Annotated in this window: 55 protein-coding genes (2 of these 55 only partly in view); 28 read left to right on the top strand and 27 right to left on the bottom strand. The window is 47.7% G+C overall.

The features are described 5' to 3' along the window. A protein-coding gene (locus tag HMPREF0999_RS09370) for an ABC transporter permease (RefSeq protein WP_009275793.1) crosses the window boundary here: on the top strand, positions 1–886 show its 3' portion. 386 nt of this gene lie to the left of the window's left edge; the window shows 886 of its 1,272 coding nt (coding positions 387–1,272); its start codon lies beyond the left edge, outside the window; its stop codon occupies positions 884–886. Positions 887–1,076: 190 nt separating this feature from the next. After that, positions 1,077–1,742: an ABC transporter ATP-binding protein gene (locus tag HMPREF0999_RS09375; protein WP_005854666.1), complete on the top strand. Its 666-nt coding sequence runs from the start codon at positions 1,077–1,079 to the stop codon at positions 1,740–1,742. A gap of 147 nt (positions 1,743–1,889) precedes the next feature. Here HMPREF0999_RS09375 and HMPREF0999_RS09380 read toward each other — a convergent pair whose 3' ends face one another. Further along, positions 1,890–2,675 (bottom strand): DNA-binding domain-containing protein, encoded by a 786-nt coding sequence (locus HMPREF0999_RS09380; protein WP_009275794.1) that lies wholly within the window; start codon positions 2,673–2,675, stop codon positions 1,890–1,892. A gap of 64 nt (positions 2,676–2,739) precedes the next feature. Between HMPREF0999_RS09380 and HMPREF0999_RS09385 the strand changes: the two genes are divergently transcribed. The 6 genes from HMPREF0999_RS09385 (at position 2,740) to HMPREF0999_RS09410 (ending at position 10,683) form a co-directional block, all read left to right on the top strand. Continuing rightward, the gene (locus HMPREF0999_RS09385) at positions 2,740–4,032 is read left to right on the top strand and encodes an ABC transporter permease (protein WP_010183782.1); all 1,293 of its coding nucleotides are present in this window, start codon (positions 2,740–2,742) and stop codon (positions 4,030–4,032) included. 15 nt (positions 4,033–4,047) lie between these two features. Continuing rightward, positions 4,048–5,307: an ABC transporter permease gene (locus HMPREF0999_RS09390; protein ID WP_008780156.1), complete on the top strand. Its 1,260-nt coding sequence runs from the start codon at positions 4,048–4,050 to the stop codon at positions 5,305–5,307. 69 nt (positions 5,308–5,376) lie between these two features. Further along, entirely contained in the window at positions 5,377–6,696 is a 1,320-nt protein-coding gene (locus tag HMPREF0999_RS09395; protein WP_010183778.1) for an ABC transporter permease, read from the top strand. 17 nt (positions 6,697–6,713) lie between these two features. After that, positions 6,714–8,012 carry an ABC transporter permease gene (locus tag HMPREF0999_RS09400; protein ID WP_010183776.1) on the top strand — a complete coding sequence of 433 codons (1,299 nt, stop codon included), beginning with the start codon at positions 6,714–6,716 and terminating at the stop codon, positions 8,010–8,012. 75 nt (positions 8,013–8,087) lie between these two features. Further along, on the top strand, positions 8,088–9,377 hold the full coding sequence (locus tag HMPREF0999_RS09405) for an ABC transporter permease (protein ID WP_009275797.1): 1,290 nt from the start codon (positions 8,088–8,090) through the stop codon (positions 9,375–9,377). 43 nt (positions 9,378–9,420) lie between these two features. Further along, the gene (locus HMPREF0999_RS09410) at positions 9,421–10,683 is read left to right on the top strand and encodes an ABC transporter permease (protein WP_009275798.1); all 1,263 of its coding nucleotides are present in this window, start codon (positions 9,421–9,423) and stop codon (positions 10,681–10,683) included. A 97-nt stretch (positions 10,684–10,780) separates the two neighbouring features. On the opposite strand, the gene HMPREF0999_RS09415 is transcribed toward HMPREF0999_RS09410, so the two are convergent. Both HMPREF0999_RS09415 and HMPREF0999_RS09420 read right to left on the bottom strand, forming a co-directional pair. Further along, on the bottom strand, positions 10,781–11,338 hold the full coding sequence (locus HMPREF0999_RS09415) for a phosphatase PAP2 family protein (protein ID WP_009275799.1): 558 nt from the start codon (positions 11,336–11,338) through the stop codon (positions 10,781–10,783). A gap of 4 nt (positions 11,339–11,342) precedes the next feature. Beyond that, positions 11,343–11,720, bottom strand: a complete 378-nt coding sequence (locus tag HMPREF0999_RS09420) for a diacylglycerol kinase family protein (RefSeq protein WP_005854690.1) — start codon at positions 11,718–11,720, stop codon at positions 11,343–11,345. Between the two features lie 218 nt (positions 11,721–11,938). Here HMPREF0999_RS09420 and HMPREF0999_RS09425 point away from each other — a divergent pair, with 218 nt between their 5' ends. The 6 genes from HMPREF0999_RS09425 (at position 11,939) to HMPREF0999_RS09450 (ending at position 18,692) form a co-directional block, all read left to right on the top strand. Further along, positions 11,939–12,979 carry a sensor histidine kinase gene (locus HMPREF0999_RS09425; RefSeq protein ID WP_009018186.1) on the top strand — a complete coding sequence of 347 codons (1,041 nt, stop codon included), beginning with the start codon at positions 11,939–11,941 and terminating at the stop codon, positions 12,977–12,979. A gap of 1 nt (position 12,980) precedes the next feature. Further along, positions 12,981–13,685, top strand: coding sequence for a LytR/AlgR family response regulator transcription factor (locus tag HMPREF0999_RS09430; RefSeq protein ID WP_009018187.1), 705 nt, complete (start codon positions 12,981–12,983; stop codon positions 13,683–13,685). Between the two features lie 125 nt (positions 13,686–13,810). Beyond that, entirely contained in the window at positions 13,811–15,295 is a 1,485-nt protein-coding gene (locus HMPREF0999_RS09435; RefSeq protein WP_009018188.1) for a TolC family protein, read from the top strand. A gap of 9 nt (positions 15,296–15,304) precedes the next feature. After that, complete coding sequence (locus tag HMPREF0999_RS09440) at positions 15,305–16,675, top strand: sigma-54-dependent transcriptional regulator (protein ID WP_009275801.1); 1,371 nt, start codon at positions 15,305–15,307, stop codon at positions 16,673–16,675. A gap of 12 nt (positions 16,676–16,687) precedes the next feature. Beyond that, positions 16,688–17,989, top strand: a complete 1,302-nt coding sequence (locus HMPREF0999_RS09445; protein WP_005854701.1) for a sensor histidine kinase — start codon at positions 16,688–16,690, stop codon at positions 17,987–17,989. A gap of 310 nt (positions 17,990–18,299) precedes the next feature. Continuing rightward, on the top strand, positions 18,300–18,692 hold the full coding sequence (locus HMPREF0999_RS09450; protein ID WP_005854703.1) for a Dabb family protein: 393 nt from the start codon (positions 18,300–18,302) through the stop codon (positions 18,690–18,692). A gap of 65 nt (positions 18,693–18,757) precedes the next feature. Here HMPREF0999_RS09450 and HMPREF0999_RS09455 read toward each other — a convergent pair whose 3' ends face one another. Both HMPREF0999_RS09455 and HMPREF0999_RS09460 read right to left on the bottom strand, forming a co-directional pair. Continuing rightward, positions 18,758–19,855: a phosphotransferase enzyme family protein gene (locus HMPREF0999_RS09455; RefSeq protein ID WP_005854705.1), complete on the bottom strand. Its 1,098-nt coding sequence runs from the start codon at positions 19,853–19,855 to the stop codon at positions 18,758–18,760. An 89-nt stretch (positions 19,856–19,944) separates the two neighbouring features. Then, positions 19,945–20,199, bottom strand: a complete 255-nt coding sequence (locus HMPREF0999_RS09460) for a type B 50S ribosomal protein L31 (RefSeq protein ID WP_005854707.1) — start codon at positions 20,197–20,199, stop codon at positions 19,945–19,947. 223 nt (positions 20,200–20,422) lie between these two features. Between HMPREF0999_RS09460 and HMPREF0999_RS09465 the strand changes: the two genes are divergently transcribed. Next, a complete protein-coding gene (locus tag HMPREF0999_RS09465; protein ID WP_005854709.1) occupies positions 20,423–21,421 on the top strand; it encodes a class II fructose-bisphosphate aldolase in 999 nt (332 codons plus the stop codon). A gap of 70 nt (positions 21,422–21,491) precedes the next feature. On the opposite strand, the gene HMPREF0999_RS09470 is transcribed toward HMPREF0999_RS09465, so the two are convergent. Then, entirely contained in the window at positions 21,492–23,498 is a 2,007-nt protein-coding gene (locus HMPREF0999_RS09470) for a hypothetical protein (RefSeq protein WP_009275802.1), read from the bottom strand. 89 nt (positions 23,499–23,587) lie between these two features. On the opposite strand from HMPREF0999_RS09470, the gene HMPREF0999_RS09475 reads away from it, so the two are divergent. Next, a complete protein-coding gene (locus HMPREF0999_RS09475) occupies positions 23,588–24,211 on the top strand; it encodes a DUF4923 family protein (protein WP_008780164.1) in 624 nt (207 codons plus the stop codon). 6 nt (positions 24,212–24,217) lie between these two features. Continuing rightward, entirely contained in the window at positions 24,218–25,585 is a 1,368-nt protein-coding gene (locus HMPREF0999_RS09480) for an MFS transporter (RefSeq protein WP_008780165.1), read from the top strand. On the opposite strand, the gene HMPREF0999_RS09485 is transcribed toward HMPREF0999_RS09480, so the two are convergent. From HMPREF0999_RS09485 to HMPREF0999_RS09500, 4 genes are all read right to left on the bottom strand, one after another. Beyond that, positions 25,556–27,700 carry an HRDC domain-containing protein gene (locus tag HMPREF0999_RS09485; RefSeq protein ID WP_005854716.1) on the bottom strand — a complete coding sequence of 715 codons (2,145 nt, stop codon included), beginning with the start codon at positions 27,698–27,700 and terminating at the stop codon, positions 25,556–25,558. The genes HMPREF0999_RS09480 and HMPREF0999_RS09485 overlap by 30 nt on opposite strands. Positions 27,701–27,792: 92 nt before the next feature. Further along, complete coding sequence (locus HMPREF0999_RS09490) at positions 27,793–28,155, bottom strand: MmcQ/YjbR family DNA-binding protein (protein WP_005854719.1); 363 nt, start codon at positions 28,153–28,155, stop codon at positions 27,793–27,795. A gap of 21 nt (positions 28,156–28,176) precedes the next feature. Beyond that, a complete protein-coding gene (locus HMPREF0999_RS09495; RefSeq protein WP_005854721.1) occupies positions 28,177–30,144 on the bottom strand; it encodes an alpha-L-arabinofuranosidase C-terminal domain-containing protein in 1,968 nt (655 codons plus the stop codon). 27 nt (positions 30,145–30,171) lie between these two features. Then, positions 30,172–31,770, bottom strand: coding sequence for an aspartate:alanine exchanger family transporter (locus HMPREF0999_RS09500; RefSeq protein WP_008780166.1), 1,599 nt, complete (start codon positions 31,768–31,770; stop codon positions 30,172–30,174). A gap of 130 nt (positions 31,771–31,900) precedes the next feature. Here HMPREF0999_RS09500 and truA point away from each other — a divergent pair, with 130 nt between their 5' ends. The 3 genes from truA to HMPREF0999_RS09515 are packed head-to-tail and all read left to right on the top strand — an operon-like array spanning position 31,901 to position 34,200. After that, entirely contained in the window at positions 31,901–32,659 is a 759-nt protein-coding gene (truA, locus tag HMPREF0999_RS09505; protein WP_009275803.1) for a tRNA pseudouridine(38-40) synthase TruA, read from the top strand. A 3-nt stretch (positions 32,660–32,662) separates the two neighbouring features. After that, positions 32,663–33,559, top strand: coding sequence for a DMT family transporter (locus tag HMPREF0999_RS09510; RefSeq protein WP_005854727.1), 897 nt, complete (start codon positions 32,663–32,665; stop codon positions 33,557–33,559). 11 nt (positions 33,560–33,570) lie between these two features. Then, a complete protein-coding gene (locus HMPREF0999_RS09515; protein ID WP_008780168.1) occupies positions 33,571–34,200 on the top strand; it encodes a DUF3256 family protein in 630 nt (209 codons plus the stop codon). A gap of 119 nt (positions 34,201–34,319) precedes the next feature. Here the strand turns inward: HMPREF0999_RS09515 and HMPREF0999_RS09520 are convergent, their stop codons facing one another. From HMPREF0999_RS09520 to HMPREF0999_RS09540, 5 genes are all read right to left on the bottom strand, one after another. After that, on the bottom strand, positions 34,320–35,162 hold the full coding sequence (locus HMPREF0999_RS09520; protein WP_008780169.1) for a PepSY-like domain-containing protein: 843 nt from the start codon (positions 35,160–35,162) through the stop codon (positions 34,320–34,322). A gap of 49 nt (positions 35,163–35,211) precedes the next feature. After that, entirely contained in the window at positions 35,212–35,655 is a 444-nt protein-coding gene (locus tag HMPREF0999_RS09525) for a PepSY-like domain-containing protein (RefSeq protein WP_005854734.1), read from the bottom strand. Between the two features lie 67 nt (positions 35,656–35,722). After that, the gene (locus tag HMPREF0999_RS09530) at positions 35,723–36,994 is read right to left on the bottom strand and encodes a sensor histidine kinase (RefSeq protein ID WP_008780170.1); all 1,272 of its coding nucleotides are present in this window, start codon (positions 36,992–36,994) and stop codon (positions 35,723–35,725) included. Positions 36,995–36,996: 2 nt separating this feature from the next. Beyond that, positions 36,997–37,677, bottom strand: coding sequence for a response regulator transcription factor (locus HMPREF0999_RS09535; protein ID WP_005854737.1), 681 nt, complete (start codon positions 37,675–37,677; stop codon positions 36,997–36,999). A 77-nt stretch (positions 37,678–37,754) separates the two neighbouring features. After that, positions 37,755–38,207, bottom strand: a complete 453-nt coding sequence (locus HMPREF0999_RS09540; RefSeq protein WP_005854740.1) for a PepSY-like domain-containing protein — start codon at positions 38,205–38,207, stop codon at positions 37,755–37,757. Positions 38,208–38,276: 69 nt separating this feature from the next. On the opposite strand from HMPREF0999_RS09540, the gene HMPREF0999_RS09545 reads away from it, so the two are divergent. The 7 genes from HMPREF0999_RS09545 to HMPREF0999_RS09575 all read left to right on the top strand — a co-directional run bounded on the left by HMPREF0999_RS09545 (position 38,277) and on the right by HMPREF0999_RS09575 (position 43,089). Beyond that, positions 38,277–38,828 (top strand): RNA polymerase sigma factor, encoded by a 552-nt coding sequence (locus HMPREF0999_RS09545; protein WP_009275804.1) that lies wholly within the window; start codon positions 38,277–38,279, stop codon positions 38,826–38,828. Further along, positions 38,819–39,364 (top strand): hypothetical protein, encoded by a 546-nt coding sequence (locus HMPREF0999_RS09550; protein WP_005864833.1) that lies wholly within the window; start codon positions 38,819–38,821, stop codon positions 39,362–39,364. The genes HMPREF0999_RS09545 and HMPREF0999_RS09550 overlap by 10 nt, the downstream gene beginning before the upstream one ends. Before the next feature lie 13 nt (positions 39,365–39,377). Then, positions 39,378–39,842, top strand: a complete 465-nt coding sequence (locus HMPREF0999_RS09555; protein ID WP_005854747.1) for a hypothetical protein — start codon at positions 39,378–39,380, stop codon at positions 39,840–39,842. A gap of 21 nt (positions 39,843–39,863) precedes the next feature. Continuing rightward, a complete protein-coding gene (locus HMPREF0999_RS09560) occupies positions 39,864–40,769 on the top strand; it encodes an outer membrane beta-barrel protein (RefSeq protein ID WP_005864838.1) in 906 nt (301 codons plus the stop codon). A gap of 218 nt (positions 40,770–40,987) precedes the next feature. Next, on the top strand, positions 40,988–41,458 hold the full coding sequence (gene trxA, locus HMPREF0999_RS09565) for a thioredoxin (protein WP_005854752.1): 471 nt from the start codon (positions 40,988–40,990) through the stop codon (positions 41,456–41,458). A 119-nt stretch (positions 41,459–41,577) separates the two neighbouring features. Then, positions 41,578–42,414: a helix-turn-helix domain-containing protein gene (locus tag HMPREF0999_RS09570; protein WP_009275805.1), complete on the top strand. Its 837-nt coding sequence runs from the start codon at positions 41,578–41,580 to the stop codon at positions 42,412–42,414. 93 nt (positions 42,415–42,507) lie between these two features. Next, positions 42,508–43,089, top strand: coding sequence for a DUF417 family protein (locus HMPREF0999_RS09575; protein WP_005854756.1), 582 nt, complete (start codon positions 42,508–42,510; stop codon positions 43,087–43,089). A 54-nt stretch (positions 43,090–43,143) separates the two neighbouring features. On the opposite strand, the gene HMPREF0999_RS09580 is transcribed toward HMPREF0999_RS09575, so the two are convergent. Both HMPREF0999_RS09580 and HMPREF0999_RS09585 read right to left on the bottom strand, forming a co-directional pair. Beyond that, positions 43,144–44,631: a RagB/SusD family nutrient uptake outer membrane protein gene (locus tag HMPREF0999_RS09580; protein ID WP_005854758.1), complete on the bottom strand. Its 1,488-nt coding sequence runs from the start codon at positions 44,629–44,631 to the stop codon at positions 43,144–43,146. 33 nt (positions 44,632–44,664) lie between these two features. Continuing rightward, complete coding sequence (locus HMPREF0999_RS09585; protein ID WP_008773400.1) at positions 44,665–47,751, bottom strand: SusC/RagA family TonB-linked outer membrane protein; 3,087 nt, start codon at positions 47,749–47,751, stop codon at positions 44,665–44,667. A 237-nt stretch (positions 47,752–47,988) separates the two neighbouring features. Between HMPREF0999_RS09585 and HMPREF0999_RS09590 the strand changes: the two genes are divergently transcribed. Beyond that, on the top strand, positions 47,989–48,381 hold the full coding sequence (locus tag HMPREF0999_RS09590; RefSeq protein WP_005854762.1) for a YkvA family protein: 393 nt from the start codon (positions 47,989–47,991) through the stop codon (positions 48,379–48,381). Positions 48,382–48,388: 7 nt separating this feature from the next. Here the strand turns inward: HMPREF0999_RS09590 and bioD are convergent, their stop codons facing one another. From bioD to HMPREF0999_RS09640, 10 genes are all read right to left on the bottom strand, one after another. Next, entirely contained in the window at positions 48,389–49,069 is a 681-nt protein-coding gene (gene bioD, locus HMPREF0999_RS09595; RefSeq protein ID WP_009275806.1) for a dethiobiotin synthase, read from the bottom strand. Positions 49,070–49,288: 219 nt separating this feature from the next. Then, on the bottom strand, positions 49,289–50,050 hold the full coding sequence (gene bioC, locus HMPREF0999_RS09600; RefSeq protein ID WP_009275807.1) for a malonyl-ACP O-methyltransferase BioC: 762 nt from the start codon (positions 50,048–50,050) through the stop codon (positions 49,289–49,291). Further along, on the bottom strand, positions 50,041–50,706 hold the full coding sequence (locus tag HMPREF0999_RS09605; protein WP_008780176.1) for a DUF452 family protein: 666 nt from the start codon (positions 50,704–50,706) through the stop codon (positions 50,041–50,043). Before HMPREF0999_RS09605 ends, bioC begins: the two co-directional genes overlap by 10 nt. Positions 50,707–50,743: 37 nt before the next feature. Next, on the bottom strand, positions 50,744–51,937 hold the full coding sequence (locus HMPREF0999_RS09610) for an 8-amino-7-oxononanoate synthase (protein ID WP_005854770.1): 1,194 nt from the start codon (positions 51,935–51,937) through the stop codon (positions 50,744–50,746). A 30-nt stretch (positions 51,938–51,967) separates the two neighbouring features. Further along, entirely contained in the window at positions 51,968–53,248 is a 1,281-nt protein-coding gene (bioA, locus tag HMPREF0999_RS09615) for an adenosylmethionine--8-amino-7-oxononanoate transaminase (protein ID WP_009275808.1), read from the bottom strand. After that, entirely contained in the window at positions 53,245–54,228 is a 984-nt protein-coding gene (gene bioB, locus HMPREF0999_RS09620) for a biotin synthase BioB (protein ID WP_009275809.1), read from the bottom strand. Before bioB ends, bioA begins: the two co-directional genes overlap by 4 nt. A gap of 10 nt (positions 54,229–54,238) precedes the next feature. Further along, the gene (locus tag HMPREF0999_RS09625) at positions 54,239–54,676 is read right to left on the bottom strand and encodes a hypothetical protein (protein WP_009275810.1); all 438 of its coding nucleotides are present in this window, start codon (positions 54,674–54,676) and stop codon (positions 54,239–54,241) included. Between the two features lie 24 nt (positions 54,677–54,700). Beyond that, positions 54,701–56,356 (bottom strand): peptide MFS transporter, encoded by a 1,656-nt coding sequence (locus tag HMPREF0999_RS09630; RefSeq protein ID WP_009275811.1) that lies wholly within the window; start codon positions 56,354–56,356, stop codon positions 54,701–54,703. 26 nt (positions 56,357–56,382) lie between these two features. After that, complete coding sequence (locus HMPREF0999_RS09635; protein WP_005854780.1) at positions 56,383–57,450, bottom strand: DUF4831 family protein; 1,068 nt, start codon at positions 57,448–57,450, stop codon at positions 56,383–56,385. A 164-nt stretch (positions 57,451–57,614) separates the two neighbouring features. Next, on the bottom strand, positions 57,615–57,671 hold the final stretch of the coding sequence (locus tag HMPREF0999_RS09640; RefSeq protein WP_010183735.1) for an endonuclease/exonuclease/phosphatase family protein. 681 nt of this gene lie beyond the right edge of the window; 57 of the gene's 738 nt are visible here — the last part of the coding sequence; the start codon falls outside the window, past its right edge — the gene reads right to left on this strand; its stop codon occupies positions 57,615–57,617.

Genomic DNA, 57,671 nt, shown 5'->3' on the forward strand with positions numbered 1-57,671 from the left:
CGTGCGCTTCGTCTCGCCCACCTATTTCGAGGTGTTCGGCGTGAAGACGGCAGAAGGCGGTTCCCCCTCGGAGTTGGTGGACGCCCTGCGCGACAACCAAGTGGTGGTGACGGGCCGTGTAGCCGATGACTTCTTCGGCGATCCGTCGGCGGCCGTGCGCCAAGAGATCTATATCACCGACCAAGGCTCTCGTGATAGCGTGGCCTACCGTATCGGTGGTGTCTGCGAGAAACAACGTTACTGCGAGTTCACCGGTTATGATTACGCCTACTATAAGCTGGTGGACGAGAACAAGGTGGCCGAGGAGGGCGATTGGGTCGGAGAGGGCCTGAACACCTTCATCCGGGTGAAGCCCGGCGCGGACGGCGCCGCTTTCGCCACCAACTTCCGGAAGGAGATGGAGCAGCAATTGCGCGTGGGCAATATCTATCTGAAGGATGTTTTCCCGATGTCCCATTACCGGGACCAGTTCCTTGAGCGTTGGTTGGATCAAGTCCGCCTTTACGTGGCGGGCATCGCCTTCTTCCTGCTGAATGTCCTGCTCGGCGTGGTGGGAACCTTCTGGTATCGTACGCAACAAAGGAGCGCCGAGATCGGCCTCCGCATGGCGATGGGAGCCACCCGCAAGGGCATATTCTGGCAATTGGTGAAGGAGGGCTTGGCTCTACTCACCATCGCTTTCATCCCCTCTACCGTCATCTTCGCCAACCTGCTGCATATGGAGGTGACGCAAGGCTCGGAGATACCGCCCGACATGGCCTCACGCCTGTTGTTCGGTTTCGTCTTCTCGTATGCGGTGATGGCTGCGATGATTGTCGTGGGAATCAGTTTTCCGTCTTACCGGGCCATGCGGATGCATCCGGCGGACGCCTTGCGGCAGGAATGATCAGACACGGACATCTGTGTTCGGGAATGAACCGACTGTTCGATAATGGACAGTGCTTTTTCAGGAAGATGCCATGGAATCAATGAGATACGTTTCTGGCACGTAATTTGCTTTTAGGTGGCAAAGCCTAGCGATAGCAAGAGTTTAACAATAACAAGAGTCAAACAATAACAATTAAAATATTACAGTCATGATCAAACTAACGAATTTACAGAAGATTTACCGTACGAAAGAGATAGAGACAGTCGCGTTGGAAAACGTGAACCTAGAGGTGCAGCAAGGCGAGTTCCTCAGCATTATGGGGCCTTCCGGATGCGGGAAGTCCACCTTATTGAACATCATGGGCCTGCTGGACCTTCCTACCTCCGGCACGGTCGAGATCAACGGAGTAAACACGGTAGGCATGAGCGACAAGGAGTTGGCCGCTTTCCGTAACAAGCAGTTGGGTTTCGTCTTCCAGAGCTTCCACTTGATCAATTCCCTGAACGTGCTGGACAACGTGGAGCTGCCACTTCTCTACCGCAAGGTATCCTCCTCGGAGCGCCGCAAGCTGGCCGAGGCCGTGCTAGAGAAGGTCGGCCTGAGCCACCGTATGCGCCATTTTCCGACGCAGCTCTCCGGCGGTCAATGCCAGCGTGTGGCCATCGCCCGTGCGATCGTAGGTAACCCCGACATCATCCTCGCCGATGAGCCGACCGGTAACTTGGACTCCAAGATGGGTATCGAGGTCATGGACCTGCTCCACCAACTCAACAAGGAGGACGGCCGCACCATCGTAATGGTAACCCACAACGAGGCGCAAGCCAAGCAAACCAGCCGCACCGTGCGCTTCTTCGACGGAAGGCAGGTGCAGTAAGGGGCGGATCTAGGACACTACTGCTCGCATCACTCATGATAGCCATCATGTGTTACTCATGAAAGCTATCATGAATCGTTCATGAAAGTTATCATGTGTCGCTCATGAAAGCTGTCATGTGTGATACGAGCAGAGAAGGCTCGGGAGCTATCTCACTAGGAAGGTGAGTGTTCCATAGCGGGGTTGCTTGTATGGACGCGAGTTGGGTGTGTATTGCGTCACCACCTCCGCCACCCACTCGCCGTCGGTGAAAGCGAAGCCGGGCGTGAAGCAAAGTCGTTTGCCGGTATTGATAAGCACCTCGGAGGGCGGGTAGAAGTGTTCTTCCGAGCCGTCGGGGCGGTGCAGGTAGAGACCCACGCGGGGATCGTCACCCATCAGTTTCAGCCGGTCGCCATAGATGGAGATGAAGTGGTGCTCACCTGCCGGAAGCTGGTTGTAAGGCTCGTCGCTGTCGGGCGTGCGAGGCTGGATGCGGAGGCTGACGTAAGCGGGACGGGGCTGGGAGTTGTAGTCCAGTTGATAGGTCTCGTTCACGGCACGCAGGTTTGCCACCCGTTGTTTCAGCTCCGGCGAGGGGCGAAGACGGGGGGCGAGTGTATGGCGTTCGGGATCGAACTTCTCGTACAGGCTCTCGAAGGAGCCGTTGAGGGTGATCTCCGTCCGTCCGAAACCGAAATCAACGTTGAAGCCCTCCTCGATGGCGTCGTAGATCTCCCGCTTGAGGAGATTGAAGGTGGTGATGAGCGTCTCCTTGCGATACTCGCTCCGTTTGTCTACGACACGGGCGGCGATGTCATCGATGCTGAGCGTACGTTGCCATACGACGCTTCCCTTGTAGCTCGCGTTACCGGGCAGGTGGCTCTTGCTGACACGGAGGCTCAGCTTGCGAAACGGCTTGGGCAGCTCCGACTTAGGTATTTCTTTATCCATGATCTCGTGGTTTAATGAATGATTAAGTGGCAAAGATAAGAAAGATAACGTGAATCGAATGAGTATGTACAAGATCTACATAAAGCAAGCATGGGCCTTGATCCGGCAGGAGCGCTTCTTCAGCTCGGTCTACATCGTAGGCACGGGGCTGGCCATCTCTATGGTAATGGCGCTGGCGGTGGCCTACCATATACGTACGGCGAATATCGCCCCCGAGGTGCATCGGGACCGGATGTGCTACCTCTCGAACGTGACATACAAGTTGAATGGCACGAAGAGCAATTACAAGGCGGCTTGCGGCCCTCGCCTCGTCAAGGAGGTGATCGGTAATCTCCGCGTCCCGGAGGACGTGGCGGTGACCACCAACTCCTTCATGATGCCTTTCTCTTATGGTGACGCTTTCATGCGACTGCCCGGTGGAGACGAGTCTCCCAAGGTGAGGTTGAAAGGCTGCGACGACGGCTTCTGGCGTGTCTACCGCTTCGATTTCGTGGAGGGGGGGCCCTTCACCGAGGCCGAGTTCCTCTCCGGCATGCCCCGTGCGGTGCTGTGCCGCTCGTTGGCCGGCCGGCTGTTTGGGCACGAGGCGGCGGCGGGGCAGACGATCTTGCTGAACGGCTTGGAGTATACCGTGAGCGGTGTTGTGGACGACGTCTCCGGCATAACCGCCGATGTCTACGCCGAGGCGTGGGTCACTTATTCCTCCCTCTCCGTCGCCATGGACCATGCCTTGGGCGAGCGTGACGGGGCCGTCGGCCTGCTGGAGGCAAATATCCTGCTTGCCGACGCGTCCGACCTGCCGGCTCTCTCGGAGGAACTGCGGCGGGAGGTGAGGCGCTATAATAGCGGGCTGTCCGAAGGGCAGGTGGTATGCGAGGAGCCCTTGAGCTATGCCGACAATCTCCTTTCCGGATTGTTCGGCCCCGAGACCTACATCGTGCTTGGGATGGCGCTCCTCCTTTTCTTGTTGGTACCGGCGCTGAACCTTTCCGGGATGAACGCGTCGAGAATACAAGAGCGTGTCGGCGAGCTGGGTATCCGCAAGGCGTTCGGGGCGACGAAGGCTACGCTGATGGGGCAGGTCTTCGTGGAGAATATGGTGCTGATGCTGCCCGGGGGCGTGGCGGGGCTGCTCTTCTCCTACGTGCTGGTGTTCATCTTCCGTAACGCCCTCCTCGTGCCTGGGTTCAATCTTCTGGGGACGAGCGGGGATGTCTTCCTCTCGCCGGGGATGCTGCTCAATATGTCGGTCTTCGCGTACGCCTTCGGGGTTTGCGTCGCATTGAACCTGCTTTCCTCGATGCTGCCCGCTTGGAGGATCGTGAGGGGGAATATAACGGATGCGTTGAATGGATAAATAGGAGATACGGTTATGATAATACATATATTGAAACTGATAAGGTCCCGCATGGGGGGCAGCGGATGGATACTGGCCGAGTTGCTGGTGGTGTTTGTGGTGATCTGGTTCATGACCAGCTACTTCTTGATGATGGGTAAGTCGTGGTATGAGCCGGTGGGCTACGACCTCGAGGGCGTCTACCATGCGGTATTGGCCGTCCGTCCCTCCAACAGTCCCTCGTTCGTTACCTACGAGGAGGGCGGCGATGAGGCTGCGCGTGACGTGGAGCGTATCGTGGAACGCCTCCGGGGGCATGCCGACGTGGAGGCCGTGGCGCTCTCCGTCTCCTCCTTGCCCTATACCCTTTCTTGGTCGGGAAGCCGGGTGACGAGGGATTCCGTCAGCGTAAGCGTACGGCTGATGACCGTCTCGCCGGACTACTTCCGTGTGTTTGGCATCCGTCCCGCCTCGGGCGAAAGCCCGGAGAGGCTGGGCGAGGCCCTGTCCGGGACAAGGGAAGGCAGGGATCGGGTGATATCGGCGGAGTTGGCGAGGCGGCTATATGGCACGACCGACGCTATCGGGGCCGATATCTACCTGCATGGTGATACCCTTCCCGGACACGTGGTGGCGGTGACAGGGCCGGTCCGCAATGACGAGTTCGACCGCCGGAAGCAATGTATCCTCTTCTCCTTGCTCGACCTGCGGGAGCTTAACGATCTTACACAGGTGCAGATAACCTTCCGCCTTCGCCCTTCCGTGGCTACGGCCGGTTACGCCGATCGGTTCCTGAAAGCGATGAAGCGTCAATTGATGGTGGGCAACTTCTGGGTGTCGGAGGTGCGAGCCTACCCCGACGTGCGATCCTCTTATCTGGAGAACTCGATCGAGAGTAACGCCCAGCGGATCGTCTCCGCTCTGGGCCTGTTCCTGCTCACGAACGTGTTCCTCGCGGTGATCGGCACGTTCTGGTTTCACGTGAGCCGCCGCCGTGCGGAGCTGGGCTTGCGTATGGCGATGGGTTCCACGCGTGCCTCCATCTTGGGCTTGGTGATGGGGGAGGGCTTGATGTTGCTGACGATCGCCACCGTCCCGGCCCTGTTGATTTGCGTGAATCTGGCTTGGATTGACTTGATGCCGCCCGGCTTGGTAGAATCCAAAGTAGGCTGCTTCCTGATCAACTCCCTGCTGACTTGGCTGATCTTGGCGCTCATCATCAGCCTTGCCACTTGGTATCCGGCCCGCAAAGCCTCCAGCTTGGAACCCGCCGATGCCCTGCGCTATGACGGATAACAGATAACACCCGGTTGTAGAGACGGGGCGTGCCCCGTCTCTCACCGACTGATAGAATATTTAAATGGAATGAATATGTATAAGATCTACTTAAAACAAGCATGGGCCCTGATCCGGCAAGAACGGCTGTTCAGCTCGGTCTATATCGTGGGGACGGGATTGGCGATCTCGCTGGTGATGGTGCTGTCCATCGTGTTTTACGTGAAAATGGCCTCTATTTATCCGGAGATGGACCGGGACCGGTTGCTGACCGTGAAGAGCGCTGCGCTGAAGAATGAGAAAGGGGGCACGAGCAGTGGCCCGGTATCGCCCCGCTTCGTGGAAGAGTGCCTTGCGGGGGTGCCCGGCTTGGAGGCGTTGGCGCTATGTTGCGATGACGCCGCCTCCGCTTTCGTGCAGCCGGTGGGCAGTCCCGTGCAGATACCGGTCATGAAGATGGGGGTAAACGATGGGTTCTGGAAAGTGTTCTCCTTCCGTTTCCTGGAGGGCAAGCCTTTCACCGAGGCCGATTTCCGGTCGGGGATGCCCGTGGCGGTAATCGCCCGCTCACTGGCCAAGAGGCTTTATGGAGAAGGTAGTGCCGTGGGGCAGACCTTGAGCCTCGACTTTACCTCATTTCGTGTGGTGGGCGTGGTGGATGACGTATCTTACCTGATGGATCGGGTTTTCTCGCAGGTCTGGTACCCATATACCCAAGTGCCCGACTTCGAGGAGCGGGTCCGATACTCGGAGGTGCGTATGCCCGGGCTAGGCCCCTTGAAGGTCTATATGCTCGTGAAGGACAAGGCCGATATCGGCAAGGTGCGGGAGGCGGTGGCGGATAACGTGCGTCGCTTCAACCAATCGTTGAACGTGGATGGTAAACGTGAGTTCTCCCTTCTTGGGCAGCCGGATCGCCATTGGGAGAGTATCTTCCGGTATTGGTCGAACGTGGAGCCGGATATCGTGGGAGACTTGAGCCGTTATGGGGTGATTTTCCTGCTCCTGCTGCTCGTCCCCGCCGTCAGCCTCTCGGGCATGGCCGATTCCCGTATGGAGCGGCGTCTGGGCGAGCTGGGCGTGCGGCGTGCTTTCGGGGCTCCCAAGGGGGCGTTGATCGGGCAGGTCTTGATGGAGAACTTCCTGTATACGCTGCTGGGCGGCTTGGTGGGACTCCTGTTCTCCTTCCTGTTGGTGACGTTCGCCAGTTCGTGGGTCTTCAAGATCGGCAACGGCTTCTCGGATGCCGCCCCGGATGGTGTGGACGTATCGCTCTCCATGGGGATGCTGTTCAACCCGTGGGTCTTCTTGATCGCCTTGTGCGTATGTTCCCTGTTAAACCTGATGTCGGCGTTGTGGCCCGCTTGGCGTGCGTCAAGGCGACCTATCGTTGATTCGTTGAACGCTTAAATGGAGGGAAGAAAGATATGTGGAAAATAACTTGGATACAATTGATGAACCGCTGGCGTAGCAACGTGTGGGTGTGTGTGGAGTTGCTGCTCGCCTTTTGCCTAGCGTGGTACATGGTGGATTACTTCTTCGTGGAGATCTATAACCGTAGCCTCCCCTCCGGACGTGGCTATGCGAATGTCTGGCAGGTAGAAATGGGCCTCTTGCCGGAAACCTCCCCCGACTATCGAGCCGCCGAGAGCGACTCGATCGCCATGCTGGGAAATTATGAGCGGATAAAAGACCGCTTGCGTGATTATCCGGGAGTGCAGGCGATGGGCGCGGCCTCGGGCTGTTACTCCACGCCTTATACGGGCTGTTATTACGGTATCGGTTTGGCGAACGCGGCCGATACGAGTAAGCGGGAAGCGGTCATGAGGTATGAGATAGATCCTACCACGGATTTCCTGTCGGTCTTCAACCATTCGTACGCCAAAGACGGCCGTCCGGTATCTACATCCGATTTTGATTGGGGAGACCCCCGCGCTATAGTAACCACCCGGATGGTGGAGCGAAAGGTATTTGGAGAGGCATCCGCCGTTGGGCGTGAGGTGAAAGACCCTTTCGACGAGGAGGGCCCGACTTATATCGTAAAGGGCGTATTAGAGGATATCAAGCGTTTTGACAATAGCCTACCCCAAGGTGCCGCCTTCTTGGCGATCCGTCCCTCGGCGGAGGAGATCCCCGAGATGAATTATTTCATACGGATCGATCCTGCCGTGGCAGGCCCTCGTTTCGCCGATACGTTCCGGGAGAAGATGAGCCGTGAGCTTCGGGTGGGGAACTTCTACCTGAAACGCCTGACCTCCTATGAACGGATCAAGGCCGATACCGATTATTCCTTTGGCATTACCTACGATTACCGGGTCCGTATGGCGTTGATGGCCTTCTTGGGACTGAATATCCTGCTTTGCGTGATGGGTACGTTCTGGTACCGGGTGCGGATGCGCCGGGGAGAGATCGGGTTGCGCATGGCGATCGGTTCGCCCCGTGAAGAGATACGTAGCCAGATGGCTCGTGAGGGCATATGCCTGTTACTCATGGCTACCCCGCTCGCTTTGTTGATAGAGGCTCAATTCGTGATGGTCGGCTTCTTGGACATCCCCAAAGGGACCTTGCCGGAGCATTACTGGCCGGCGATCCTGCCGCTCCGTTTCTTGCTGGTGAATATCTTGACATGGATACTGCTGGCTATCGTCATCCTGCTTGCCGTCTGGCTCCCCGCCAGCAAGGCCGCCGAGATGGAGCCGGCCGAGGCGCTGCGGTATGACGGATAACAGATAATACCCGGTTGTAGAGACGGGGCGTGCCCCGTCTCCCACCGACTGATAGTATAATTAAATTGAATAAATATGTACAAGATCTATTTGAAACAAGCCTGGGCCTTATTGAAAGAGAACAAGCTCCTTTCCGGAGTCTCTATCTTCGGTACGGCCTTGGCGATTTGCATGATCATGGTGATCGTGATCGTATGGCAGATGCGTACCGCCAATTACTCACCGGAAGACAATCGGGACCGGATGATGTACGTCAGTGATACCCGTGCCTCCTACAAAGAGAACGAATCTTATAACGACTGCTACCTTCTCGCTTCCCGGGTGGTGAAAGATTGTTTCTATCCCTTGCGCTCTGCCGAGAAGGTAGGCATGGCGTATCATGGCGTGCAACGCTTGGCGGCAGTGGCGGATCATACGGTGGAGTTCAAGTGCGACGTGACCTTTACGGACGCGGCGTTCTGGAATATCTTCAACTTTCGTTTCCTCTCTGGTAAGCCTTATGGCGAGGAAGAAGTACAAAGTGGCATCATGGATGCTGTGGTAAGCGAGTCCGTGGCACGTCGGCTCTATGGCACGACCGAGGTCGTAGGCCGTACCGTCGAGATCAGCTACGTGCCCTATACCATCCGTGCCGTCGTGCGGGATGTCTCCCTGCTGGCCGAGTCTGCCTATGGCGATGTCTGGTTGCCTTATACCACCGACAATTCCCTGTATGATAATGGTTCCGACCGTCTCGTCGGGGGCTTCCGTTGTTATATCCTCGCAAGTTCGTCCGCCGACTTTGATGCGATCCACTCCGAGGCTGAGGCGAATATCGCTCGCCTTAACGAATCACAAAGCACGCACCTACTGAAAATTGGAGGAGGACCTGATACCCATTTGGGCGATTTGGCTCGCGAGGATGCTTTCTCTGAGCCGAATGTACGGGAACTGGTCATGAAATATGTTATCATCGTTCTTGTCCTTTTGCTGATCCCTGCCATCAACATGAGCGGTATCACGCAAAGCCGGATGCGTAAACGTATGGCGGAGATCGGGGTGAGGAAGGCGTTCGGGGCGACACGCTCGGAATTACTGACGCAGGTACTCTACGAGAATCTGTTGCAGACCTTGCTGGGAGGTGTGTTAGGTCTGTTTTTCTCATACGCCTCCGTATTGCTCTTGTCCGATTGGTTGCTAGATACGGGCACGGCATCGATGGGTATCGGTCGCACCTTCGTCAATGCGGAGATGATGTTCAATCCATTGATCTTCCTTTACGCGTTCCTTGCTTGTCTTGCGTTGAACCTGCTGAGCGCCGGCATCCCGGCTTGGCGAGCCTCAAGGATGCGTATCATCTCGGCTCTCAACGAGAATGTTCATTAATCTCCTGCGTTGGATGATAGCTATACTAAAATAATAGAAAGATATGATACAACATTTATTACAATTGATCTGGAACCAGCGCAAGCAAAACGCTTGGTTGTGGGCTGAGTTATTGCTGGTCTCGGTCTTCCTTTGGTTCCTTGTGGACTACCTGTATGTGATGGGGCGCACGTATACGGCTCCTCTGGGCTTCGATATCCGGCATACGTACAGCATCGTGATCAGTAGCCTTTCGGAAAGAAGCCCGGATTATATCCCGAAGGAGAAGCGGGAGCGGCCGGATGGTGTTCATCTGCTGACGGCGTTGGATCGCATCCGCACCTATCCCGGCGTGGAATCGGCCTGCCTTACGGATGGGGGGATGCCTTATTATATGGGAAGCCGTAACCTCGTTTGGCGGATTGATACATTGCAGGTGCCCTGCCGCTATGCTTTCGTCACCCCGGAGTTCTTCGACGTGTTCCGTATCTATGATAAGGACGGCAAGACGGCTTCCTTGAAACGGGCCATCGAGGATAACAACTCCATCGTAATCTCCGCCGACGTGGAGACGATGAATCCCGGCCTTTCCCTACTCGGGCAAAAGGCGTACCGGGGGAATGTGACCGACGAGATCGAGGAGACGATCCGTGGTATCAGCGTCCCCATCCGCCGTCATGAGTACACCAAGGCGGAACCCAACGTCTATAGGGCCCTGCGGCTAAGCCGGATGGAGGAAGGATACTATGAGGGGATGATAGATGCCGTGCGACTCTGCGTACGTGTCCGTCCGGATGTCGATAATGCTGATTTCCCCGCACGCTTCCGCAAGGATATGGCCGAACAGCTTCGGCTAGGCAACCTCTATCTGCTAGACGTACAGCCCTTGTCATATATTCGCGACGGTTATATCCGTTCGATCGGCGTAGAGAACGAGGTGAAAACCCGTGTGGCGGTAGCCTGCTTCCTATTGGCGAATATATTCCTCGGCATCATCGGCACCTTCTGGTTCCGTACGGAATATCGCAAAGGCGAGATGGGGCTAAGGATGGCCTTAGGCTCTACCCGCCGTCAGTTGAACTCGATCATGGTGGGAGAGGGTGTTTTGCTGCTGGTCTTGGCGTTCATCCCGTCCTTAGTCATCAGCTTCAACATCGCCCATATGGATTTGATAGATACCTATCAGCTTCCGTTCACGTGGCTGCGCCTCGCGATTTGCGGAGGGATTACGTTTGTCTTGATCGTCCTCATGATCATCTGTGGCGTATGGTATCCTGCCCGCTCGACAGCCCGCTTGGAGCCAGCGGAGGCGTTGCATTATGAATAAGAGTTAACTTACATATTTCACACATACACACAATTGAAAGCCCGGTCTTGTAGTGATACACGGCCGGGTTGCTTATTTCCTATAAAATTGTTTTCTGCTAAAAGGTCATGGAGGCATAGATCCCATAATGCCCGTCTCCCGCTACCGGGCTGATAGACAGGTTATGTTTCTTCGCGAACGGGCGGGTAAAGATATAGGCGCTACCGGCACCGATAACGGCTCCCGCCGCCACGTCCCACCAATCATGCTTCTTCCCATAGACCCGGCTCCAACCCACGTAGGTCGACACTGCATAAGCCGGAATACCCCATTTCCATCCATAACGCCTTTGGATAAAAGCGGCTCCCGCGAAGGATACGGAGGTATGCATGGATGGGAACGAATGATTATCGCTGAAGTCGGGCCGCTCTTTCTTCACTAGGTATTTCAGCGCATAGGTTACGCCCAATGTCGTAACCCCGGTGAATACGCCTTGTTTCAGCCCTTGCCAATCTTGGGTTGCCAATACGGTCGCTAGACTCGCCACCGGAGTGATAAACACCAATACGTCTCCCGAGGTCCGTATGGCTTTCCGGCTACCGGTCACCTTCAATTCTTGTCCGTTAACGGACAGGCACAGCATGAGCATTGTAATTGCGAAAAGGATATGTCTCATAGATTTAAAATATAGTTGCTATTTTAGGTATAAAAATGATAAACCCGACGATCGCTGCCGCTATCGCCATCAATAATACAGCTCCCGCCGCCAAGTCTTTCGTTCGCTTGATAGCCTCATTATACTCAGGGGAGACCAAATCTGCTAGGGCCTCGATGGATGAATTGACCGCCTCGGCAGCTAATACCGCTCCGATCACGATCGTTACTGCGATCCATTCCATGCGGGAAAGTCCGAATACCACCCCGGCTATAAGTACACAAACTGCCGCGAAACAATGGATCCAAGCGTTATGCTCCTTCGTGATCAATAGCTTGATTCCGTTGAAAGCGAATTTAAAGCTTCTGGCTCTCTTTCGAAATGTGAAACCGTCATTCTTCATTTTTATAGCATCTCTTATTGAGGAGGGCAAATATAGGTATTTTTTGCCTTTATCGCATATCCTGACGAACAAACAGGATATTCACCTTTCATATTCCGCAATTCGTTAAGATTACTTGTTGGTTTTTATCTGGAACGATAACTTCGTTGATTAAAAAAGTACCTGTGATATGAGCATAGATCAAAGTAAAAGAATAAATTTATGGCTTGAAATCAGATATGAAGATAAAATATAACTTTCTAAGTCCGTTGCTAATGGCGATATTGACGATCTGTTGCCTGTGGATTGTTACGGATGTCGCTTATGGTGTTCGCATGTGGGAACTGGGAGTGGATGCGTGGATCGGGCGTATCAAGGCCCTTGCTATTATATTGATCGGCGTTAGCTTATCTTATTTGTTTTTTAATTACTTGGCTAATACTTTTTTAGATAGGAATAAAGAGCGGAGGTCCCGCCCGGTATTCCGGGAATATCTATGGGTGGTCTTGTTTAATTTAGTCGTGCTCAATATCGGCTTATATATCGTGATCTATTCTATAAATGGAACGACCTATCGGTGGGGAGAGGCGTTAATGATCAATGCGGTAGCTGTGCCGATCTTTCTCCTATACTATTTCTTGATCCGTAATAATATATTAGCCAAACGCTATTCGGAGAAAATCGTTCAATTGGAGAAACTGAGAGTAGATCAGCTGGAAACGCAATTGAAGCTGCTGAAGATGCAATACCATCCCCATTTCCTGTTTAATGCCTTGAATACGATCTATTTCTTGATCGATGAGGAAAATGAGGAAGCGATTGAGGCTGTAGAGTTACTTTCGGACTTACTCCGTTATCAATTATATGATATAAATACGAAAGTGACGATCGAAGAGGAGATTGATTATTTGCGAACATATATTCAATTCCAGCGACTTCGTATGACGAAACGCTTACAGTTCGAGGAGTCCTTTGACCCGGAATTGACCGGACAAAAAATACACCCGTTGCTTTTCCAGCCATTATTGGAGAATGCGTTTAAATATATAGGCGGAGCGTATCGGATACAAGTATCTATGCGGAAAGAGGATTCAAAGGTATGCTTTGGAGTAAGCAATACTTTCAATCCGGATTTCTTGGAACAAAGAAAGGGGAAAGGCATTGGGATCGACAATCTGAGAAAACGGTTGGAGCTATTGTACCCGGATAAACATGAGTTACGTATAAAAAAAGACAATACCCGTTTTAGGGTTGAGTTATGTATTGATTTATCAGAATAATATGGAAATAAAGTGTATCATAACGGATGATGAGCCAATCGCCAGAAAAGGACTTCGGCGACACATCGGTAAAATTGATTTTCTGACCATCGTCGGAGAATGTGAGGACGCTATACAACTCAATAATATGCTGAATTCGGTTCAGGCGGATTTGCTTTTTCTGGATATAGAGATGCCGGATATGTCTGGACTGGACTTCTTGGAGAGTGCTCAGAACACACCGAAGGTAATTATCACCTCGGCATACGAGCGGTATGCGTTGAGAGGATATGAGTTTGACGTGGTGGACTATTTATTGAAACCGATCTCTTTTTCCCGTTTCCTGAAATCGGTCAATAAAGCACATGCGTTGATGGAATCTACATCGAAAAGCGAGGAGCCTGCTTATATCTTTGTCAAGACGGAGAAGCAACTTAAAAGGCTTTATTTAAAGGAGATTCAATTTATAGAGGGCATGGAGAACTATATTGTTATCCATACCCTCACTTCCAAAGAGATCGTTCATCTCCGGTTGAAGAGTATATTGGAAACGTTGCCGGCACAAATTTTTATGCAAGTGCACCGCTCTTTCATCGTGAATCTTTCTTATGTACAAGCGATAGAAGGAAATCTATTAATCATTGGGGAGCATAAAATTCCGGTGTCGCGCTCTTTACGGGAAGAGGTCTATAAATCGATCGTCAATAATCAACTCATTCAAAGATAAGTATCCAAAAACGAACACACTGTTCATTATCGAACACTTTAAATATTCCTATTTATCGGATTATCAATAGTATATGTTTTTGGCATGCCTTTTGCCTTAGGCAGGATAAAAAAACTTATACTAAGATGAGAAGGATCTATATAGCGATGTGTTGTCTGTGGGTGGGGATTTCGGGAGTATGTGCCCAAGACAATACGAATAAAGTTCGAATAACCCTGCGGCAAGCGATCCAGATCGCACAGCTTCAATCCGTAGACGCTGCCGTGGCGCTCAATGAGTTGCGAACGGCCTATTGGGAATTCCGTACGCATCGGGCGGATCAGTTGCCGGAAGTGATATTTACGGGGACTCTGCCTTCATATAGCAAGCAATACTCGAAGTACCAGCAATCGGATGGTTCTTATACCTATGTGCAAAACAATGCCTTAGGCTTAAATGGAGAGATCTCTATCGCCCAGAACATAGCCTTGACCGGAGGTAAGATCGCCTTGAATACCTCCTTGGATTTTACCCGTCAGCTAGGTAGTGGCGCTTACAACGAGTTTATGAGCGTACCTGTTAGTTTGACATTGACGCAACCGATCTTCGGCGTGAATGACCAAAAATGGAAACGTCGTATCGAGCCTGTTCGTTACCAAGAGGCTAAGGCCGCTTATATGGAGAACGTGGAGAATGTAACGATCGCTACCATCACGAATTACTTCAACTTACTGTTGGCGGAAGATAATCTGGATATCTGTAATCAGAACTTGCTGAACGCCAATAAACTCTATGACATAGCGGTAGCGAAGCGTAAGATCGGGCATATCTCGGAGAGCGAGTTGATGCGTTTGAAACAGTCGGCCTTGCAAGCGAAAGGTAAGCTAACCGAGGCCCAATCCAATTATAACGCGATGATGTTCAAGCTCCGTTCCTTTTTAGGGATGAGCGAGCAAGACGTGATCGAGCCTGTTCTTCCCGAGGCGATAGAAGGGGTCCGTATGGATTATCAGGCGGTATTGGAGAAGGCTCAAGAAAATAACTCGTTCTCAAAGAATATCATGCGCCGTCAGTTGGAAGCGGATTATGATGTGGCGACCGCCAAAGGAAACCGTCGAAGTATTAACCTGTTTGCCTCCGTGGGTTATACCGGTAAGGATATGTCCATGCGAGGAGCTTACAATCCATTGAAAGATAACCAGATCGTAGAGGTCGGGCTTTCGATTCCTATCTTGGACTGGGGAAAACGGAAGGGAAAGGTAAAAGTAGCCGAATCGAATCGGGATGTCGTACTTTCCAAGATTCGTCAGGAGCAAATGGATTTTAATCAAGATATCTTCCTCTTGGTGGAGAATTTCAACAATCAGGCCGCTCAATTGGAGATAGCCGCCGAGGTGGACACGTTGGCGGAAAAGCGCTACAAGACCTCGATCGAGACTTTCATGATCGGAAAGATCGATATCCTAGACCTGAATGACGCCCAGAGTTCGAAGGATGACGCGAAGCAAAAGCATATCCAAGAACTGTATTATTACTGGCGTTATTTTTATAACATCCGTAGTATAACATTGTATGATTTCTTGAATAATCGTACATTAGATGCCGATTTCGAGGAAATCGTGAAACGATAAATTGATTATATGATACTGATAATAGATGATGATGCGGCTGTTCGTTCCTCGCTTACATTCCTGCTAAAACGTGCGGGTTTCCGGCCGGAGGCGGTTCCGGGGCCGAAGGAGGCCTTGGAGGTAGTCCGTGCCACGGCGCCGGAGCTGATCTTGATGGATATGAACTTCACGTTGACTACCACGGGTGAGGAGGGGATTCAATTATTGAGACAGGTGAAGATCTTTCGTCCCGATGTACCTGTGATCTTGATGACCGCTTGGGGATCGATCTCTTTGGCCGTGCAGGGAATGCAAGCCGGAGCCTTCGATTTTATCACGAAGCCTTGGAATAACTTGGTATTATTAAAATCGATCCGGACCGCCTTGGAACTGAGCGAGCAGAAGAAGGAGGCAAACGCTCCCTTGAACCGTTCGGATGCCGATCATAAATTTCATTTTGATAAGATCGTGGGGCAAAGTGCCGCTTTGATGGATGTCTTGGGGACGGTCTCGCGTATCGCTCCGACAAACGCCTCTGTTTTGATTACCGGCGAGAGCGGTACGGGTAAAGAGCTGATAGCGGAAGCGATCCATGCGAATAGCCCCCGGTCGAAAGAGGCTTTCGTAAAGGTAAACTTAGGCGGACTTTCCCAAAGTCTTTTTGAGAGCGAGATGTTCGGACATAAGAAGGGGGCTTTTACGGATGCGTACATGGATCGGGTAGGGCGTTTCGAGATGGCGAACAAAGGTACGATCTTCTTGGATGAGATCGGCGATTTGGAACTGTCTTGCCAAGTAAAGCTGCTTCGGGTATTGCAAGACCAGACCTTTGAGGTCTTGGGGGATAGCCGCCCCCGGAAGGTGGATATACGGGTCGTAAGCGCTACAAACTGGGATTTACGATCGATGGTGGCGGACCGTACGTTCCGTGAGGATCTTTTTTACCGGATCAATTTGATCACGGTGCATTTACCCGCCTTACGTGAGCGAAGGGAGGATATCCCATTGCTGGCCCGGTATTTCGCGGATAAGCAATCGGAGATCAATGGGCTACCGAGGGTGGAGTTCTCATCGGATGCCCAGACCTATTTAAGCCGTCTCCCTTTTCCCGGTAATATCCGTGAGTTGAAGAACTTGGTGGAGCGGACGATCCTTGTGTCGGGTAAGACGCTTTTGGATACCGCTGATTTCGAGGTTCATTGCATGAATACATCCGGTGCTAAATCGACGATTCCGCCTTCTTTGGAGGGCTTGACCTTGGATGAGTTGGAGAAGCAAACCATCTTACGCTCCTTGGAAGCGCATGGAGGTAATTTATCGCATGTCGCTACGGCGTTGGGAATCAGTCGTGCCGCCTTGTACCGGAGATTAGAGAAATACGGAATCCCGATCGATAAATAAGAAGAGGCAAGGATGAGGCTGAAAGGACTATTCTGGATATTGACGACGCTGCTGTTGACTATATTGGCGGTGGTGACTTATTATGTCTTTTATACGTCTTCTATCCGGATGTTTTTCGCGGTAGAAGCCTTGGTCTTGCTTACGATCATCTATTTATTTGTCTTTTATCGCCGTATCATAAAGCCCTTGCATATCATCGGTAACGGTATGGAGCTGTTGAAAGAGCAAGACTTTAGTTCCCGCTTGGGAAAGGTCGGGCAAACGGAGGCGGACCGGGTGGTCGATGTGTTTAATAAGATGATGGAGCAGTTGAAGAATGAGCGTTTGCACCTCCGGGAGCAAAACCATTTCTTGGACTTGCTGGTCAACGCCTCTCCGATGGGAGTGATCATCTTGAACTTGGATGAGGAGATTCTATCCATGAACCCGGCCGCATGTAAATTGTTTGGCGCGCAAAGCTCGGAGGATATGGTGGGAAAACGTTTTCTTCAACTAGATTCTCCCTTGGCGGAAGAATTGGTACGGGTTCCGATGTATCAAGCGCAAACCGTCCGGTTGAACGACGCTAATATTTATAAATGTACGCATTCCTCATTTGTGGATCGAGGTTTTCACCACCCGTTTTATTTGATAGAGACGTTGACCCAAGAGGTGTTCAAGGCCGAGAAGAAAGCGTATGAGAAAGTGATACGTATGATCTCTCATGAGGTGAATAATACGACCGCGGGTATCACCTCTACCTTGGATACGTTGGAGTCTACTTTCAGCGGGATGGAAGATATGGAGGATGTCTGCGAGGTTTTGCGGGTCTCCATAGAACGCTGCTATAGCATGAGCCATTTCATCACCAATTTCGCCGATGTGGTGCGTATACCCGAACCCCAAAGTCGTCCGCAAGAATTGAACCAAGTGGTGTCCGCTTGTAAACGCTTTATGGAGACAGTTTGCCAGAACCGGAATATCGAGATTGTTATGGATCTGAGCGAGGAATCTCCAGTCGTGAATTTGGATAATTCATTATTCGAGCAAGTCTTGGTCAATATTATCAAGAATGCCGCCGAATCCATCGACCGGGACGGAAAGATCTATATCCGGACGACAGTGCGTCCTACCTGCTTGGAGATAGCCGATACGGGCAAGGGCATCGACAAGGAAACGGAAACGAAACTGTTCAGCCCGTTCTTCTCTACGAAACCGAACGGACAAGGTATCGGCTTGATCTTTATCCGTGAGGTGCTGTTAAAACATGATTGCCGATTCTCTCTCCGCTCTTACGCGGATGGATTGACAAGGTTTAAGATTTGGTTTAGTTGAAATAATCCCTTTATGGTTTGAGGTTTTTCCCTTGTAGGCTAAGGCTGTATTCTTACAGGTGTTAGCCTTTTTGTCTGCTTGTATTCATCATGCAACAGCCGTTGCATGATCATCTACCAACTGTTGCACGATCTTCTACCAGTCGTTGCATGATCGTCCAACAGTTGATAGATGATGGATGTCTCTTGAGGAAAAGTCTAAAGATAGGGATGGAAAGGGCTAAAGGATATGGAGGTTTTGGGCAAGCTGTACTGGATTTTATACTATCTTTGGGCCGTATAAATGCAATAGAAATCTAATCTTGAATATCATGAAGAAAGTAGTATCTGTATTATTTATCCTTGCGATTATCGTATTTTCTGTATTAATGGTAAGCTATTCGAGTGATCAAAAGCCGGAGAAAGTTCTTCGCCATGTTGTTATGTTCGGTTTTAAGCCGGATGTGTCCGAGGCGCAGGTGAAAGAGGTTGAGGATGCCTTTTGTAAGTTGCCTTCTCAAATCGACTTGATCAAAGGATATGAGTGGGGAACGGATTGTAGTCCGGAGGGATTGCAACAGGGCTTGACTCATTGCTTTTTCTTGACTTTTCATTCGGATGCGGATCGGGACGCCTATTTGGTACATCCGGCGCATAAAGCATTTGGCAAGGTGTTAGGAGGGAAGGCATCGGCGGTTACGGTGTTGGATTATTGGACGAAATAAAAAGAATGGGCGGGATGAATCGATGAGTCACCCCGCCCGTTTTTATATTCCTTAGTTACTTTATATTATAACCATTGATTCATGAACTGATCCATCTCTTCCGCATGGGCTTCTAGGCTTTGAAGTAGCTTGAATTGGGCTTTCGTACGGATTAAGTTATGTTTCGGGCTATGGATCTTGTAATAGGTATCGCCGTTGATATAATCGGTTAAGAAACGAACGGTCTGCATATAAGTCAATAAGCGTCCTCCGTAAGGTAGCAATTTGATCTCGGTAGGAGTTAAGAACGCCTTGGCCTTTTCCATGTATCCACGGGTATAGGCTTTGAATATCTCCATATTAACGTTTACGTTATCCAGATTCTCATCGTCCTCGGCACCCGTATTGGCTCCGGTACGGATAAAGTCGCCGATATCGGAAAGGACGAAGCCCGGCATCACGGTGTCCAAGTCGATCACGCAAAGCACCTTGTCGCTATCAGCGTCAAACATCATATTGTTAACTTTTGTATCGCAATGGTTCGTGCGTTTCTTCAATTGGCCCTCACGGTACAGGCGTTCTTGAATGCACATCGCTTCGGCACGTTTCTCGATCTCCTCTACCAAATCTTTCACCTCTTCCAACCGGCCTGCCGGATTAGCGGCTACAGCCTCATGGAATTGTCGCAAGCGGAACTCCATATTATGGAAATCCGGGATGGTCTCGCCCAGCGTACCCTCGGGTATATCGGACAACATGGTCTGGAAATCACCGAACGCTTTGCCAGCCTCATAAGAAAGCTCAGGAGTTACTTCCTCATAGCTTTTGCTGCGAGGGATGAATAGGCATACCCGCCAATAACTATCTCCATCGAAATAATATTTTTTCCCGTCTTTAGTCGGCAAGAAGGTTAATACCTTACGGTCGATATCCGTTTCACCTTTTTCCTCCAGCTTTTTGCGGATATGAGTGGTAACCACATGGATGTTATTTTGCAGCATATCCACATTGGTGAAGATTAAATGGTTGATACGCTGTAGCACGTATTTGATCTCCCCTTTCTCGTTGGTCACTTTCAATGTATCATTAATGTGTCCGTTTCCGAATGGTTCAGCGGAAACTACTTTCTCGTCCAACTGGAACTGATCCAAGATGTTTAGTAATTGTTCTTTCGTTTTTGCCATGATATTTCATTATGTTAACTCCGGCAAAGATACAAAAAAAGGCCACGATACAAATCGTGACCTTTTTTTATTTCTTAAAGAAAGAAATCTTATTTCTTGTTACGGTTACCATAACGGCTCATGAACTTATCAACACGTCCGGCTGTATCGACCAACTTAGACTTACCAGTGTAGAACGGGTGAGAAGTGTTAGAGATCTCGACCTTTACCAACGGATAAGTTACGCCGTCGATCTCGATCGTCTCTTTAGCGTTAATAGTAGAACGAGTGATGAATACATCATCGTTTGACATGTCCTTAAATACTACAGGACGATAATTTTCAGGATGAATACCTTTTTTCATTGCTTTATTATCTATTTTAATTTATACTCTGTATATATTTGGTAACCGGTATTTTGGCTTGCAAAGGTAAGGGTTTGCCACAAACAAACAAAGAAAATCGTATTATTTTTTTCAAGGGCGTTGATTTTGTGTTATTTTATATGCTTTGAAGCATCATTTGTCGTGAATCTTGATTATCTTTGTGCAAGTTTTTAATCATTAACGTAATAACATAATAACAACTATGGTAAATTACAAAGATTTGGGCTTGGTGAACACAAAAGAAATGTTCGCTAAGGCTATCAAGGGCGGATATGCTATCCCTGCTTTCAACTTCAATAACATGGAACAGATGCAGGCTATCATCAAGGCTGCTGTAGAGACAAAATCTCCGGTTATTTTGCAAGTTTCAAAGGGCGCTCGCCAGTACGCAAACGCTACTTTGCTTCGTTACATGGCACAGGGTGCTGTTGAATATGCTAAGGAATTAGGTTGCCCGAATCCTCAGATCGTTCTTCACTTAGACCATGGTGATACGTTTGAGACTTGCAAGAGCTGTATCGACTCTGGCTTCTCATCTGTAATGATCGACGGTTCTCACCTTCCTTATGAAGAGAACATCGCTTTGACTAAGAAAGTTGTTGAGTACGCTCATCAATTCGATGTAACTGTAGAAGGCGAGCTTGGTGTATTGGCAGGTGTTGAGGATGAGGTTTCTTCAGACCACCACACTTATACCAATCCTGAGGAAGTTATCGACTTCGCTACTCGTACGGGCTGCGATTCTTTGGCTATCTCAATCGGTACTTCTCACGGTGCTTATAAGTTCACTCCGGAGCAATGTACGATCGACCCTGTTACAGGTAAGATGGTTCCTCCTCCATTGGCATTCGACGTTTTGGACGCTGTTATGGAGAAACTTCCGGGATTCCCTATCGTTCTTCACGGTTCTTCTTCTGTTCCTCAGGAAGAGGTTGAGACTATCAACAAATTCGGTGGCGCTTTGAAGGCTGCTATCGGTATTCCTGAAGAGTGGTTGCGTAAGGCTGCTAAATCTTCTGTATGTAAGATCAATATCGACTCAGACTCTCGTTTGGCGATGACTGCCGCTATCCGCAAGACTTTCGCTGAGAAACCGGCTGAATTCGATCCTCGTAAATATCTGGGCCCGGCTCGTGATAACATGGAGAAACTTTACAAACACAAGATCATCAACGTTCTTGGTTCTAACGACAAGTTATAATCGGAAGTTTCTTGATATAAATAAAGAAAGCCATCTCGGTATCGGGATGGCTTTTCTTTTGGTCTGTAGTTTAGTCTTTTAATACCTTACGAAGCGCTTCCAACATCGGATCTACGGTAAGATCGTTGCCGGTAGCTTGCTTGATCCACACATTCGGGGTGAGGCGGCCTTGCTTGAATATCCGGCTAACCTCATTCGCGAAATCCTTGCCATTGAGGTTGTTCTCTAGCTGGAACTCGATAATCTGTCCGAAAGCGTAGGCGGAAAGGTAGAGCGGATAACCGATCATATGGGAGTAAATCGCTAGAACGGTCTCGTCTTTTACACCGAATACCGGAGCGTAATACTTATTCCAGATTTCCTTGGAAAGACGGATCACGGCCTCCTGCAATTCCCCGGCGGTAGCGTTAGGATGTGCGTACATCCATTTCCATACGGAGATATCCAGCATGGAAACACCGCAAATCTCATACATGCTCCATATCTTATCCAAGATATCCATCTTTTCTTTTTCCGGATTCTCGTCTTTTATGCCCAGTAACTCAAGGTCTCTTTTCTGGAAGACAAAGGCCAGCGCTTCGGTGAAAGCCGTATTGGGAACTCCGTTGAGCATATAATAATCGACATCATATAATGAGATCGTTTGCTCTACGTTATGTCCGAACTCGTGGATGGCGATATTATATCCTTTGTAATCCATCCCTTGTGAAGGGATACGGGTACGTAAACGGGAACGCTGGCCTTTCATGGAGGCTCCCCACGCATGACCGGAACCACGGGCGGGATCGACTGCGATCTTATCCGCTAGATATTGGGCACGATCGGGGCTGAATCCTAGTTTCTGTAATATTTCCGGTAGCTTCTTTTCCATCGTTACCGCATCGGGATACAGGGTACGGGTTTGCTCGTTTAGCTTGTTCTCGTCCAGATTGCTACGGGCCTTGAAGCCATCGTACCATATATCGTAGGCTTCCAGTTTGCGTCCGAGGCGTTTGGAGATGATTTTCCCCACTTCCTTTAGTTCGGGGGCGGAAAGGAATTGATCGAACAGGGCTTCTACATCGTTGACATCTATTTCCATATCTTCCGTGAACTTACGGTCTATATAGGTGTTTCCCGTATATTTGTCTATACGCTGCATGGCGTTGAAGTTATTCAACATTTTCTGATAGCGGGCCGGGCTTTCAGGGGTACCTTCTAGTTCATTTCCTGCTTGAGATAACGTATTGGCGTACGGGTTCCATTCGTAACGATCCGAGTTGATCACCTCTTTCGGGATTTCTTGCGAGATGATTCGCTTCATGATCTCATATACCATCCGTTGTTTTTCCAATCCCTCTTTTCCTTTGTTATAATTGGCCTTGATCTCGTCGCGAAGGTTCCAATGGCAAAGTAAGCGCATGTCGGAGGGGAAAATGGTTTTTCCTTTAGGAGTTAGTAAATGCCCCATATAGATATTATAATCCGCTATGTAAATATCCGCGTCACTTTCCGTATCTGCGGCGGCTTGCTTTACTTCCGCCGGTATCCGTTCCGTAAACATATCGCCTAGCCGGGCGTAGGCCCATGCTTTACGGTCATTCCCTAACGCCTCTTTCTCCTTGAGAGTAAGTTGGGGAAAGTTGAGGGCGATGATGAAGCCGATCTTGTTGGCGTATAGATCGTCCATTAGGTGGGAACTGGGGCTGTAGGATCCGAATTTCTCATCGATGGCGTGTAGAGGTCCGGTATCTAGGTTCAAATTTCGTTGCAGACAGAGTACCATCTCGTTGAAATTGCCATTGATACCTTCAATATACTCGCTGATCTTGAGGAAAACTTGGTCTTTTTCGGCGGGATCGGATAGATAATTCTCCCGGCAGAAGGTTTGAAACGCTTGCTCATCCCCATCGGAGGTTTGCCAGAGGCGGGCTACTTGCTCGACACCCTTCGTGATTCCTGCTTGATTCTTAGCGTCCTTGGCTATTAGCTCGTCAATCGTAGCTTTTACGATAGAAGGCTGGATGCTGGCTTGCCCTTGCATAAAGCTAAAGGCGCAGGCCAGTAACATACAAATACGTACGACTTGCTTTCTCATGGTATGTTTGTATAAAGTTATTTAAAACAAATGTATGAATAATATTCGTATCTTTGGCCGATTTTTCTAATTGAGTAAAAAACAAAGAGATGAAAAAGTTACTATGTATGTGGATGGTCGTATGCGGCCTTTTGTTGATTCCCGGAAACATGAAGGGACAGTCCTTGAAAGATATCTTAAATTCATCTGCCGTAAAGAACGCCGTGACTTCTGTCACCGGAGGGAAAGCCGTGACTTTCGAGAATTTACAGGGAACTTGGATGTATGTGAACCCTGCCCTGCAACTGGAAGGTGATAATGCCTTGAAGAATGTAGCGGGAAGCTTGGCTGCTACCGAGGCAGAGAAGAAAATGAAGGAATATTGCGCGAAAGTAGGTATCGTGGAAGGTGTATTTAATTATGTCTTTAATTCGGATAGTACGTTTACGAGCGCGTTGAAAAGGGGAAGCCTGAAAGGTACTTACTCGGTGAGTCCGGAAGATAAAACGGTGACGTTACGGTATACGGTGGGTAATAAGAAGCTGACCGTTTCTACGCTTACCGCCCATGTCGTCCTTTCTGGTAATGAGTTGACATTGCTTTTTAACGCGGATAAATTACTGAAGTTCTTGAGCACGGTTTCTTCTATATCCAGCAATACGACCTTGAAAGCTATCAATAAGTTGGCAAGTGAATATGATGGCATGATGCTGGGTTTCGATTTGAAGAAATAATGTAATATGATACGATTTATACCGAGGCGTTATTGGGCAGTAATAGCGGTTGCGTTGGCATTGACCATGTCCGTGTTGGACGGCACGATTGTCAACGTGGCGCTTCCTACCTTGTCCCGTGAATTCGGGACATCCCCTTCCTCCACGATCTGGATTGTCAACGCTTATCAGCTAACGATTACGATGTCTCTTTTATCGTTCTCCGCTTTGGGAGATATTTATGGATATAAGCGGATTTTCTTGATCGGGACGACAATATTCTGCTCAACGTCATTATTTTGTGCCTTATCCTCGTCTTTCGCCATGTTGACGGTCGCGAGAATATTGCAAGGGATCGGAGCCTCGGCTATCATGAGCGTGACGACCGCTTTACTTCGTATTATTTATCCTCCACAATATATAGGGCGGGGAATGAGTATCAATGCCATGGTCGTGGCGGTATCGATTGCTGCCGGGCCGTCGTTGGCGGGCGCTATCTTATCAGTCGCTTCTTGGAATTGGTTGTTCGCTATCAACGTACCTTTAGGGATTTGCGCGATTATAACGGGTTATTTTCTTTTGCCTCAAAATCCTTGCAAGGATGGGCCGAAACGAAAGTTTGATAAGATCGGTGGAATCTCGAATGCCCTGACTTTCGGATTGCTGATTTATTCGTTGGAAGGCATCGCCCATCATGAGAACTGGAGAATGATCGCTTTACAGGTTCTTCTTCTATTGGTGATCGGAACATTTTTTATCCGCAGGCAACTACGGCAGGAGGTTCCGATATTGCCATTGGACTTGATGCGGATTCCGATATTCGCCTTGTCCGTATTATCCTCGATCACTTCATTTACGGCACAGTTGTTGGCGATGGTATCATTACCCTTTTATTTGCAAAATGTGGCCGGAAGAAATGAGGTGGAGACGGGGCTGCTGTTGACTCCTTGGCCGGTAGCGACGATCTTGACCGCTCCGGTAGCCGGGAGGCTGATCGAGAAATATCATCCCGGATTGTTAGGCGGTATCGGAATGGTGGTGTATGCGACCGGACTTCTTCTATTGGCTTTATTGCCGGGGCAACCCACCAATATGGATATCGCTTGGCGATTGATGCTTTGCGGTATGGGTTTCGGCCTGTTCCAGACCCCGAATAATAGCACGATGATATCGGCCGCCCCTCGTTCCCGGAGTGGCGGGGCGAACGGTATGCAAGGTACGGCACGACTGTTGGGGCAAACGCTGGGGACGACATTTGTCGCTTTGATCTTTAGTGTTACCTCTGCCACCGATAGTATGCCGGTTTGTATGTATGTAGCGATCGGTTTCGCTTTAGTCGCCGCTATCGTGAGTTGTCTCCGTATCTCACAGCCCGTTCCCATGCGTGGAAGGTGAGTAGGAAGATACGATTTCTAATAGGGTCTCACCGTAGTTCTCTATGATCTTTTTGCCGATTCCGGGTATCTTCAACAGTTCTTTCGAGTTCGTGGGCAAAGTGTTGCAAACGCCAATTAAGGCTTTCTGTTGCAAGATCGTGTAAGGAGGCAACTCCTTTTCTACGGCAAGCTCGTATCTCCATTGTTTCAAACGGGCATATAGCTCAGGATGTAAGACATCCGTGGAGACGGGGATCTTTTCCGCTTCCGTCGATTTCCGCGTCGATTTCTGCTTGCTGGCAACAGCCGACTCCTCAATGTTCGCTTTAGCCTTGGCGGATAGATAGTCGATGAGACGAAAACCATCTTGGCAGGCTTTTAATGTAGCGACCTTGATCGTAAGCTCATCGCTGAAAGCTTTTAATGCGGATGTAAATGCCTTACGGGCCTCTTTATTGTCGATCTCTACATCGGAAGCCTCTATCAAAGGGAGGCAATAGGTCTCGATCTTTTCCAGAAAGTAAGCGCAACCTTTTCGGATGCGGTCTTGTATATGCTCGTCCGTATCATAGAGATTCGTGCTGGAGATCATACGGGTGAGTTGCTGGCAGAAACGTTCGCCTACTTCTACTATATCCGAACGGAAATAATCCCGTACCCGGGGATATTGGTTGCTTAATTCCGGGTATAGTTTTTGCAGATGGGTGTATGCCGCGTAAGATGTATATTGCAACTTTTGTTGTACGGGATTGAAGTCGAATAGCTCGGTTGCCAATCTCAAATAATACTGTTGTTGGGCTTGACGCAGTTGGTCTTCACACGGTTGACGCTCCGAGAGGGAAGAGGTATAACTTAATATCTTCTCATCGCTAATCATGGCGTTTCGAGTGATCGGGCTACTTAATACCATTCCTTCCAATGTCTTGCAACGGCTCAAAGCAACGTAGACTTGTCCGTGTGAGAAGGCGGCGGATGCGTCGATGATGGCATGCTCGAAAGTCAAGCCTTGGCTTTTATGGATCGTGATCGCCCAAGCGGTTTTCAGTGGGTATTGGCTGAAAGAGCCGGCGATTGTCTCCGTGATATCCTTCGTGTTCTCGTCGATCGTATATTTCACGTTTGTCCATGTCTCCCGGTCTACGGTGATATCGTTTCCTAATTCGTCGGATACGATAATCTTGCTCGGGCTGATGAAGACAATTCGGCCGATCTTTCCGTTATAATATCGCCTTTCGCCGGAAGAGTCGTTTTTTACGAACATGACTTGAGCGTCTTGCTTTAGCTCCAATACCTCGTCGGTCGGGTAGGAGTAAGCTGGAAAGTCATCCTTGATCTCCGCCTTGTACGTATAAGCCGGGCCGGGTAATTCTTGCAACTTCCGGTTATTGATTTGCTGGGCTTGATAATTATGGGTTGTCAGCGTGATATAACCTGCTTTGTCATTTGGTTTAAAATTGGGGATATAACGTTGGTTTAAGGTGTGTAGCGTATTCTCGTCGAAGCGGTTTTCCCGGATATTGTTCAATAAGCGTACGAACGTATCGTCCGCTTGGCGATATACTTGAGTTAATTCGATGCAAAGATAATCACTTTCGGAAAGAGCCTTACTGTCAAAAAAGAAGGGAGAGGCGTAATGTTCTCTCAACAAATTCCATTCGTCCTCCTTCGCTACGGGGGCTAATTGTTGTAAATCTCCGATCAATAATAATTGAACGCCCCCAAAGGGTTTATTCCTATCCCGATAACGACGTAGCATATCACTGATAGCATCCAGCAAATCGGCACGTACCATACTGACCTCATCAATCACGAGCAGGTCCATACTACGGATGATATTGATCTTATCCCGGCTGAATTTATGAGAATAGGATTTATTTTGCCCGGAGGCCATTTCGCTACCCGGTATATACGGTCCGAAAGGTAGCTGAAAGAAGGAGTGAATGGTTACCCCTCCCGCATTAATCGCCGCCACTCCGGTAGGTGCTACCACAATCATCCGTTTTGGGGAAGTCTCTTTAAGTTTTTTCAAGAATGTGGTCTTTCCTGTTCCCGCTTTTCCGGTAAGGAAGATGTTGGTTCCGGTATTTTCCAGATAGTTGAAGGCAAGGTCCAATTGTAAATTCGTCTGCATCATATTTAAGCTGTTTAGGTGAATTCACAAATGTACGTATAATCTTTCAAACGTCCTTCTCAAATGGAAAATAAACGGAGTAACTGCGCTAAAATCTACATCCCTTTTTCCTTTTTAGGAAGAGATTGATATACGATATCGTAGGATTGTTTTATAAGCTCTTTGATCTTGTTGTCGGGTACATCTTGATTAAAATAGACACTAATCCAGTATTTTTTATTCATATGCCAACCGGGTGTTATGCCAGAGTATCGAGCTTGCAACTCTCCCGATTCATTCGGGTCACATTTGATACAGCAAAAATCAAATACTTCGATATTTACGAAGCAGAACCATTTACTTCCTACATAAAAGCAAAGAACGTCCCGACTGTATTTATCAGGAACATTCGTGAAAGGCATTTTTTCATAAACACCATTCAACGAAAGGCAATATTCCCTAAACTCTTCAATATTCATAACATTCGTATGTATGATAGATTATAGCGATATCCTATAGACTAAGAAACTCAATGGTTGGACGGAGACTTCAGTAGCGGGAGCCTCTAGTTCCACCGCTGATTCAATGGGTATGACTGTTTCCGGTTTACCCAATGTGTTCTTCGCTTCTAAGTCTGAGGCATGTAAGACCATCAACTTTCCTTTATGCTTGCCGGATGAGATTCCGTTTAGGTTTAATTGGATCTTTTTGCTCTGGATGCCGGTATTGACGATTTTGATGATGAGCTCGTTTGTGCCTTTGTCGAGGGCGGCTGTGGCGAATAGCTCGCTTTGCCCGGTAACGGCTTCTTTGTTCATCGTCAGGGGCAATACGTTTGTTCCGGCATTGTGCCCGTATAATTGTTGTACATAGTAGTTAGGAGTTTTCACGATGTTTAGGTTGTTGAACCAGATTAAGTCCGGACGCCATTGCCACGCATCGACATGTGCGAATAAAGGGGCGTATGTACATAATTCCACCACGTCGGCATTCCGTTCAAGACCGGTCATAAACGCAGCCTCGCATAATGCGGTCAGGAAGCTATTCTCCCGGTTAGTCGGGTGGCAAGCATATTCACCGGCGAACACTTTGGGGCCTTGCCGATCATACGAATCATATCGTTTGGCACTATTTAGGAACCATTCCGGTGAGCGATAGAAATGTTCATCCACCAGATCTACTTTTAAGCGTTTCATCTCCGGCCATAGATATTCGAAATCTTTTCCTTCCGAATCAGGACCGGAACTGCCGATGATTTTGATCTCCGGATATTTGGCTCGGATGGCTTTCACGAATGGTTCGAGGCGTTCGGGATATAATGGTCCCCATTGCTCGTTGCCGATAGCGATAAATTTCAGATTAAAAGAAGCCGGATGCCCCATATCCGCACGCACTTTGCCCCATTGGGAGGTAATCGGGCCATTGGCGAATTCGATTAAGTCCAAGGCATCGTCTATATAAGGTTGTAATTTATCTACCGGCACATGCTGGTCCATACCCTCATTCTCAAACTGGCATGACAGCCCGCAATTCAATACAGGCAGGGGCTCGGCTCCGATATCTTCGCTTAATTGGAAATACTCAAAGAATCCCAAACCGTAAGATTGATAATAATCCGGGAATTTCTTGTGAGGAAATGTATAATTCCATCGGCTGATATTGATAGGCCGGTTCTCTACGGGGCCTACCGTATTTTTCCATTGGTAGCGTGTGGCGATGGTTGTACCCTCAACGATACATCCACCCGGGAAACGAAAGATTCCCGGCTTTAGATCTTTCAACGCTTGTGCCAGATCGCGGCGTAGGCCGTTCGTGCGATTGTTGAATGTTTTTTCCGGGAAAAGGGAGATATGTTCCATATCCAAAGTACCTGCCGTTTCCATCGTGATGCGTAGGCGTGATTTAGCCTCGGTAGCTTTGGGAGACAAGATAACGGAATATTTCTTCCAGTCTTTTCCTTTTATCTCTAGGTGTTGTGTCTCATAAATATCGTTATCCCTGTTTACTAATTCAATACGTAGTTTGATCGGGTTATTGGTCTCGGTACGGGCATATAAGGAAAAGTCGTAATTTTCGTCAGCCTTTATACCGATACCTTTGAAGCCTTCGTTCTCCAGACCGGTTCCGGTGATTTGCCCGGTATAAGTCAGGTGTGCGTAATGGGGGTTTTTGTTGAAACAGGGATTCTTCTCAGCTATACTTACATCGCCGAAAGGCTCCCAACCTCCCCATGGATTCTCAAACTCGAAGGAGCGGTTCTTGATTAGCTCCGCATACAATCCTCCATCTGCCCCGAAATTGATATCCTCGAAGAAGATTCCATACATGGTTGACTGGATAGGCGAGCCTACTTTCTGTATATCGATGTCAAACTCATGGACAGGAACGATGTCTTGTGCGGTCATGCAGTTTACACCTACACTTAAGAGGAATAAAGCCGCGGTTTTTTTCATGTTCTTTCTTCTCATATTCTATGTTTTTCAATAAATAAAGATTTAGACAATCAAATTCGCTATCATCTGTATAAACAAGATCAGGAATACCATCGCTATCGGATAAACCGTCGCATAAGCCACGCTTGGGGCTGGGCTGTCTGTCATAGAATCTGCGGCGGCAAGTCCCGGGGTACTGGTCATACCACCGGCGATTGTTCCGACTAAATCGAGAATGTTGATCTTAAAGAAATAATATCCAGCTAATACGGCTATAATCATAGGGATCATTGTTATAGCGATACCGACTCCGAATAAAGTTAAACCGCTTGATTGGAAAGTGGAAACCAGATTTACACCGGCGGATGTCCCGACCTCGGAGAGGAATAGCAATAATCCCAATTGGCGAAGCAGGTTATTAGCGGAACCGGACATTGACCAGATGATCGGACCTGTTTTTCCGATGGCGCTTAATACCAAGGCAACCATAAGGATACCGCCGGTTAGTCCCGGAGAGAATGAGAAGGAATCCGAGAAGGATATATTTAATTTTCCAAACAATACGCCTAATACGATACCCATAGCGATCGGGAAAAAGTCTGTATCCGAAAGACGTTTCTCATCATTGCCAATGAATTGGGCGAGTTCATTTACGCTTTCTTTCTCGCCGGCGACCATCAACTTATCTCCAAACTTCAACACCAAATTAGGTTCCGGGGAAAGGTCGATTCCGCTTCGACGTACACGGGTTACCGTACAACCGAAAGTTCCTTGTAAATTTAAATGGCCTAGCGATTTATTGATAATGCTCTTATTGGTCAGTAACAGGGATTGCAAGGTCTGTCCGCCACTTAACGGCAGATCTCCCTCGATACGTTCTCCCAACAATAATGTCAGTTGCTCCAAGGCTTTGTCGTTACCTACGGCCTTCAGTAAATCTCCCTCGTTAAGCGTGGTATGGGGAGTTGGCATAGATATGACATTGTCGTGTTTTATACGGGAGACTACCGCTCCGGTCATGGCCCGTACCTGCAATTGTGCCAAACTCTTTCCGCAGATGTTTTTATTCGTGACTTTAAATGCGGCGGTATGTAATGTAGGATATTGGCTTTTCCGTTGGGCTTCCAGCGCTTTGGCCTCGGCTATCAAATCCTTGCGAAGCATTTTGGGCAATAGTTTCACGAAAAGGATCACGCCGATTACGCCGAACGGATAAGCGATGCCATAGGCGATGGATGCTGCGGATGATTGCGTGGAGTCGATCGCTACCGCCAAACCGGGCGTACTCGTCAATGCCCCGGCGATCAGACCGACGATACTCGGGGTATCGATATCCAAGATATACTTGAATAAGATTCCTGTCAAGCATGCCGAACCGACAATTAATAACGTCAGGATAATGAGTGTCTTGCCTTTGGAACGGAAGGAGTCGAAAAATCCGGGGCCCGCTTGGATACCAATGGTAAAGATGAATAACACCAACCCCATATTCCCTAATTCCTTGGGTATGATAACCCCAAAATGACCGAATAACAGGGCGATGAAAATAACTGCCGATACATCTAGCGAAAGACCTTTGATCTGTATCCGGCCTAGCATGAATCCAAGCGCTATGATCAGAAACAGGGCAAAATAAGAAGACTGAAGTAATGTTTCAAACATGTCAGATAGTTTTGAAGTGAAGCTGTTAAAGATGCAAAATTAAACTTTTTAGCCCATTCGGGCAACGGCTTGGCAGGATTTCTGTACCTTTGTGCCATATTTTAGAAAAGAGAAAGTAAAGAGCATAAGCGTGAGACGATATTTTATATATCTGGGATATAACGGAAAGAATTTTCGGGGCTGGCAGATCCAGCCGAATGGTATGACGGTGCAGCAATCTATAGAGGAGGCCTTGGCCATCTTGATGCGTACGCCCGTGCCTATTGTGGGGGCCGGCCGTACCGATGCCGGCGTACATGCCCACTTGATGATCGCACATTTTGATTGGGAGGAACCGATCGGGGATTTGGTATTCCTCGCGGAAAAATTGAATAGGCTCCTGCCCAAAGATATCGCCGTTTATAAGATCGTGCCGGTCGTACCGGAGGCGCATGCCCGCTTCGACGCTACCTCGCGAACCTATAAATATTATGTTACGACAAAGAAAGACCCGTTTAATCACGAGCTGGTTTATAAGCTTCCCGGTCGTTTGGATTTCGAGGCGATGAACGAGGCGTGTAAGGTCTTATTCGATTATATCGATTTTACGAGTTTCAGTAAGTTGCATACGGATGTAAAGACGAATAATTGCCATATCCAACATGCGGGTTGGACGCAAGAAGGGGATATTTGGGTGTTTACGATCCGTGCAGACCGTTTCCTTCGTAATATGGTGCGTGCGATCGTTGGTACTTTATTGGAAGTCGGAAGAGGACGTTTAACGATAGACGGCTTCCGAAACGTGATTGAGGCAAAGGATCGTTGCAAGGCCGGAACCTCCGTGCCGGGACACGCCCTGTTCTTGGTAGACGTCACGTACCCGGAAGAACTCTTTCCAGTGGAGGATTAAACCATGTGGTTAGCTCTAGCCTTCCTCTCCGCCTTCTTGTTAGGTTGTTACGAGGTCAATAAGAAAATGTCGTTAAATGGGAATGCCGTTATTCCCGTTTTATTCTTCAATACGCTCATAAGCAGTTTGATTTTCGTCCCGTTCATCTTGCTCTCTTTTTATACGGATTGCTTGGACGGGACGATGGTGTATGTACCCCGTGCCTCTTTGGAGGACCATCTGAAGGTATTGATAAAGGCGGTGATCGTCTTATCCTCTTGGATATCGGGGTATTTTGCCTTGAAACATTTGCCGCTGACGATAACCGGGCCGATCAAGGCCAGCCAGCCCGTGCTTACATTACTGGGTGCGATGCTTCTGTTCGGGGAACGGCTGAATCTATTTCAATGGGTCGGAGTCTTGCTTTCTATCGCTTCCTTTTATCTCCTTTCCTCATCGGGGAAGAAAGAGGGGATTCATTTTGCCCATAATAAATGGATCTTCTTCACGGTCCTGTCTATCTTGACCGGAGCGATGAGCGGATTGTATGATAAGCATTTGATGCGTAGTATGGATGTAATGACGGTACAAGTCTGGTTTAATGTCTATCAATGTGTTATCATGTCATTTATCCTGTTGTTTCTATGGTATCCGAACCGGAAAAAGAGCACGCCTTTCCAATGGCGATGGAATATCATCTTTATCTCCGTATTCTTATGCGTGGCGGATTGGGTGTACTTTTATGCCTTGACATTCCCGGATTCCATGATCTCGATCGTATCGATGGTACGTCGGAGTAACGTATTGGTGACATTCTTGGCGGGAGCCATCTTCTTCCATGAAAAAAACTTAAAGAACAAGGCGATCGACTTATTCCTTGTGTTGTTAGGAATGATATTCCTATATTTGGGGACAAAATAGAAAATTAGATAATGAGACGAGTTATAGTTACGTTGTTGATCTGTGTCTTTGCGTTGGGAATGAACGCACAAGATATGACAAGTGTGTTCACGGCAATGCCAGACCAATACATTCCTCAATTGGAGCACGCTTGGCGAAAGGATTTGGTGGATCTTTATACTTCAGGAAAAGAATCCCGGCTGAAAAATACGATGAATGGCTTTTCTACCTTGCAAAAGCTAACGAACGATTACCTTTTGCTACAGACTACGGAGCGTAGCACGGTAGAGATGAAATTACTTCCCTTGGTAAACAATACCTACGTGGTTTGTATGATCTCTACGGTAAACGGCCCGGTTCCGGATAGCCGTATCGAGTTTTTCACGACCAATTGGGAGCCTTTGGCAACATCCGATTTATTCACGCAGCCAACTTCCGATTGGTATATCAAGCAGGGAATAGATAAGAAAGACGAAGCCTATCAAGAGGCCGCCTCACATTTGGATATGGATTTAATTCAATATCGATTGAGTCCGGATGATCAGACTTTGACTGCCATTTATACGACTCCTCAATATCTGAGCCAAGAGGCTCGTGAGAAAATAGAGCCGTATCTCATTGAACCGAAAGTCTATACGTGGCAGAAATATCATTTTCAGTAATTCTTTCCTTATCCATCCACTCCGATATAGTTCAAGAGGTTTTTTTGCGGTACTACTGCACGGCGGTTGCGGCAATACTGCACGTGGGTTGCAGTAGTACTGCGATAAAGAGTCTTTTTTTAATGGGTAGGAGAGACTAAGATCCCTTCTTCATTAAAAAGAATTGTTATATCTCGGTCTCCTTGCTCCAGCTCGAACTCATAAGAGAGTCCTTCCGCTTTTTGAATGACATGGATATCATCGATTTGATAAGAGGCATATGCGGAGGCCTTGAATGCGGTCATCACGATATCGGGTACTTGGGAAGAGCGTATTTCCCACTCCGTATATAACCATTTGTTCTGGGTATCCAGCCAAACTTCCTTATGGATATTCTCATGAAGGATATCCACCTCGGTACCTTTTGTCTCCGTATCTATCTCAAGGATTGTCGCTCCCGGATACATCTCTGAAATGAGTTCCTTAATAGCGCTGGGGGTAACAGAGGGACGATGCTCGTTGTCGCCGTTACCATCGGTTACTTCCTTGATGAGAATACCACCTTCCGTATAATGTAGGTCTGCATCTTGCTCGCCATTTTCAACGTCGAGAACGTAAATGGTACCAGCGTCCGGACGTTCTAGCATATCTACATCGTCTATCTTCCATTTAGCGTATAGGCTTGCCTCGAAACTGTTTTTTACGGTTTGGGGCAAAGCGTTGTAAGGAAGATCGGTCTCTGTCAGCATCCAGTTGCCTTGCGGATCAAACCACGCTTCAGCCTCATATGAACCGGTGTAAAATTCTGCTTTGACATAGCCTGCCTCGTTCTCCCAACTGACACGTTGCGCATCCGGATATTTTGTGTCAAAGGCTTTTGTTACAATACTCTCAGGTGTGAATTTGTCATCATCGTCATCACATGACATGAATACGAATGAGCTGCAAACCAAAGTTGCCATTATGAATGCTTTTGTTTTCATACGATTGATTTTAATTAAAAATATATTAATACTTATCTTAGAGTGTCTATTAGTCATCGATATCAATCAAGTTCCCTTTTAAGTCGAATGTCATCTCAAGACCGTTATCTAGCTTTATCTCATAATCCCGTATCTCTTTTTCTATTTTAACAACCTTATTCGATGAATAGTTTTTCTTGATAAGGTCTTGTATTACCTCCGGAATGATCGCTGGCGGGATAGGGAGCCCATGCCGTTTAATCTCTTTCCATTCTCCTTTATGGTTAAACTCAACATTGGTCCCGTCCGTGAGGATCACGTCGTAACTGCTAATCCGGATCAGATTTTTCTCTATTTGGATATGCGATACTGGGATGTCTTTAAAATGATCCGATATGAATTGGCGGCTGGAAACCGGCAATATGTTGGTGTCACTCGTGATCTTATCGTTGCCGGCACAAGCCATGACAGATAATAATGATAAGACTATCAGTAAATAATTGATCCTTTTCATATGCCTTGTTTTTTATTATACCGCAAAGAAAAGGATGCATTTTGGAAAAAATTGGGAATTTCGGCCGTTAATAGAATAATAATGTGAATGTATGCATGCCATTTGCGTATTGGTAATCTATCCGGATCGAATATAGATCGACTATTGATTTGACAATGGCCAACCCAAGGCCCGTCGATTCTTGTTGTTTGCTTTGGCTGGCAAAACGGGCAAATAATAATTCCTTATCAAGGGTTTTGTCGATTCCCGTATTTGCGATTGTAAGCATACGACGAGAGATCGTGATTCCTATATCCCCTTTCTCGTAATTATGGACATAGGCGTTTTTAATGAGATTGGTGATTAACGTAGTGGCCAGCGATTCATTCATGGTGCATACCAAACTCTCTTTTTCTGAAACTCGTAAGTGGAGAGCTTTTCTTTCGTATATGTCATTAATTCCTTCTAATATCTTATGGATAAGATGATTTAGGCAAATATCCCGGGTCTCGGGGAATTGTTTGTTATCTATCCGAGAAAGTAATAGGAGGGATTTATTCAACCGGATGATGCCGTTCAACGCTTGATGCAAGCCAGCGATCTCTTTCAGTTGATCTTCTGTGCAATCTGGATGTTCGCTTAATAATTCTAATTTGTTCATGCATACGGCCAATGGAGTTTGTAACTCGTGGGCGGCATTCTCTACGAAATGTCTTTGTTTGTTGTATAGCTTGTCGCTCTGGTTGACGCTTTCTTGAACGGTCTCGTTTAATATCTTAAATTCCTCGATGGGTGTAGGGTTGTTTAATGGAGGATTATATTTGCCTACTTGAAAACTTTTCAGCCAGCTTAATAGCTTATATAAAGGCTTAAAGCTTCTTTTGAATCCTCGATGGATCACGAATAAGATGCAACTTATCAATGCGATATATAAGACGGCCATGCTCCAGATAATCGTCTCGATCATATCTTCTTGTTCTAAGGTGGATAACTCCAGCGTCAGTTCGTAGAATTTACGATCTTTTGTCATGAAATAAGTGCGTAAGGCACGAACCGGTTCGTATTCTTGCTCTATCTCTATGTATACCGTAGTATCGTAGAACTCGTCCTTATCTAGTTTCGCTTCGCTTTCCGGAACCTCACGAATGTAGTACCGGGTCATGATATCCACATGATCTTTCAGCAATGTGCTGTCCGCTAAGGCGGAGCGGATGATAATCTCTTTGTAGTTCTCAAGGCTGTCATTTGTCTCGTCTTCTACCTCATGTAGAATCATAAGGCAGAAAACACATCCCCAAGCGGCGAAAATGACCAATATGGGGACAAATAAATTGCGGAGGGTGTAATGGATTAGCTTCATATTTATTCCTCGTCGGTCATTTTGTAACCGAAGCCATAGACCGCCTTTATTTCGGGGATGGCTCCGGCGGCTTTTAATTTCTTTCGCAAGTTTTTTACTTGGCTATAGATGAAGTCGAAATTATCGGCTTGGTCTATATAATCTCCCCAGACGGACTCGGCTAAAGTAGCTTTGCTGATCAAACGGTTGGGGTTGGATATGAAATAGTAGAGCAGATCGAACTCCTTACGGTTCAATACGATCTCTTTCCCGTTTATATAGACGGAATGTTTATCGGGATATATCGTTAGGTTCGCTAAAGACAGTTGCAATTCCCCATCTTGTTGCTTGCGGCGGATAACGCTCTTGATGCGGGCGTTCAATTCCGCCAGATGGAAAGGCTTGGTCAGATAATCATCGGCCCCAAGATCTAATCCTGTAACTTTATCCTCGATAGAGTCTTTTGCGGAGATAATGATGATACTGTCTTTCTTGCGTAAGGCCCTTAATTCCTTCAAAAGGGTAAGGCCGCTACCTCCCGGAAGCATGATGTCCAATACGATACAATCGTAATCATAATCATTTATTTTAAGAGAAGCTTCCCGGAAAGAGGAAGCGCTCTCTACCACATATCGTTCTTTTTCAAGAGAACGAACGATAACTTCTCTCAGTGCGTTTTCATCTTCGACTACCAGAATTTTCATAGGCTAGCTTGTTAATCACACAAAGCTACTGAAATATTCTGATAAAAATCTGGAATAAGAAAAGATTCAGTATCGTTCTACTTCAATAATTGGGCCTCTGAGTTAAACGTGAGACGAACCTCATTGTTCTCATGCTCTAGTTTGAATACGTAAAATGTTCCCGAAGGCTTGTCTATTTGTGTCACCTCATCTATCTTATATTCATGATAAGCCGAATTTGTTAGGTTATCCATGATGTCTACGGGAACATCTTCGGCATGGATATCGAATTTCGTACTTAGCCACTCGTTATTTTTGCCGAGCAGAACCTCTTTCTTAACGCCTTTATCCTTGATGTCGACTTCTACACCTGCGGCATCTTTATCGTAATCGGTAATGGTCGCCCCCGGATATTTTATCTGGATCACCTTTTGAATCGCTTGAGAGACCGATTTGTCATCGAAACCTTGTTTCTTTTGTTGGCAACCTACGGTGAGGAATAAGCAGCAGCTCATGAATAAAATGGCTGTAAATGATACTTTTAGTTTCATAACGTTTAAGTTTTCTATTACAAACAAACGGGTGACAGGCAAAGTTTTTTCCAAATAAGTTAATTTTCCATGATATGTTTTTCTTCCTTTGTCGTCTTGATTATAGAAATGGAACTTGAGACGTTTAAAATAACCGTACTACCTCTCCGGCAGAAGATGTTGAATTTCTCCCGGAGACTGGTTGAGGACGCAGCCGATGCTGAGGATGTGGTGCAAGAGGCATTCATAAAGCTTTGGTATATCCGGGAAAAACTGGATGCCTACCATAGCGTGGAGGCGCTGGCTATGCAGGTTACGAAAAATCTCTCATTGGATAAGATAAAGTTGCGAAAGCCGCAGGGATCGGAGTTGGAGAGCATTACATTGATATCGGAAGCGGTAAGCCCGGACGAACAACTGGAGCAAAAGGATGCCGCCGAGTGCATACGGCGCTTGATCGCCCAGTTGCCCACTTTGCAGCAAACCATTATCCGGATGAAGGATATAGAAGGCTATGAGTTAGCCGAGATCGCGGAGATCACGGCTACACCGGTCGAGAATGTCCGGGTGAATCTCTCAAGGGCTCGGAAAAAGATACGGGAACAGTTTTTACAATTAAATAAACAAGAGAAATGGACATAGACGAGTTATTAAACCGATATTTTGAAGGAGAAACCTCTTCGGAAGAAGAGCGGGAACTTCGAGCCTTCTTTACTTCCGGGAATGTTCCGGACAGGTTGGCGGTCTATACGCCTATGTTTACCTATTTGGAGGAAGAGAGTCGGAAGGAACGACAGCCGGATGAGGCATTGATTCCGATTGATGAGGATATCCTTTTTATGCTGGATGCGGAAAAGGTGGAGGAAAAGAAGACATTTACTTTACGATCCGTGTTGTATTTGGTATCCGGTATCGCCGCCAGTTTCTTGCTGCTTTTGGGGCTTAACCATCTGTTGAATCCGGTAGATCCTTGTTTCTGCTCGGATAATTATGTCGTTATAAACGGTCGTTGTTATACGGATATTCATAAAGTTCGCTCCATGGCGCTGGAAGCTTTGCAGGAGGTGGCCACACCTGCGGATGAGTACTTTCCGGAAGCGGATCGTGATGAGGCCGACCGTATGATTATTGATAACCAATTGAACGAGCTTCGTTCTTTATTTGATGATAATGAATAAAAATACTGTAAATATGAGACGGTTCAAATACATGTTATGGTTGCTGGTGGCGGTATTTTGCTTAATGCCTTGTGGTGTCTCGGCTGCCGAGACACAGAAAGACTTGAAGATTCAGGAAGTCTTTCAACGATATGGTAAAAAACGTAATGTCACGATGGTGGAGTTGTCTAACGAGATGTTGGAAACGTATGGCATGACTCGTTATAAGAGTATTACGATCAAAGATGATCCGGAAGCCCTGCGGTTTACCCGCCAATGTCTGGAAGCGGACCAGAAAGGGGCCCGGAAGATCAAAGAGGTGACGGACGATGGAGGGGTAGTCTCCGCTTATTACCAGTTGAAGGGCGTAGAAGCAGATATCAACCGTTTTGTCCTTTTTAAGGTCAGCAAGAAAGGGGTAATAACCTTGGTGTACATTGAGGGAGATTTGGATAGTGATGATTTAATCACGCTATTATTTACGAAGAAAGATTTATAAACAAACAAAACAGATAGGAAGATGAAAAGAATACTTTTAGTCTTAATGGCTTGCTTCCCGGTAATCGGGTTGATGGCCGCTGAGGTTGAGCCTTTGGCTGGGGATACGATTATCACCCTTGAGAGAAAACGTATCGAGGTGAAAGATAATGGCGATCGCATGAAAGTCAGGGTGTATGAGGTAGACGAGGATGGTGATTCCGTGGACGACGAGTTGATCTTCGAAGGGCATTACCGGGACGGACAAAGCTATGAACGCCGTAAACACGTGAAGTCTATCAATATCCCTGTGCCTACTTGGGATAAGGACTTCAATCCGCATTGGGCCGGTTTTGGAATGGGCTTCGCGAACTTCGCGGATGGGAGTTTACATGTAAATGATGTAGACGGAGTCTCCCTTCGTAGTGGAAACTCATTGGAATATAATTTGAATGTATTGGAAAAAGCGTTCCCGTTCTCTCGGTATCGTTGGGCGGTGGTGATCGGTGCCGGTATGCGTTGGAGCCGTTACCGGATAGATACGAATGAGTATTTCAAGGAGATAGACGGTGTTACGGCTTTGCGTCCGGCTCCTGAGGGTGTTACGTTGAAAGCGAGTAAGTTGAATATCACGAGTCTGACCATTCCGTTGTTATTGGAATGGCAACCTAAAAAGCGTTCGAGTGAATTCTTCTTGTCTGCGGGTGTAGTCGGTGTGATCAAGACTTGTTCTTCCTCGAAGATCGTATATAATGACGCTTCCGGTAAAAAGCACAAAGAGAAAATGGATTCCGGTATGAATATCCGTCCGGTAACTATGGATTTCTTATTTCAAGCCGGTTGGGATTGGATCGGTCTTTACGCCAAGTACTCACCGATCGACCTCTTTGAAAATGGGAAAGGTCCGAAGGTGCATCCGGTTTCTATCGGCTTGCAGTTGCATTTGTAGATCGTTGAGTTTTTGCGAGATAAAGAACGTACGATATGCCGGATCTTGTTAGCAAGGTTCGGCATTTATCTTGAAAAAACTTATTTTATACTTTTTTGATGGGGATCGGGAAGTATTGCAAACTTATCCGGCGATATGGCCATTTCTTAATCGTGGAAATAAGATGAACTTTGCAATATAAATAGAAGACAAAGTAATAAATAAAAAGGAGGTTCAAGATGGGTTTTATTAAGGTAGGTGCCGTATTGTTCGCAAGTCTTTTGGTAGGAATGGCGAACGCTAGTAATGGAAATAAGAATAATAACAATAAAACAGAAAATAAAATGACAGTAACAGAATTAACACAAGAAGATTTCGTAAAGAAAGTGTATGACTTTGAGACAAACCCGAACGCTTGGAAGTTCGAGGGTGATAAACCTGCGGTTATCGATTTCTATGCCACTTGGTGTGGCCCTTGTAAGATGATGTCTCCTATCTTGGATGAGATCAGCAAAGAGTACGAGGGTAAAATCAACGTATATAAGGTGAATGTCGATAAAGAGGCGGATTTAGCGAGTGTTTTCGGTATCCGTAGTATTCCTTCTTTATTGTTTGTACCGATGAAGAAAGAACCGAGTATGGTTCAAGGGGCTATGCCGAAGAATGAGTTGAAGAAATTGGTAGATGATATTTTATTAGAGTCGAAATAACTCGTATAGTGTGTTTTGGGGATTAGTGACGCGGAAGTTTGCTGGGAATAAAGTGAACTTCCACTTTTTGTTTATATAATATTGTTATCTTTATCCGTCTTAAAATCCGGAAGAAATCTATGGAATATATTTTTAATACTCGCTTAAGAGGTAATATAGCGTTGACCGATTCGTATCACACGAACCTTGCTTTGCAGAAAGATAATACGCTTTACAAGTTTATTTGGGTACAAAGCGGTTCGTTGCAACTGGAGATCGATCACGTACCGACTACCTTAGTGAAAGGTGAGATTATTCCCTTGACTCCTTTGCACCATATCGAGTTCAAGGCGATCAATGGCGAGTACTTGACCCTTCTGTTTAACAGTAACTTCTATTGTATTTTCGGACATGACAATGAGGTGTCGTGTAATGGTTTTCTTTTTAACGGGACTTCCAATGTGATGCAATTGAAATTGAGCGAATCCCAAGTTGCCTCTTTGCGCGATATCACCGACAGCCTAACGAGTGAGTACGCCATAAAGGATAATTTGCAAGAGGAGATGCTGCGTATCTTACTGAAACGTTTCATTATTTTGTGCACCCGGATCGCACGTGAGAAGTTTTCGGTAAGCCCGGAACGGGAAAAGGCGTTCGATATGGTTCGCCAGTTCTATGTATTGGTAGATAACCATTTTAAGGAAAAGAAGATGGTCCAAGATTATGCGGATATGCTGCATCGCTCCCCAAAAACCTTATCCAATCTTTTTACGACTTGCGGATTACCTTCCCCGTTGCGGATCATTCATGAACGAATTGAGGCTGAGGCCAAACGATTGCTATTATATAGCCAGAAGAGTGCGAAGGAAATCACGGAGATCTTGGGCTTCGAGGATCAAGCCACATTCAGCCGTTTTTTCAAGAAAATGACGGGAGAAAGCGTCTCTGAGTACCGGAAAAGAGAGAAACAGGAATAATTGCTAACTCATCCGGTAAAATCGCCATTTACGGGATAGGTGTTTCTACCGATCTTCGCGGTATAAGTTCAATATTATAAAACAAATAATAAGATGAAAAAGTTGAATGATCTGTTTTACTCGTTTTTGCAAGTGGCGGCCTCTACTCAAAAGCTAGGTATTAATTTGATCCGTATATCGATCTTGATCATATTTGTGTGGATCGGCGGTTTGAAGTTCTGGAATTATGAAGCGGAAGGCATCGTTCCGTTTGTGGCGAACAGCCCTTTCATGAGTTTCTTCTATACGAAAAGCGCTCCCGAATATAAGACGTATAAATTAAAAGAGGGTGAGTTCGATCAAGCGAAGCATGAGTGGCATCAAGAGAATAACACGTATGGCTTCTCTCGTGGCTTGGGAATCTTGATCATGGCGATCGGTATCTTGACTTTCCTCGGCATTTTCTCGCCGAAGATCGGTTTGGTAGGAGCGGGGTTGGCTATAATCATGACGTTCGGGACGTTGTCCTTCTTGGTCACGACTCCGGAGGTCTGGGTACCTAATCTCGGCAGCGGGGAATTTGGTTTCCCGTTATTATCGGGGGCCGGGCGATTGGTGATAAAAGATACGGCGATACTGGCCGGTGCGATCGTGGTGCTGTCGGATTCGGCGCAACGGATCTTGAAAAAGAAATAAGCGAAACAAGAAAAAGGGGAATGGTTTTAATGCCATTCCCCTTTTTCTTGTTGGTTACCGTTTATTCTGTACGATATTCGGGTTTGCGTCGATCTCGCTTTGCGGAATCGGGAGTGCTACCCGGGGATCGGAAGCGTTGATCACCTGTGCGTCGGTAGGTAATTGCGGTAAATGCCAACCGCCCTTGCGGATTACCGGAATATTGTTACGCATGTAATCAAAGAACGCATGTCCTTCGCCAACCAATTCTTTGCGGCGTTCTTTAAGGATTCTCTCTAGGGAAAGCTCGGAGTCGCTAACGGATTTATTGGGGTTGGCTCGGCTTACGATTTGATTCAGGTAGCCTAACGCCTCGCTACGTTTTCCTAGCTTGAAAGCCGCCTCGGCCGCATTTAAGTATATCTCGGACAGACGGATGATGCATAGGTCATTGTCTTGCGGATTGCCGGTCAATACATCTCCTGTTTTTCCGGGATACTTCGTCAGATATTTAGGATGTCCGGTCGAACCGGTTGGAAGGATATCCTCGTCCGGTTTTTGAGGTAAGCGGCATAAGGCATGGCGAACATCATCCGGGTCTTCACCCAGTAAATCCAAGAAATCTTTCGTCAAGACCAAATTGTTCCAATCTTTCACGTTATCGGCATATACCATGGGAGCGCCTTCTCCGCCACTACCGCCGGAAGGCTCGGTAAGCGTAAAGTAGAACTCGAACAGGGATTCGGAATTGAAGTCTTTTCCCCATACGGAGGTATACTCATCGTGCGTGAACAAGGTATAAAGATCTCCGTTATTGATTACTTCTTGAGCGTATTTAAGGGCGTTCTCGTTATCGTTCATATATAAATAGATACGAGATAGAAGTGCTTTCACGCTCCATACATTTTGGTGACCGTCGAATTTGGTTGTAACAAGGTTGGGTAAGGCTTCGGTCAGGTCTTTGATCACTTGGTTGTAGCATTCGGCTACCGTGTTGCGAGACGGTTGGTGAGTCGGCAACTCCGTCTTGATCTCGATGGGAACACCCAAGGACGCCCCATTATCCAGTGTATAAGGCATGCCAAAGAGACGGGTTAAATCGAATAAGGCCAAGCCACGCATAGCCAACGCCTCTGCTTTTATACGGGCGATTTCTTGCGTGTCGGAGGTTTGGACGCTACCGTTGTCTATTTTCTCGATTAAGCTGTTCGCTTGATGAATCACGATATAGGGTTGGTTCCATACTCTCGTGATATTAAAAGCGTCGTCGGCGGCTACGTTGAACAGATAGTACGGAGATACACGTCTGCCGGGACCTTTGTCAATACGAGCTTGTACGTCTTCGCCACGGCAGTCGGCATAATAGAGGTAGTTGTCTCCATAATAACTATGCTCGGATGCTATGCGATAGATTCCATTTAATGCGGTTTTAGCGTCTTCCAGTGACTGAATAGCGTTATCGCTGGTCACGGAAGTGGAGGGATCCAGATCCAGCCAATCTCCGGAGCAAGCCGTGAATAAGAAAGGAAGAGCGCTTACGATATATTTAATTGACCATTTCATTGTATTTCTTTTTTATCGAATGAATTGTTGTGTTTAGAAATTAACTTCCACGCCGAAACTAAAGGTGCGCATGGGCGGTGTCTCACAGAATACCTCGCCGGATACGGGCACTTCCGGATCATATTGCTTCCATTTCGCCCAAGTCAGCAAGTTGCTGCCGGAGAAATAGACACGGACTTTATCCAGCAAGACTTTATCGGTCCAGTTATGAGGCAGGGTAAACCCGAACGTCAGGTTCTTTAACCGCAAGTGATCCGTACTATGTACGAAGCGAGAGGAACCACCGCTCACTTTGTCGGAGCGTCCCAATACGAAACGGGGAATGTCGGTGATATCACCGGGCTTTTGCCAACGGTCTAACTCATAGATGGGCAGGTTGCGGTTTCCTTCGCTGGCTCCGTCTGTCTCGATATACGTACCGGTCTTGTCGAAAGAATAGCCGCCCAATGAATAAGAGAGCGTAAAGGCCAAGTCGAACCATTTATAAGAAAGGATATTGGTAAGGCCGCCGGATATCTTCGGATCTACTTGTTTATAAGGAACCGCTTGCGCCTCATTGACATCTTGGGTCAAGGTGCGGTCTAGATTGCCGTTCTCGTCTTCCGTATTTTTATAATACAGCGCATTTCCGCTCGAGGGATCTACCCCGGCGAATTCCTTTACATAGAATGTATTGAATGGCAATCCTATTTTCCGGATAAACCAACTACTTTCCACCACTTGATCGAGATTACCATCAAGGGCCACGATCTTATTCTTGTTATGTGTCAAGTTCAATACCGTAGTCCAATTAAAATCTGCGTTTGAGATATTCAAGGAACGAACCTCCAGCTCGACACCTTTATTGTTTAACTGCCCCAGATTACCCAGATAGTTCAGGAATCCGGTCGTGGCGCTGATCGGACGGTTGTAAAGCAAATCCTTGGTGTCACGATTGTAATACTCGAGCGTTACGAAGATGCGATCGATAAACGCGAGGTCTAGTCCGAGGTTCATATTATAGTTCTTCTCCCATTTTAGATTGGGATTAGCTTGTGTGCTTTCATACGAACCGGGGTTATCCATATAGTTCTTTCCGTAACTATATAAACCCATATAACCGTAATAAGATCCCGGCTGATTACCGTTCACGCCATAAGAGGCACGGATCTTGACATCGCTCAACACCGGCTTTACGGCTTTCATGAAATCCTCGGCTCCCAGATGCCACATGCCTGAGACCGACCAGAAATTACCCCAGCGATGCTCCGGCGCCAATCGGGAACTACCATCCCGACGGAAACTTCCGGCGATATAATACCGGTTGTCGTAATCGTAATTCAAGCGGGTTAGATAAGAAAGCAACCGATAATCCTGTGTAGAGGATACGAAACTGTTTATAACGGCGGCATTGTCCGGTTCGAATAATTGGTCGGACGGCATCTTGCTTTTCTCACCGGCGGCTTTATCCGTCTGGAAACTTTCCGCCTCATAAGCGGCTAGTACATCCAGATGATGTTTGTTGGCGAATGTCCTCACGTAGTTCAACGAGGTAGAAGAGATCAATTTCCCGTATTCGATAAAACCTTTGGACGATTGGGCATCGCTACCGCTCTTGGGACCCGCCCCGCTTAATGCGTTGAAATAGCGGGCATCCTTTTGGATGCTATAATCATAGCTGAGTACTTCCTTTAATTTAAGTCCTTTGATAATCTCTACCGCACCGTGCGCCGTACCGAAGATACGGGTCATACGAACCCGGTTATAGTCGGTACGCATATCCCGCAAAGGATTTACGTTCGTTCCGGGATAGGTATTGGCGTAGGAACCATCCTCGTTAAATACTGGGTAGGAGGGAGGAGTGGCTACTGCCATGCAATAGAAAGGATTGATACTGGATGTACGTTCCTCGTTCATCTCTTGATTCACTTGCGAGAACATGAGGTTCGCTCCGGCCTCGCCTCGTTTGCCGATCTTTTGTTGTACGTTAAAGCGTCCGGAGTATCGTTCCATCGATGAGTTCTCCACCAGACCCTCTTGTTTTTGATAACCCAAGGAGCTGTAGACCGTCGTGTTCTCGGAGCCACCGGAAACGGAAGCCTCATAATTTTGATGTACGGCCTGTCTCATCAACACGTCTTTCCAATCGGTATAGCCTAAAGCGGGAACAGAGGTGTATGCCCCGATATTGGCGTTGGCGTACTCTTCCGGAGTCTGGGTGAAAGATGCGGGATCTTTGGCGATCTGGTCTTGCGCGTAATTAACCAAGCCTTCATAAAGTAGTTCCCGGCGTTGCTCTCCGTTGAGGGTCGGGCGGAAGTCTACCGCCGCGTCCGAGAATCCTGCGCTAGCGTTCAACGTGACCCGGGTACGTCCTTTCGATCCTTGTTTGGTCGTGATCAAGATAACACCGTTGGCCGCACGGGAACCGTAAAGGGAGGCGGCGGCGGCATCCTTGATAACCGTGATATTCTCGATATCGGAGGGATTGATCGTACTCATGATGTTGGTCTTGGCATTGTTCATGTAGGAGGCCTCCGATCCGCTTCCGGTACTTAGGTTTCCCGAGGTGACGGGAACTCCGTCTATCACAAACAAAGGTTCGTTCGATGCGTTGAACGAGCCCATACCACGGATACGGATGGATGCGTTCGCTCCCGGTTGCCCGGAGCTTCCCGTGATATTGACACCGGAGGTCATGCCTTGTAGTTTTTGTTCTATGGAAACCACCGGCATCTCTTTCAGTAGGTCAGCCCGTAAAGTGTTGGCGGAACCGGTAAAGGAAGAACGTGAGAAGTTACCGTAACCGGTTACCACGACCTCATCGAGGTTCATCGCCTCCGGTTGTAAAGCCACGTTTAAGATACCGCTTTTCGGGATAGGTACTTGGGTCTGCTTCATGCCGATGTAATCGACAATAATGAATTTGGCGTCAGGATCAACTTCCAGCGTGAAATGCCCGTCAAGATCGGTCTCTGCTCCCGACAGGCTCCCTTTTACGATAACGGTCGCTCCTATCAGAGGCTCCTTGTCCTCTTGGGAAATCACCGTTCCTTCGATCTGTCTTTTTTGTGCATACGCTACCCCGGGCAATAGAAGTAGACATAGGAATAGTATGCCCCATGTTTTTACATTTCTCATCTCTTTTTGTTTAAAACGTCTTATTAATACCTATACTAACTAAAGGATTATCTGAAAAAGGCGTGCCAGATGTGATAAATCCTGTAGATTTCTTTATAATTGTTTTCTTATGAGATTATTACGAAAAGCTTTGAATACGGGTGTGGAGGTGGCATTGTGTAATATTTCCTCATTTGATGTGCAATTTTTCTACACTACTTGTTATCTTTGTGAAAGATGATTTAATAGGATTCGTTTATGGACACAAGAAAGATTGAGGATGTTCCTTTCGAGGAAGTACATGAGATACAAAGATATGGGACTTATTTCTCGGAGAAGAGTTTCTGGAAGAAGATAGAGCGGGTAGCGAAGAAAGTGGGGGCTACGGTATTGCGTCCTGTCTTCACGCTGTATTATATGTTGCAGGATGAAAAGGTACCTCTTCAACATAAGGCTTATATAATCGGGGCTTTAGGATACTTTATATTGCCTTTCGACTTGATCCCGGAGAGCGTGCTCCCCATTATCGGCTTCACGGACGATGTGGCGGTGATGACTTTCGTATTGAAAATGGTGAAGGATAGCATTACACCGGAGATCCGGAGAAAAGCGGATCAGAAAATACTGGATCTGTTTCCTGATCCGGCTTGATAGGGCGTTATAGCAACGGGCGAATATCGGGAAGCTCCTCGCTTCCCTTTTTCATTTCCGGAAGGAGGATTAAGGGGATCTCCGGGAATTTGGCCTTTAGATACTCCAAGGTATTCGCCTCGATCAGTGGGTCGATGCTTGGATATTGGTTATAGACGATGGCTTTTACCTCGATGCCGTATCGTTCGCAGGCGTACAGGCTGAGCAAAGTATGATTGATACTTCCCAGCTTGCCGGACGTGACAAGTATCAAGGGATACGCCTGTTCCTTTACATAATCGATCGTGAGGGATTCCATGTCGTTCGGAACCATCAGTCCTCCAGCTCCTTCCAGTAATACATACTCGTAGGTCTCTCGCAATCGCCGAGTGGCTTGGGTGATCGTGTCTAAATCGATACGTCTTCCATCTTTCGCCGCCGCCATATGAGGAGAGCAGGGATAGGTGAAGATATAAGGACAAGTCAGTCCTTGCGTATCCTCGTCGGTAAAGGGGAGCCCTTGGATTTGGCGGTGTGCCTCGATATCCTCCGATACGTGCTCGCATCCGGTCTGTATCATCTTTTGGGTGATCACTTTCTTTCCGGCTTTCGCCAATGCCTTGGCGATCATTCCGGTGGCTACGGTCTTTCCGACGTTCGTGTCTATGCCGGAGATAAATAATACATTTTCTTTCGTTTGATGGTTCATTGTTCTGTTGTTTAAATAGTTGCTTGATTAATCTTTTGTCTCTATGGATATTACCCCTTGTCTCTAAGAGATTTATTCCTTTTCTTCTGCGCTATTGATCTTTTCACCTTTGTGAAAAGAACGTATCACCTAGGTGAAAAGATCGTTTCACCCTTGTGATACGATCATATCATATAGGTGAAAGGATCAATACCTCGGAAGAGGCGACCTACCTCACCTTTATCTTTTGACCACTAAGATATAGAGTGGACGGTAAGTTAATGTGACCCCACCATCCGCCGAGGGGAATCTCTCTTGATAATCCCGGCAGAAACGTTCCTGTTTTCCCCGTGTCCAGACGCAAGAGGCGTTGGCCGTGACACCCGTGTACTTTAGATGTCTTAGCACCTCCAGCGGGTGCCGGAAGGTCAGGGCGATATTTCCTTCCTCTTCATGGACGATCTGGAAGTAGGTGGATAACCACTCCCTTAATTGTCCGGCGGTAGGATAGGTGAGCCCTTCTCCGGTCAGTTCCTTGATCTCGTGAAGGTTGTCTGGCGTGAAGGTGTTGAAAGCCAGCATGCCTCCGGGCGATAGGGTGGACGATAGCTTATGGAGGAAACGTGGAAGGTCTTTCATCCATTGCAGGGCGGAGGCCGAGGCAATCAAGTCGAACGTGCCGGGAAAAGCCAGTCGCTCGGCATCACCGGCCAAGAATAGAGGAGTGGCGGAAGGAAACAACTCCTCGATGGCGCTTTGCCAAGTCTCGCAAAGATCGTTGAGTACCCATTCCTCGATTTGGCATTCTTGTTTTAATAAACGGGTGAATCCGCCGCTTCCGCAACCGATTTCCAGCACCCTGCGGAAATGAGAGGAGGTGTATACGGTCAATAGCTGTACCAGATGGGCGCATATCCGTTTCTGGGCATCCGCGTGATCGTCGTATGTATTCACCGCTTGGCTGAAACGCCGGCGGATCCGTTCTTGTTCGATTACTTCCATAATTCGTTCCATGATTGATAGTGGTAAAAAGGAAGATGAGGCGCCTTGATCTCTTGGATGGGGCAACGGCCTTGCCAGTAGTTCCGGAGGTTGGTTGCCGGGAATATCTTATCTTCGGTGGATAGGATGGCTTGATCCCAGAAGGTGGATATCCGTGGATCGGCTGATTCGAGCTTTTCCGGGAGGATCTGATTATATAGAGATTCCAGTTCCTCCTTGATTTCCTCCAGCGGACGTGGTGAGAGTTCCGAATAGCGATTGAATGTCTCCTTGTCTCCGCACATCCTGCGGTTAAAGCGACGCATGCCTTCCTCGCTGATATGATGGAGGGTTCCCTCGAAGATCGCGGTCGGGATGCCTAGCGTATCGTGCATGGGAAAAGGGGTACCGTTCAGGGCGGTCGCCGTGGTAAAGGATCGGTGGCCTGCCCAGAGTCGGGTGGCTACCCATACGCCTAGAGACCAAGCGACCAGATGTACCTCTTTATAGGGGGCGAATGCCTCTTCGAATGCGAGCGTCCTGTAATCGTAGGCAATCCATAGGTCTGTCTGCTCCGGTACTTCCAGATGGCGGAAAAGCTCCGGCGAGGTGGACCAGCCGGCGAGACAGAGGATCAGACTAGGGGATAGCTTATTTATTATCTTATCTATATACATACTATCAATTCAATTTATATACATACTATCTATCCAGTTATCTATCCGGGGGTGTAGAGACGGGGCATGTCCCGGTGGGAGACAAGGCACGCCCCGTCTCTACAATCAGTTGATGAATATTTTTTATTGTGAGGTTTGCCGTAAGGGAGAAGCGGATACGGGAGGTACCTTTGGGCACTGTCGGCGGGCGAACGGGGAGGCAGTAGAAGCCTTTTCGTTGTAGCTCTTCCGCTTTCCGTACGCAATCCTCGCTCTCTCCCACAATGAAAGGGATGATGTGGCTTTGGCTGATCTCGCCTCCTTTGCCCGTTAAAGCCTCCGCCAGCAATCGGCTATATGCTAGAAGATTCTCCCGTTCCTTCGTGAACGAGGGGAGTTGCTCCCAGATGAAGGAAGTCCATGCGATTTGGAACGGTGGCAGGGCCGTACTGAATATGAGCGGTCGCATCGTATTGACCAGATATTCCCGTATCGTACGGGAACAAACCAAATAGGCCCCCATAGACGCTAACGCCTTGCCGAAAGTACCGACCAATAGATCGATCTCTTGGATACAACTTTGTTCCTCGGCGATACCTAGCCCCGTCTTTCCACGGGCTCCGATGGCATGAGCCTCGTCTACGTACAATAGGATATTGGGATATTGCCTTTTGATAGCTATCAGGCGGTTTAAATCCGCTACATCCCCGTCCATGCTGAAAATGCTTTCGGTCAAGATGATGATCGTCTCGTATTGACAGGCGTTCTTTTGTACGAGGCGTTCCAGTTGGTCATAGTCGTTGTGGCGGTAACGGAGGAATGGGGAGCCACTCAACAAGATGCCATCGATGATGCTGGCGTGCACCAGCTTGTCGGCGAGTAATAAGGTCTGTTTATCGGTTAAGGCCGGGAGGATTCCGGTGTTGGCATGATAGCCGCTATTGAAGATCAATGCGGCTTCCCGGTCGAAGGAACGGGCGATCTGTTTCTCCAGTTTCGTATATACGGAGAAATTACCCGTCAGCAAGCGGGATGATGATGAGGAGTAGGGATAGAAGCGGTCTTGTGTGGATGCTTGAAACTCCTCTTGTAAATCCTGCCGGCTGGCTAATCCAAGATAATCGTTGGAAGAGAGATTCAGCATACGCTTTCCCTCTTTTAATATCCATATTCCTTGATGCTCGACTTCCGGTAGGTGCCTAAGATTCCCGGAGGCTCGTAAAGCCGTAAGTTGCTCGTTATATGATTTCATATATCTATATATTACCCGGTTGTAGATATGTTAATTATGCGTTAATACTCTCAATAATCCGGAGGTTAGTCTGGATAGTTCATTCATGGAGATAATGAAAGGAGGCATGAGGTAAACCAGCCGTCCGAACGGACGTACCCATATCCCTTCCTCTACGAATTGGCGTTGTAATACCGCCATATCCACCGGATGCTTCATCTCGATAACCCCGATCGCTCCCAATACCCGTACCTCAGCGACTTCAGGCAGCTTGGCGGCTGGCGCTAACTCCGTCCGCAATTGCTCCTCTATAAGCTTCACTTTCTCTTGCCAACGGCTGGCGATCAATAAAGAGATCGAGGCCGAAGCGATAGCGCATGCCAAGGGATTTCCCATAAACGTAGGTCCATGCATAAAGCATCCTGCCTCGCCGGAGCAGATCGTGTCGGCTATTGGCTTCGTCGTGATCGTGGCGGAAAGCGTAAGATAACCTCCTGTCAACGCCTTTCCGATACACATGATATCGGGTTCGACTCCCGCATGTTCCCATGCGAACAACTTTCCGGTACGTCCGAAGCCTGTCGCTATCTCGTCGAATATCAATAAGACGTTATACCGCTCGCAAAGTTCCCGGGCACGGACGAGGAAAGTGGGAGAGTAGAAATACATGCCTCCTGCCCCCTGTACGACCGGTTCCAAGATCAAGGCGGCGATCTCGTCGGCGTGCCGTTCTAATAAATCCCGCAAGGGAGTCATGGCCTCCTCTCTCCATTTCTCGCCGAACCGGACTGAAGGTTGAGGTATGAAGTATTGGATGGGTAGGCTTCCTGAGAAGATCCCATGCATGCCTGTCACCGGATCACATACCGACATGGCGTGCCAAGTATCTCCATGATAACCGCTACGGATCGTGGCGAAGGTATGTTTTTCCGGTATGCCTCTGGACTGCCAGTATTGGATCGCCATCTTTAAGGCGACCTCCACGGCGACCGAGCCGCTATCCGCTAGGAATATCTTTTCTAGGGAAGGGGGCAATAGCGGTAGTAATTTAGAGGCCAACTCAACAGCCGGCTCGTGCGTGAATCCCCCGAACATGATATGGCTCATCTTATCCAATTGGGTTTTAGCCGCCGCGTTAAGTACCGGATGGTTGTATCCGTGGACTGCCGCCCACCAAGAAGACATTCCGTCTATTAGCTCCCTGCCGTCCGCAAGGGTTATCGTTACGCCTTCCGCTTTGGATACCGGATAGACGGGAAGTGGATCGATGGTCGAGGTGTAGGGATGCCATAGATGATCCCGGTCGTATTGTAAAAGTTCGGTTGTTGTCATTTTTCCCAATCGGTGTTTTCGGTGAGTGAATAACCTTCGGAGGTAAATAAGACTTTGTCTTCCTCTACCTTGCTTCCGATAGTCGTTAATAAGTCTCCGATGATCGCGGAGTTAATCCCGATATATAGGGATTTCCGTTGCGTGGCCTCGCTTAATTGTGCCCGTCCGCCGGAGAAACGGAGAAATGCGTTCGGATTGATCAAGCGGAAAAGGGCGATCGTTGTTAGCCATTCCTCTTCTTCTAGGATATGTGTATTCTCCATAGGAGTTCCCGGTATCGGCTGTAATAAATTGAGAGGGATGGATAAGACACCTTCTTTCTGTAAGAAACAAGCCATCTCGATTCGTTCCTCCATCGTCTCGCCCATGCCGATAATACCACCGCAGCATATACGGAAACCGATTTCCCGGGCGGTATGGATGGTTTCCATCTTCTGCTCGATCGTATGCGTGGAACAAAGTTGACGGAAATAGGAAGGGGCGGTCTCTATATTGCAGTGATAATTCTCCACTCCGCTATCGTAAAGCGATTGGAGTTGGGAGCGGGTTAGCAATCCCATGGAGGCACAGCATTTAATATCGCTTTGCCGCTTGATTTGCCGGATCGTATCGGTGATCTGTTCCATTTCCAGATCCGATACTCGCTTACCGCTAGTCACCAAGGCAAAACGCCGGATACCCTGTTTCCGGTTATATACCGCATGATAGACACATTCCTTGGCAGGGAGCAAAGGATATAAGTTTACGAGGGTCTTGTAATGTCCCGACTGTGCGCACCATTTACAATCCTCGCTGCAATTGCCGCTTTTGGCGTTGATGATGGAACAAGTGTCGAACTTATTCCCCATAAAATGGCGGGTGATTTGGTGGGCGGCCTCGTAAAGCGCCTCTTTGTCCGGGTGATTCACCAAGCTTAAAGCCTGTTCCTCAGTAATCTTCCCACCCTCTAGGATGTACTGCTTTGCTTTTTCTATTGTCATTTTCTCTCATTTAATAATTCCACGTATATATATACCCCGTCTCTACAACCGGATGGAAATAAGAAAGGCGGAAAGTATCCCAAAGAATACTTCCCGCCTTTACTATATTATATAATGTATAGTGAGCTACACGATGAGCCGGATGAGCGATCTCATTTGATACCAATACCGGGAGTAATGCCGTAAACAGTCCATGCGATACCGCGAGGCTCCGTTTGTTCTCCTCGGTATTCTCCCTCTCCTCGTCATCCTCTTCGAAAAATCCGTCCGTGAACGTACCGATACCAGTATGTAAAGACTGGTTCTTTTTCTCGAAGCGATCGGCTACGGAAAAGGATAATTGTCCGATCGTAACAGCCCTCTGTATACTGATGAAAGCCGCATACGCCTTCCGGCTCCATCTTCTGAAACGGAGTGCCTGCGAACGATATGTATACGACTTCCTCATCCTCTAATTTTCAATTCTCAATTGTCAAGCCACTTTATCCAGTTTCTTCATGATAGAGAACATGAACAACGCAGACAGTAAACAAAGAACGATCAACACGCTCCATACCATCCATAACTGCATGCCTCCCCACAAATAACCGATGATAGCGACCAGATAGTTACCGATAGCCGTAGCCACGAACCACCCACCCATCATCATACCTTTGTATTTAGGAGGAGCCACTTTGGATACGAAAGAGATACCCATCGGAGAAAGCAATAATTCGGCGAAGGTCAATACCAGATAAGTCGATATCAACCAGTTCGGAGAAACCAATACCTGCAATTTGCTATCCGCCGCTAAAGCGTCCGGTGTAGGCAAGCCCATAGAACCGATCGCCAAGATCAAGAAACCGCAAGCGGCGATCATCATACCCAATCCGATCTTACGAGGAGCGGACGGCTCTTTCTTCTTATTAGCCAGATAACCAAAGATCACCAACGATACCGGAGTCAATACAACCACGAAGAACGGGTTAAATTGCTGGAAGGTCTGCGGAAGGATCGTTACGGTTTCCGGCATAGCCATATATTTGATACCTAGAGCGGCTAATGCGGCCACGGTCACGATGCCGGCGATCGTTTTGCCTTTACTCGTTGTGGATTGTGCGATAGCGAATCCTCCATACACGGCGATAACCAATAATGTTAAGTTAATCACATCAAAGCCGATACGATCCAGTCCGGTCACTTGGTTGGCCGTATAGTCGCGAGCGAAGAACGTCATCGTCAGACCGTTCTGATGGAAAGCCATCCAGAAGAACAATACCACGGCGAATACCAGCAGCAAGGCGGTGATACGTTGTTTCGTCTCGGCAGGTGACAATTCCTCTTGCGGAGCGTGGGAAGCCTGTGCCTGTTTGGTATTGACATCCGCATGCTTAAAGGTAGAGCGGAATCCCATATAGATAGCCATCGATATGATCAATGAGATACAAGCCACACCGAATCCATAGTTGTATGCCTCAGACAACTTCTCGATATACGTGGAACAGAACGTAGCCATATCGCCGGTGAAACCTTGTGCGCTTTGCAGAGCGGCGAGTGCCTCTTTGTTCTCTGCGGAGATGGTTCCGTTTAAGAATTGGTGAGCGAGTGCCGGAATTTGTGACTCGTAGAAAAGGTTATACTTACCCAACATCCAGTCTGTCATTTTAGTGGCAGCCGTAGGTGCGTACATGGCACCGATATTGATCGCCATATAAAACAAACTAAAGGCTTGGTCACGTTTACTTCTATATTCCGGGGCATCATAAAGATTACCTACCATCACTTGTAAGTTACCTTTAAATAATCCGGTACCGCAAGCGATTAGCGCTAGCGAGCCGAACATCATGATTTTTCCCGAGGCGGCATCTGTTGGGATGGCTAATAAAAGATAACCGACAAACATGATGATGATACCCGAGGTAACCATCTTTCCATAACCGAACTTATCGGCCATCATACCGCCAATCAATGGCATAAAATACACGAACGCTAAGAAGCTAGCGAAAATCGTTGATGTCTCAGCGGCCGTATAGCCGAATTTCGCTTGCAAGAATAGTGTGAAAATCGCAAGCATCGTGTAATAACCGAAGCGTTCGCCCGTGTTCGCGAGTGCTAGGGCATAGAGACCTTTAGGTTGTCCTTGTAACATGTGTTTTAGATAATATTAGTTTATACTTATTGAATAATTTGCTTTATGGCGCCGGTTTCCGGATAGAAAAGAACCTTGACAGGGGCTTTCTTATCCTCAAACATAACAGGGGCTAATCCTTCCCGTGTTCCGAATTGAGTGATTTGGGCCTCTCCTTTGTAGAGTGTTTTTTTGTTCATTAGTATTTCTATGCTGGCTTTTCCCGGAACATTGTAGACGATTCCTTTCAATGATTTGTCTTTCTTCTCGGCTTCCTTGGCATCAAGGATCGGAGCTCTTTCTGTCGCTTTCAAGTTCATATAGACAGGGGTACCACCCAAATCGTCAGCGTCTACGATACCTAGCTGCTTGGAGAAACGGAACAATACTTCTTTGTCTAGGTTGTCGTGAGGGATAATGCTTACCTCATAATGCTCGGTTTCTTTGGTCAAGATTCCGGTGAATAGGTTTGTTAATGCTTTTTCTTGCTCCTCCAATTGCTGGATCACCAGTTTCATGGCTTCACCATCGGGGGGTAAATTATCCGCCTCGCCGGTCAAGATGTTCAAACGGCTTTCCCGGATACGGTAAATTTGTTTAGCGGCCACCTCCGCTTGTTTGGCGGTGGAGCCTGCCATTAGTAATTCCTCTGAGAAGACGGAAGCGTCTGTTACTTTTTGTTGGGAGCCTTTATTTTTCTTCGCGGCATCTAGCTCGGATTCAACCGGCGTATATTCTGCGTTTATCGAACATAATAGTCCATCTTCGGTAAGATAAGCGTAAGGGGCGACCGTACCTTGCTTGAATTCTACGATATAGGTATTATCCGCATCGGGTAATCCCCGGTTGATCAGACTGATTTTTCCGAGATCGAAATAAACCTTGTCTTCCGTGACCGCATCTTTCACGCCAAGATACTTCTCGGCATATTGATAGTAAGGTCCGGCTTTACAAGTTACTTTCGTCACTTCGGCGTCTACGACTAGCGAGGTCTTGGGTAACGAGTAGGTGATTCCGAAATTATTGGCTTTTACGGCGTTCTTTTTTACCACCTTGGTTTGTGCCATAAGCGGCATCCCGAGGAGTAAACTAGCTATAATGATTATATTCTTCATATCCCAGTTTATTTTAATTCTGTATATTATTGCGCAAAACTAGGAAATATTTTGCTTAAAACCAACTAAAGTTACCTTTTTGCAGTGTGATCCCTTCCTGCCTTTCCATGAGGCAAGAAGGGCCTAAAATAGTTATGTTTAGTTCTTCAGAAAGGTTTTTAAGGCTAGAACTCTACATCTATGTAAAGCGGGAGATGATCGGATGACATTACGTCTACCAC

The sequence above is a fragment of the Parabacteroides sp. D25 genome, from assembly GCF_000307475.1.
Lineage (GTDB): Bacteria > Bacteroidota > Bacteroidia > Bacteroidales > Tannerellaceae > Parabacteroides > Parabacteroides distasonis.

What these genes read in the sequence shown, in the direction of transcription:
- trxA (WP_005854752.1), top strand. Translation starts at nt 40,988, where the DNA reads ATGGGTTTTATTAAGGTAGGTGCCGTATTGTTCGCAAGTCTTTTGGTA.
- HMPREF0999_RS09440 (WP_009275801.1), top strand. Translation starts at nt 15,305, where the DNA reads ATGATACTGATAATAGATGATGATGCGGCTGTTCGTTCCTCGCTTACA.
- HMPREF0999_RS09410 (WP_009275798.1), top strand. Translation starts at nt 9,421, where the DNA reads ATGATACAACATTTATTACAATTGATCTGGAACCAGCGCAAGCAAAAC.
- HMPREF0999_RS09580 (WP_005854758.1), bottom strand. Translation starts at nt 44,631, where the DNA reads ATGAAATGGTCAATTAAATATATCGTAAGCGCTCTTCCTTTCTTATTC.
- HMPREF0999_RS09455 (WP_005854705.1), bottom strand. Translation starts at nt 19,855, where the DNA reads ATGGCAAAAACGAAAGAACAATTACTAAACATCTTGGATCAGTTCCAG.
- HMPREF0999_RS09635 (WP_005854780.1), bottom strand. Translation starts at nt 57,450, where the DNA reads ATGAAGAATATAATCATTATAGCTAGTTTACTCCTCGGGATGCCGCTT.
- HMPREF0999_RS09570 (WP_009275805.1), top strand. Translation starts at nt 41,578, where the DNA reads ATGGAATATATTTTTAATACTCGCTTAAGAGGTAATATAGCGTTGACC.
- HMPREF0999_RS09500 (WP_008780166.1), bottom strand. Translation starts at nt 31,770, where the DNA reads ATGTTTGAAACATTACTTCAGTCTTCTTATTTTGCCCTGTTTCTGATC.
- HMPREF0999_RS09465 (WP_005854709.1), top strand. Translation starts at nt 20,423, where the DNA reads ATGGTAAATTACAAAGATTTGGGCTTGGTGAACACAAAAGAAATGTTC.
- HMPREF0999_RS09480 (WP_008780165.1), top strand. Translation starts at nt 24,218, where the DNA reads ATGATACGATTTATACCGAGGCGTTATTGGGCAGTAATAGCGGTTGCG.
- HMPREF0999_RS09375 (WP_005854666.1), top strand. Translation starts at nt 1,077, where the DNA reads ATGATCAAACTAACGAATTTACAGAAGATTTACCGTACGAAAGAGATA.
- HMPREF0999_RS09545 (WP_009275804.1), top strand. Translation starts at nt 38,277, where the DNA reads ATGATATGTTTTTCTTCCTTTGTCGTCTTGATTATAGAAATGGAACTT.
- HMPREF0999_RS09395 (WP_010183778.1), top strand. Translation starts at nt 5,377, where the DNA reads ATGAATATGTATAAGATCTACTTAAAACAAGCATGGGCCCTGATCCGG.
- HMPREF0999_RS09605 (WP_008780176.1), bottom strand. Translation starts at nt 50,706, where the DNA reads ATGTATATAGATAAGATAATAAATAAGCTATCCCCTAGTCTGATCCTC.
- HMPREF0999_RS09510 (WP_005854727.1), top strand. Translation starts at nt 32,663, where the DNA reads ATGTGGTTAGCTCTAGCCTTCCTCTCCGCCTTCTTGTTAGGTTGTTAC.
- HMPREF0999_RS09425 (WP_009018186.1), top strand. Translation starts at nt 11,939, where the DNA reads ATGAAGATAAAATATAACTTTCTAAGTCCGTTGCTAATGGCGATATTG.
- HMPREF0999_RS09470 (WP_009275802.1), bottom strand. Translation starts at nt 23,498, where the DNA reads ATGAGAAAGCAAGTCGTACGTATTTGTATGTTACTGGCCTGCGCCTTT.
- bioD (WP_009275806.1), bottom strand. Translation starts at nt 49,069, where the DNA reads ATGAACCATCAAACGAAAGAAAATGTATTATTTATCTCCGGCATAGAC.
- HMPREF0999_RS09520 (WP_008780169.1), bottom strand. Translation starts at nt 35,162, where the DNA reads ATGAAAACAAAAGCATTCATAATGGCAACTTTGGTTTGCAGCTCATTC.
- HMPREF0999_RS09575 (WP_005854756.1), top strand. Translation starts at nt 42,508, where the DNA reads ATGAAAAAGTTGAATGATCTGTTTTACTCGTTTTTGCAAGTGGCGGCC.
- HMPREF0999_RS09530 (WP_008780170.1), bottom strand. Translation starts at nt 36,994, where the DNA reads ATGAAGCTAATCCATTACACCCTCCGCAATTTATTTGTCCCCATATTG.
- HMPREF0999_RS09390 (WP_008780156.1), top strand. Translation starts at nt 4,048, where the DNA reads ATGATAATACATATATTGAAACTGATAAGGTCCCGCATGGGGGGCAGC.
- HMPREF0999_RS09585 (WP_008773400.1), bottom strand. Translation starts at nt 47,751, where the DNA reads ATGAGAAATGTAAAAACATGGGGCATACTATTCCTATGTCTACTTCTA.
- HMPREF0999_RS09630 (WP_009275811.1), bottom strand. Translation starts at nt 56,356, where the DNA reads ATGTTACAAGGACAACCTAAAGGTCTCTATGCCCTAGCACTCGCGAAC.
- bioB (WP_009275809.1), bottom strand. Translation starts at nt 54,228, where the DNA reads ATGACAATAGAAAAAGCAAAGCAGTACATCCTAGAGGGTGGGAAGATT.
- HMPREF0999_RS09525 (WP_005854734.1), bottom strand. Translation starts at nt 35,655, where the DNA reads ATGAAAAGGATCAATTATTTACTGATAGTCTTATCATTATTATCTGTC.
- HMPREF0999_RS09380 (WP_009275794.1), bottom strand. Translation starts at nt 2,675, where the DNA reads ATGGATAAAGAAATACCTAAGTCGGAGCTGCCCAAGCCGTTTCGCAAG.
- HMPREF0999_RS09420 (WP_005854690.1), bottom strand. Translation starts at nt 11,720, where the DNA reads ATGAAGAATGACGGTTTCACATTTCGAAAGAGAGCCAGAAGCTTTAAA.
- HMPREF0999_RS09590 (WP_005854762.1), top strand. Translation starts at nt 47,989, where the DNA reads ATGGACACAAGAAAGATTGAGGATGTTCCTTTCGAGGAAGTACATGAG.
- HMPREF0999_RS09610 (WP_005854770.1), bottom strand. Translation starts at nt 51,937, where the DNA reads ATGAAATCATATAACGAGCAACTTACGGCTTTACGAGCCTCCGGGAAT.
- HMPREF0999_RS09490 (WP_005854719.1), bottom strand. Translation starts at nt 28,155, where the DNA reads ATGAATATTGAAGAGTTTAGGGAATATTGCCTTTCGTTGAATGGTGTT.
- HMPREF0999_RS09405 (WP_009275797.1), top strand. Translation starts at nt 8,088, where the DNA reads ATGTACAAGATCTATTTGAAACAAGCCTGGGCCTTATTGAAAGAGAAC.
- bioA (WP_009275808.1), bottom strand. Translation starts at nt 53,248, where the DNA reads ATGACAACAACCGAACTTTTACAATACGACCGGGATCATCTATGGCAT.
- HMPREF0999_RS09560 (WP_005864838.1), top strand. Translation starts at nt 39,864, where the DNA reads ATGAAAAGAATACTTTTAGTCTTAATGGCTTGCTTCCCGGTAATCGGG.
- HMPREF0999_RS09495 (WP_005854721.1), bottom strand. Translation starts at nt 30,144, where the DNA reads ATGAGAAGAAAGAACATGAAAAAAACCGCGGCTTTATTCCTCTTAAGT.
- HMPREF0999_RS09475 (WP_008780164.1), top strand. Translation starts at nt 23,588, where the DNA reads ATGAAAAAGTTACTATGTATGTGGATGGTCGTATGCGGCCTTTTGTTG.
- HMPREF0999_RS09540 (WP_005854740.1), bottom strand. Translation starts at nt 38,207, where the DNA reads ATGAAACTAAAAGTATCATTTACAGCCATTTTATTCATGAGCTGCTGC.
- HMPREF0999_RS09625 (WP_009275810.1), bottom strand. Translation starts at nt 54,676, where the DNA reads ATGAGGAAGTCGTATACATATCGTTCGCAGGCACTCCGTTTCAGAAGA.
- HMPREF0999_RS09555 (WP_005854747.1), top strand. Translation starts at nt 39,378, where the DNA reads ATGAGACGGTTCAAATACATGTTATGGTTGCTGGTGGCGGTATTTTGC.
- HMPREF0999_RS09445 (WP_005854701.1), top strand. Translation starts at nt 16,688, where the DNA reads ATGAGGCTGAAAGGACTATTCTGGATATTGACGACGCTGCTGTTGACT.
- HMPREF0999_RS09485 (WP_005854716.1), bottom strand. Translation starts at nt 27,700, where the DNA reads ATGATGCAGACGAATTTACAATTGGACCTTGCCTTCAACTATCTGGAA.
- bioC (WP_009275807.1), bottom strand. Translation starts at nt 50,050, where the DNA reads ATGGAAGTAATCGAACAAGAACGGATCCGCCGGCGTTTCAGCCAAGCG.
- HMPREF0999_RS09430 (WP_009018187.1), top strand. Translation starts at nt 12,981, where the DNA reads ATGGAAATAAAGTGTATCATAACGGATGATGAGCCAATCGCCAGAAAA.
- HMPREF0999_RS09435 (WP_009018188.1), top strand. Translation starts at nt 13,811, where the DNA reads ATGAGAAGGATCTATATAGCGATGTGTTGTCTGTGGGTGGGGATTTCG.
- HMPREF0999_RS09450 (WP_005854703.1), top strand. Translation starts at nt 18,300, where the DNA reads ATGAAGAAAGTAGTATCTGTATTATTTATCCTTGCGATTATCGTATTT.
- HMPREF0999_RS09460 (WP_005854707.1), bottom strand. Translation starts at nt 20,199, where the DNA reads ATGAAAAAAGGTATTCATCCTGAAAATTATCGTCCTGTAGTATTTAAG.
- HMPREF0999_RS09515 (WP_008780168.1), top strand. Translation starts at nt 33,571, where the DNA reads ATGAGACGAGTTATAGTTACGTTGTTGATCTGTGTCTTTGCGTTGGGA.
- HMPREF0999_RS09385 (WP_010183782.1), top strand. Translation starts at nt 2,740, where the DNA reads ATGTACAAGATCTACATAAAGCAAGCATGGGCCTTGATCCGGCAGGAG.
- HMPREF0999_RS09400 (WP_010183776.1), top strand. Translation starts at nt 6,714, where the DNA reads ATGTGGAAAATAACTTGGATACAATTGATGAACCGCTGGCGTAGCAAC.
- HMPREF0999_RS09550 (WP_005864833.1), top strand. Translation starts at nt 38,819, where the DNA reads ATGGACATAGACGAGTTATTAAACCGATATTTTGAAGGAGAAACCTCT.
- HMPREF0999_RS09535 (WP_005854737.1), bottom strand. Translation starts at nt 37,677, where the DNA reads ATGAAAATTCTGGTAGTCGAAGATGAAAACGCACTGAGAGAAGTTATC.
- HMPREF0999_RS09415 (WP_009275799.1), bottom strand. Translation starts at nt 11,338, where the DNA reads ATGAGACATATCCTTTTCGCAATTACAATGCTCATGCTGTGCCTGTCC.